The sequence below is a fragment of the uncultured Polaribacter sp. genome, from assembly GCF_947501385.1.
Taxonomy (GTDB): domain Bacteria; phylum Bacteroidota; class Bacteroidia; order Flavobacteriales; family Flavobacteriaceae; genus Polaribacter.
In genome coordinates this window covers 1-57,671 of record NZ_CANMVP010000014.1, presented here as the reverse complement: position 1 = coordinate 57,671, position 57,671 = coordinate 1, and the positions used below count along the sequence as shown (strand labels likewise).

41 protein-coding genes are annotated in these 57,671 nt (G+C 34.2%); 38 read left to right on the top strand and 3 right to left on the bottom strand.

The window, feature by feature from the left end; genetic code table 11:
* Window positions 1–210: 210 nt before the first annotated feature.
* Window positions 211–960: a DeoR/GlpR family DNA-binding transcription regulator gene (locus Q0998_RS10490; RefSeq protein WP_299669776.1), complete on the top strand. Its 750-nt coding sequence runs from the start codon at window positions 211–213 to the stop codon at window positions 958–960.
* Window positions 961–1,051: 91 nt separating this feature from the next.
* Window positions 1,052–2,581 (top strand): family 10 glycosylhydrolase, encoded by a 1,530-nt coding sequence (locus Q0998_RS10485; protein ID WP_299669774.1) that lies wholly within the window; start codon window positions 1,052–1,054, stop codon window positions 2,579–2,581.
* A gap of 8 nt (window positions 2,582–2,589) precedes the next feature.
* Here the strand turns inward: Q0998_RS10485 and Q0998_RS10480 are convergent, their stop codons facing one another.
* A complete protein-coding gene (locus Q0998_RS10480) occupies window positions 2,590–3,828 on the bottom strand; it encodes a glycosyltransferase (protein WP_299669772.1) in 1,239 nt (412 codons plus the stop codon).
* Window positions 3,829–4,302 carry a heme-binding domain-containing protein gene (locus Q0998_RS10475; RefSeq protein WP_299669770.1) on the bottom strand — a complete coding sequence of 158 codons (474 nt, stop codon included), beginning with the start codon at window positions 4,300–4,302 and terminating at the stop codon, window positions 3,829–3,831.
* A 133-nt stretch (window positions 4,303–4,435) separates the two neighbouring features.
* On the opposite strand from Q0998_RS10475, the gene lpdA reads away from it, so the two are divergent.
* The 28 genes from lpdA to Q0998_RS10335 all read left to right on the top strand — a co-directional run bounded on the left by lpdA (window position 4,436) and on the right by Q0998_RS10335 (window position 43,010).
* A complete protein-coding gene (lpdA, locus tag Q0998_RS10470) occupies window positions 4,436–5,836 on the top strand; it encodes a dihydrolipoyl dehydrogenase (RefSeq protein ID WP_299669768.1) in 1,401 nt (466 codons plus the stop codon).
* Window positions 5,837–5,945: 109 nt separating this feature from the next.
* Entirely contained in the window at window positions 5,946–7,166 is a 1,221-nt protein-coding gene (locus tag Q0998_RS10465; protein WP_299669766.1) for an acyloxyacyl hydrolase, read from the top strand.
* A 75-nt stretch (window positions 7,167–7,241) separates the two neighbouring features.
* On the top strand, window positions 7,242–8,612 hold the full coding sequence (locus Q0998_RS10460; RefSeq protein ID WP_299669892.1) for an anthranilate synthase component I family protein: 1,371 nt from the start codon (window positions 7,242–7,244) through the stop codon (window positions 8,610–8,612).
* Window positions 8,613–8,664: 52 nt separating this feature from the next.
* Complete coding sequence (locus Q0998_RS10455) at window positions 8,665–9,990, top strand: serine hydrolase (RefSeq protein ID WP_299669764.1); 1,326 nt, start codon at window positions 8,665–8,667, stop codon at window positions 9,988–9,990.
* Window positions 9,991–10,001: 11 nt separating this feature from the next.
* Window positions 10,002–10,241: a hypothetical protein gene (locus Q0998_RS10450; protein WP_299669762.1), complete on the top strand. Its 240-nt coding sequence runs from the start codon at window positions 10,002–10,004 to the stop codon at window positions 10,239–10,241.
* Window positions 10,238–11,059 carry an alpha/beta hydrolase gene (locus Q0998_RS10445; protein WP_299669760.1) on the top strand — a complete coding sequence of 274 codons (822 nt, stop codon included), beginning with the start codon at window positions 10,238–10,240 and terminating at the stop codon, window positions 11,057–11,059. Before Q0998_RS10450 ends, Q0998_RS10445 begins: the two co-directional genes overlap by 4 nt.
* A 22-nt stretch (window positions 11,060–11,081) precedes the next feature.
* On the top strand, window positions 11,082–12,386 hold the full coding sequence (gene tilS, locus Q0998_RS10440) for a tRNA lysidine(34) synthetase TilS (protein ID WP_299669758.1): 1,305 nt from the start codon (window positions 11,082–11,084) through the stop codon (window positions 12,384–12,386).
* 43 nt (window positions 12,387–12,429) lie between these two features.
* Window positions 12,430–13,806, top strand: coding sequence for a TlpA disulfide reductase family protein (locus Q0998_RS10435; protein ID WP_299669757.1), 1,377 nt, complete (start codon window positions 12,430–12,432; stop codon window positions 13,804–13,806).
* A gap of 28 nt (window positions 13,807–13,834) precedes the next feature.
* Window positions 13,835–15,799: a thioredoxin family protein gene (locus Q0998_RS10430; RefSeq protein ID WP_299669756.1), complete on the top strand. Its 1,965-nt coding sequence runs from the start codon at window positions 13,835–13,837 to the stop codon at window positions 15,797–15,799.
* A gap of 229 nt (window positions 15,800–16,028) precedes the next feature.
* A complete protein-coding gene (locus tag Q0998_RS10425) occupies window positions 16,029–18,608 on the top strand; it encodes a phosphoenolpyruvate carboxylase (protein WP_299669754.1) in 2,580 nt (859 codons plus the stop codon).
* Window positions 18,609–18,903: 295 nt separating this feature from the next.
* Window positions 18,904–21,417: a nitrite reductase large subunit NirB gene (gene nirB / locus Q0998_RS10420; protein ID WP_299669752.1), complete on the top strand. Its 2,514-nt coding sequence runs from the start codon at window positions 18,904–18,906 to the stop codon at window positions 21,415–21,417.
* A gap of 284 nt (window positions 21,418–21,701) precedes the next feature.
* The gene (nirD, locus tag Q0998_RS10415) at window positions 21,702–22,079 is read left to right on the top strand and encodes a nitrite reductase small subunit NirD (RefSeq protein WP_299669750.1); all 378 of its coding nucleotides are present in this window, start codon (window positions 21,702–21,704) and stop codon (window positions 22,077–22,079) included.
* Between the two features lie 9 nt (window positions 22,080–22,088).
* Complete coding sequence (locus Q0998_RS10410; protein ID WP_299669748.1) at window positions 22,089–22,673, top strand: DUF4202 domain-containing protein; 585 nt, start codon at window positions 22,089–22,091, stop codon at window positions 22,671–22,673.
* Between the two features lie 11 nt (window positions 22,674–22,684).
* Window positions 22,685–24,496 (top strand): type IV pili methyl-accepting chemotaxis transducer N-terminal domain-containing protein, encoded by a 1,812-nt coding sequence (locus Q0998_RS10405; protein WP_299669747.1) that lies wholly within the window; start codon window positions 22,685–22,687, stop codon window positions 24,494–24,496.
* 415 nt (window positions 24,497–24,911) lie between these two features.
* A complete protein-coding gene (locus tag Q0998_RS10400; RefSeq protein ID WP_366943636.1) occupies window positions 24,912–25,037 on the top strand; it encodes a HepT-like ribonuclease domain-containing protein in 126 nt (41 codons plus the stop codon).
* Window positions 25,038–25,140: 103 nt separating this feature from the next.
* Window positions 25,141–25,800, top strand: coding sequence for a response regulator transcription factor (locus Q0998_RS10395; RefSeq protein WP_299669745.1), 660 nt, complete (start codon window positions 25,141–25,143; stop codon window positions 25,798–25,800).
* Between the two features lie 170 nt (window positions 25,801–25,970).
* Window positions 25,971–27,401 carry an MFS transporter gene (locus tag Q0998_RS10390; RefSeq protein WP_299669743.1) on the top strand — a complete coding sequence of 477 codons (1,431 nt, stop codon included), beginning with the start codon at window positions 25,971–25,973 and terminating at the stop codon, window positions 27,399–27,401.
* A gap of 126 nt (window positions 27,402–27,527) precedes the next feature.
* Complete coding sequence (locus tag Q0998_RS10385) at window positions 27,528–31,049, top strand: nitrate reductase (protein ID WP_299669741.1); 3,522 nt, start codon at window positions 27,528–27,530, stop codon at window positions 31,047–31,049.
* A complete protein-coding gene (locus Q0998_RS10380; protein WP_299669739.1) occupies window positions 31,046–32,479 on the top strand; it encodes a rubredoxin in 1,434 nt (477 codons plus the stop codon). The genes Q0998_RS10385 and Q0998_RS10380 overlap by 4 nt, the downstream gene beginning before the upstream one ends.
* Before the next feature lie 105 nt (window positions 32,480–32,584).
* The gene (locus Q0998_RS10375; protein WP_299669737.1) at window positions 32,585–33,250 is read left to right on the top strand and encodes a Crp/Fnr family transcriptional regulator; all 666 of its coding nucleotides are present in this window, start codon (window positions 32,585–32,587) and stop codon (window positions 33,248–33,250) included.
* A 497-nt stretch (window positions 33,251–33,747) separates the two neighbouring features.
* Window positions 33,748–35,139 carry a CmpA/NrtA family ABC transporter substrate-binding protein gene (locus tag Q0998_RS10370; RefSeq protein WP_299669735.1) on the top strand — a complete coding sequence of 464 codons (1,392 nt, stop codon included), beginning with the start codon at window positions 33,748–33,750 and terminating at the stop codon, window positions 35,137–35,139.
* A 170-nt stretch (window positions 35,140–35,309) separates the two neighbouring features.
* Window positions 35,310–36,413, top strand: a complete 1,104-nt coding sequence (locus Q0998_RS10365; protein WP_299669733.1) for an ABC transporter permease — start codon at window positions 35,310–35,312, stop codon at window positions 36,411–36,413.
* A 158-nt stretch (window positions 36,414–36,571) separates the two neighbouring features.
* Complete coding sequence (locus Q0998_RS10360) at window positions 36,572–37,417, top strand: ABC transporter ATP-binding protein (RefSeq protein ID WP_299669730.1); 846 nt, start codon at window positions 36,572–36,574, stop codon at window positions 37,415–37,417.
* A 13-nt stretch (window positions 37,418–37,430) separates the two neighbouring features.
* A complete protein-coding gene (locus Q0998_RS10355) occupies window positions 37,431–38,249 on the top strand; it encodes an ABC transporter ATP-binding protein (RefSeq protein ID WP_299669728.1) in 819 nt (272 codons plus the stop codon).
* A gap of 26 nt (window positions 38,250–38,275) precedes the next feature.
* The gene (locus Q0998_RS10350) at window positions 38,276–39,544 is read left to right on the top strand and encodes an alginate export family protein (RefSeq protein WP_299669726.1); all 1,269 of its coding nucleotides are present in this window, start codon (window positions 38,276–38,278) and stop codon (window positions 39,542–39,544) included.
* A gap of 96 nt (window positions 39,545–39,640) precedes the next feature.
* Window positions 39,641–41,176 carry a YifB family Mg chelatase-like AAA ATPase gene (locus tag Q0998_RS10345; RefSeq protein ID WP_299669724.1) on the top strand — a complete coding sequence of 512 codons (1,536 nt, stop codon included), beginning with the start codon at window positions 39,641–39,643 and terminating at the stop codon, window positions 41,174–41,176.
* Between the two features lie 284 nt (window positions 41,177–41,460).
* Entirely contained in the window at window positions 41,461–42,222 is a 762-nt protein-coding gene (locus Q0998_RS10340) for an NYN domain-containing protein (protein ID WP_299669722.1), read from the top strand.
* A 338-nt stretch (window positions 42,223–42,560) separates the two neighbouring features.
* The gene (locus Q0998_RS10335; protein ID WP_299669720.1) at window positions 42,561–43,010 is read left to right on the top strand and encodes a PA2169 family four-helix-bundle protein; all 450 of its coding nucleotides are present in this window, start codon (window positions 42,561–42,563) and stop codon (window positions 43,008–43,010) included.
* 65 nt (window positions 43,011–43,075) lie between these two features.
* Here Q0998_RS10335 and Q0998_RS10330 read toward each other — a convergent pair whose 3' ends face one another.
* Window positions 43,076–43,681, bottom strand: a complete 606-nt coding sequence (locus Q0998_RS10330; RefSeq protein WP_299669718.1) for an RNA polymerase sigma factor — start codon at window positions 43,679–43,681, stop codon at window positions 43,076–43,078.
* Window positions 43,682–43,820: 139 nt separating this feature from the next.
* Here Q0998_RS10330 and Q0998_RS10325 point away from each other — a divergent pair, with 139 nt between their 5' ends.
* The 8 genes from Q0998_RS10325 (at window position 43,821) to Q0998_RS10290 (ending at window position 57,405) form a co-directional block, all read left to right on the top strand.
* Entirely contained in the window at window positions 43,821–45,017 is a 1,197-nt protein-coding gene (locus Q0998_RS10325) for a FecR family protein (RefSeq protein WP_299669716.1), read from the top strand.
* Between the two features lie 1,027 nt (window positions 45,018–46,044).
* Complete coding sequence (locus Q0998_RS10320) at window positions 46,045–49,338, top strand: SusC/RagA family TonB-linked outer membrane protein (RefSeq protein WP_299669714.1); 3,294 nt, start codon at window positions 46,045–46,047, stop codon at window positions 49,336–49,338.
* A gap of 16 nt (window positions 49,339–49,354) precedes the next feature.
* Window positions 49,355–50,776, top strand: coding sequence for a RagB/SusD family nutrient uptake outer membrane protein (locus Q0998_RS10315; RefSeq protein ID WP_299669713.1), 1,422 nt, complete (start codon window positions 49,355–49,357; stop codon window positions 50,774–50,776).
* A 79-nt stretch (window positions 50,777–50,855) separates the two neighbouring features.
* Window positions 50,856–52,277 (top strand): VCBS repeat-containing protein, encoded by a 1,422-nt coding sequence (locus Q0998_RS10310; protein ID WP_299669711.1) that lies wholly within the window; start codon window positions 50,856–50,858, stop codon window positions 52,275–52,277.
* Between the two features lie 15 nt (window positions 52,278–52,292).
* The gene (locus tag Q0998_RS10305; RefSeq protein ID WP_299669709.1) at window positions 52,293–52,760 is read left to right on the top strand and encodes a protein-disulfide reductase DsbD domain-containing protein; all 468 of its coding nucleotides are present in this window, start codon (window positions 52,293–52,295) and stop codon (window positions 52,758–52,760) included.
* Between the two features lies 1 nt (window position 52,761).
* On the top strand, window positions 52,762–54,087 hold the full coding sequence (locus Q0998_RS10300) for a TlpA disulfide reductase family protein (RefSeq protein WP_299669707.1): 1,326 nt from the start codon (window positions 52,762–52,764) through the stop codon (window positions 54,085–54,087).
* 525 nt (window positions 54,088–54,612) lie between these two features.
* Complete coding sequence (locus Q0998_RS10295) at window positions 54,613–54,996, top strand: HU family DNA-binding protein (protein WP_299669705.1); 384 nt, start codon at window positions 54,613–54,615, stop codon at window positions 54,994–54,996.
* A gap of 1,746 nt (window positions 54,997–56,742) precedes the next feature.
* Window positions 56,743–57,405, top strand: coding sequence for a hypothetical protein (locus Q0998_RS10290; RefSeq protein ID WP_299669704.1), 663 nt, complete (start codon window positions 56,743–56,745; stop codon window positions 57,403–57,405).
* Window positions 57,406–57,671: the final 266 nt, after the last annotated feature.

Sequence of the window (57,671 nt, the reverse complement as noted above, 5' to 3'; positions counted from 1 at the left end):
ATTGCGCGTTAAATGGCAGAAATGGTTCCGCTATGAACTTTAATGAATTGATTCAAAACTTTTTTAAAATTGAATTAAAAATGTTAATACACTAATATTCAAAAACTTAAATATAAAATTATTGTAAAAAAACGAAATAAATTTTTTACTATTAAAAAAACATTTGTATTATTACTCAATAAAATCTTAATTTTGAAGAAATCGATTTTCATGAAGAAAAAGGAGAGGCAGCAAAAAATAGTAGACGAAGTAAGTATCAGTAGAAAGGTTAGTTCCAATTTTTTGTCTGAAAAGTTAAATGTTTCTGAAGATACGATAAGAAGAGATATTAAAGAGTTAGACAAAAAAGGGCTACTAACTAAAGTTCATGGTGGTGCTATGTCTACAATTCAAAAACTTTATCATTACAACGAAGATGTCATTTACAAAAGAGAGGAAAAGGTTTTGATTGCTAAAAAAGCAATTACACTAATTGAAGACGGAATGGCAATTATTATCAGTGGAGGAACCACAAATTTAATGCTCGCCAAACTGCTACCCAAAAAACTAAAGGCAACTGTTTACACGTATAGCTTACCTATCGCCATGCAATTGGTAGAACATCAATTTGTTGACACCATTTTTATTGGAGGAAAAATTCATAGAAACTCAATGGTAACAACAGGAATTGATGTAATTCAATATTTATCGAACGTTAGAGCCAATCTCTGTTTTATAGGGGTAAGTGGTTTTAGTTTAGAACAAGGAATCACAGGAGAAGGATACGAAGTTGCATTAGTAAAAAAAGCCATGATCAAGGCTTCTGAACGCATCATTTACTTAGCAACATCAAACAAATTGAATCTCAGACTTAATTTTGACATCTGCGGTATTAAAGAAATTGATACTGCTATTACAGATTTAGACCCCCAAGATCCATTACTGGAAGCTTATGTGGAAGCTGGCGTTCAGTTGATTTAAATACGTAGGTTCTCTTATTCAACACTAAATAATGTTTCTTTAGATTAATGATATAAACTCCAAAGAATATGGTACGTAAAATAGCAATTTTATGAAAATTAAAATATTTATAATTTTCGTGCTTATGATCCTTTTGACAAATTGCAGCAAGAAGATATATCACTCTAAAATTCAAAAAAGTAAAACACCAACTATAGAAAGAGAATTTAGAGCGGCATGGATTGCAAGTGTCGCCAACATTAATTGGCCAAGTACACGCGGTCTTAGCACCGAACAACAAAAAAAAGAAGCCATATATTTATTAAATCTTCTTAAAAATAATAATTTTAACACTGTTATTTTACAAGTAAGACCACAAGCGGACGCGCTGTATAAAAGCAGCTTAGAACCATGGTCTTATTATTTAACAGGAGCACAAGGTAAAACACCATCTCCATATTACGATCCCTTAGAATTCTGGATTTTAGAAGCCCACAAAAGAGGTCTTGAACTACATGCTTGGCTAAATCCCTATAGAGCACATCATACTGCTGGAGGGGAAGTTACAAAAGCATCTGTTGTTAGAAAACAACCAAATTTGGCGGTAAAACTGGAAACTGGTTATTGGTGGTTAGATCCTGGTAATAAAGACACTCAAAACCATAGCTACAATGTTGTTATGGATATTGTTAAAAGATATGATGTTGATGGGATTCATTTTGATGATTACTTTTATCCCTATCCCTCATACAATAATAACAAAGATTTTCCTGATGATGAAAGCTGGCAAGTATATCTAAATTCTGGCGGGAAATTGAAAAGAAATGATTGGAGAAGAGAAAATGTAAATCAGCTCGTGAAAAGAGTTTATAAAAACATAAAAAGAGTAAAACCTCAAGTAAAATTTGGAATAAGTCCTTTTGGATTTTGGCGTCCTAATCATCCCTCTTCTGTAACATCTGGCTTTGATCAATACAACGAACTCTATGCAGATGCAAAGCTTTGGCTAAATAAAGGATGGGTAGATTATTTTACACCACAATTGTACTGGGCAATTAATAGAACAGACCTTAGTTTTCCTGTTTTGTTAAATTGGTGGAAGCAAGAAAACACCAAAAAAAGACACCTTTGGCCTGGAATGAGCATTGGCAGAAAAAAAGGAGCAGCAGCAATCGACGAAGTAATCAATCAAATAATGATCACCCGAGGAATGGTTTCTAAATCTCCTGGAACTGTCCATTGGAGTATTGCTCCTTTGATTGATTCGCCAGAATTGATCAAAGCAATTGCAGAAGGTCCTTATAAAAAACAAGCTTTAGTTCCAAAATCCTCATGGTTACATAAAAAAAAGCCTAAAAAACCTACCCTTAATTATTCCATACAAAATGATAGTTTATTGGTAACTTGGAATCATAAAAATCTTGATCAAATAGCAAATTGGGTTGTGCATTTTAAACACGATTCAAAATGGAGTTACAACATTTTTGGAAGATCTATAAATTCTCAAAAAATTCCACTTACTATAGAGGATTCTAAGAAAGAATTAAAAGCGTTTGCAATATCTGCTATTGATAAATTTGGAAACGAAAGTGTTTTTGAGGAAATACAAATTACAAAGCTGAAACTACCAATTAAAGACTAAATTATTACCTACTTATTTTTAGCCTCAATCCATTTACTTAAATATTTGGTGGCTTGTAAAGTTTGATGTTGTAATAAATTCCCCAAGAAATTTTGAGTTCTATGCTTGTCTAAATTTTGTTCAATTTCTTCAATTTTAGTAAAAAATAATTTTCCGTTTTTTCCTTTATTATAAACATGATTAATGATGTCAGTTCCGTTTAATTGTGCATTCTCCCAGACAGCTTTATTTGTATATAATTCCTTTGCCATAATTGCAAAATCAGAAACATCATCTGTTACAAAACCATTCCAAGGAGCGTTTCCGCACATCCCTTCTACTCCAATTGAGGTGGTTACACTTGGCGTTCCACAAAGCATTGCTTCCGTTAATTTCCCTTTAATTCCAGCACCAAAATTTAATGGCGCTAAAACAACTTTTGCACTTTCTACAACTTCTTTTGCATCTTCCACAAAACCTTTAACTAGAAAACCTTCCTTTTTGTTATGTAATTGTTGAATCTGCTGATTCACATAAGCGCCATAAATATGCATTTCGGTTTTTGGTAGCAACTTTCTAATTTCTCCCCAAATTTCATTTTTCAAGGTTAAAACAGCATTCACATTTGGTTTGTGAAAGAAGTTTCCAATAAAAATAAAGTGTTCTCTTTCTTCAAAAGATGGCCATTTTTTTTGTTGAAATTCCGTGATTTCATCAAACATAAAAGGCAAATACATTAATATAGCTGCATCAATTTTAAATGTATTTTTTAGCAGTTCCATTTCAAAAGTAGAAATAATTAAAGACAAATCGCACCTTAAAATAGCTGCAATTTCTCTCTTTGTAATCTCTTGTTTCAATAATTCATCGATGGAAAAATCTATTTGTTTTTTTAGACACAATGCTCGTGTTTTTCGCAGACAATGCAAATCTTCTGTATCTAAAATTCGGATAGCTTTTGGGCAGTTTTCTGCAACGCGCCAACCAAATTGTTCTTCCATCATAAACCGATCAAATAGCACGATATCTGGTTGCAGGTTTTTTATAAAATCATCAAAAGAGGCCTTATTTAATTCGATAGATATTGCATCAATTCCTAAGGAAGATACATCAAATGCTTTTTCACTTTTTTGTGAAGGAGAAGCAAAAGTAATACGATAATCTCGCTCTAAAAACTGTTCTATTAACTGCAACATTCTTTTTCCTGCCGCAGAAGAATTGGGTTCTACCCAAACGTAACCAATAATTAAAAGTGATTTTTGATGCAATTATTTTGCAGTTAATTGTTGCTTATAATCTCCTTGTACTTTTTTTCCCCAAGAAACAATTGCAGTTATTTGTTCTTGCGTTAAATTTGCATCAGCATGCGTCCAAGTATAAGAGTTTAAAGGCATTTCTCCTTTTTCAACTTCTTCATACAATTCATCCATTTTATGTTCTTTCTTTTTTAAAGAATAAGCGCTCCAATTAGAAAAGTTTAAATGTTTTTTTCCATCTTTAATATGCTCCTCTAACCAATAATTTACAGGCGTAATAGCATTGTACCAAGGATAGGTAGTTTTGTTTGAATGACAGTCGAAACAAGTAGTCTCTAATATTTTCTTAACGTCTTCTGGCGGTTTTGTCTCTTCCATAAAAGCACTAACGGTTGCTAAATCTCCATCATTTTTTTCAGGCCCGAAGAATTGAGCAATTACAAAGACAACCAATAAGAAAACGAGTATTTTTTTTAGAATTTTCATGATAATAGTAAGAATAATTTATACTGTAAAACTACTAAATTCTCACTTTATTTTGTGAAAATATGTGTATTTTTGTCAACTATTATTAAATTTTAAAACAAAAGTTTACACAATACGCAAAATACACCCACTCATGAAATACGACATCATTGTAATTGGCTCAGGTCCTGGAGGATATATTTCAGCTATTAGAGCTTCTCAATTAGGTAAGAAAGTAGCAATTGTAGAAAAATATTCAACTTTAGGCGGCACCTGTTTAAATGTTGGTTGTATTCCTTCGAAGGCGTTGTTAGACTCTTCTCATCACTTTTATGATGCAGTGCATCATTTTTCAGCACATGGAATTTCTGTAGAAAAACCATCTTTCGATTTTGGAAAAATGGTGGATAGAAAAGCCAAAGTTGTAGAAACAACAACAGGTGGCATAAAATACTTGATGGATAAAAACGACATTGAAGTTTTTGAAGGCTTGGGTTCTTTTGAAGACAAAACACATGTAAAAATCACTAAAAATGATGGATCTTCAGAAATAATTGAAGGCACTAATATTATTATCGCGACAGGTTCAAAACCATCAAACTTGCCTTTTATCACTTTAGATAAAGAACGTGTAATTACCTCTACAGAAGCTTTAAAACTTACCGAAGTACCAAAACATTTAGTAGTTATTGGTGGTGGTGTTATTGGTTTAGAATTAGGTTCTGTTTACAAGCGCTTAGGCGCAGAAGTTACTGTGGTAGAATATATGGATAAGATTGTTCCTGGAATGGATGCTGATGTTTCTAAAGAGTTACAGAAGGTTTTTAAAAAGCAAGGCATCAAATTTGCAACAAGTCACAAAGTAAATGCTGTTGAAAGAAATGGAGCTACCATTACGGTAAAAGCAACCGATAAAAAAGATAGAGAAATTGAGTTTTCTGGTGATTACTGTTTGGTTTCTGTTGGAAGAAAAGCCTATACAGAAGGTTTAGGTTTAGAAAAAATTGGTGTTGAAGTAAACGAACGCGGTCAGGTTGAAGTAAATGACCATTTGCAGACAAACATCAATACTATTTACGCGATTGGTGATGTTGTAAAAGGGGCAATGTTGGCACATAAAGCGGAAGAAGAAGGAGTGGTTGTGGCTGAGTTTTTAGCAGGACAAAAACCTCACATCGATTATAATTTAATTCCTGGTATTGTATATACATGGCCAGAAGCTGCTGCAGTTGGTAAAACTGAAGAAGAGTTAAAAGAAGCTAAAATTGAGTATAAAGCGGGTAAATTTTCTATGAGAGCTTTGGGAAGATCTCGTGCAAGTGGAGATATTGACGGTTTTGTAAAAGTATTAGCAGATAAAAATACAGACGAAGTTTTAGGAGTTCATATGGTGGGCGCACGTGTTGCAGATTTAATTATGGAAGCTGCTGTTGCGATGGAGTTTAGAGCATCTGCAGAAGATTTAGCTAGAATTTGTCACGGTCATCCTACTTATTCCGAGGCCGTAAAAGAAGCTGCAAAAGCTGCTTGGGATGGAAAACCTTTAAATGCATAATACTATGCTGTCATTCTTGCGTAGGCAAGAATCTCATTATGAACAATACATAAGAAAGCAACCAAATTTGGTTGCTTTCTATTTTTAGAAAGTTTCTTAATTTTAGCGCATGAAAAAAATTCTAATTGTAATTTTCATTTTTTTATATCCATACACTTCAAATGCTCAAGAAGATACAAGACCAAAATCGCAACCTTCTAATTTTTTATCTAAATCTTATTACAGCATTAATTTTGGTGGCATCTTCTATCCTTTTTCAAATGACAATTTAGTTGATGGGTATAAAACAGATACTTTTAGCAAAAATTATTTTTCTGGGAGATTGTTATTAGGCTATAAAATTCAACCAGATTTGGCGTTACAATTTGGGGTGATAAGACCTGCGTCTTGGTTTAGATATGACAACATAAATGATATTGGCTATTATAGAAGTGTTTGGATAAATGCTTGGTCTTTGTCTTTAAAGAAAAGTATTCATTTAAACAAAAAACTCTCAATTTATGGAGAAGCTGGTATTGCAAATGTGACGCGTATTGGTTTTTCTATAGAGGATGAAATTATTTATCCAGATGCTCATTTTGCAAGCTTATTGTACGGTTTTGGTTTCAACTATACACTAAATAAAAAATGGCGACTGAATTTAAACGGAACCTTTTTACCAAAATCAGCAAAAGAAAATCAGCCTTCAATTTCTCAAGTTTCTTTTGGTTTTGAATACCACATTCATAAACTTTCTGAAGAACAAGTTGAAAAGCACAAAAACAATAGTCATTTTTTTCCTAAAAACATACTACAAGTTAGTTACGGAACCAGTAACATAGGTTTTGGTGCAAATCAATTTTTTAGTATGAATTTAAGAGTAGGGAATTTTGAGAGTTTTGGAGTTCCAATTTTTTGGTTAGGAAAAGTAAGAGCAGCACACGCTTTTTCAATTACCTATCAAAGATTGGCTTTTAGAACCGAAAAGATTTTCTCTTTAGACTGGGGTGTAAGTGTTACTGCATTTCAAACAGAAGCTACAAAAGAAAATGTTTTTGCGTTTTCAATCTTCCCTGTAGTACGTTTTTATTTGATGCGAAAAAAAGGGTTTGATATGTACACCAATTACTCTTTAATTGGCCCCACGTATTTAACCAAAGGTAATGTAGACAATTTAAATGCAGGACCAAAAATCACCTTTCAAGACACCATGGGTTTGGGTGTTTTCTTTGGAAAAAAAAGGGCTTACAATGCAGAATTAAGAATTATGCATTATTCTAACGGAAACATTTTTCCGCAAAACTCAGGAGTTGCAGTTCCTGTTCAATTTACATTTGGAAAAACATTTTAAGCACTTCTATTTTAAAGAAATCACTTTATTTTTTTTTGATTTCTAATCAATAAGAATTGTATTTTTGCCAGAATGATACAAAGAACCATTCGTACTTTTTCTGTTGAAAATACTGAAAATTTCAAACAACATTTGTTGTCTTGGTCTCAACAATTTGAAACGGCACTTTGGTTAGATTCTAATAATTACGAGCAACACTATGCTAGTTTTGATGCTGCCTTAGCGGTTGAAGAATTCACCGCAATAAAAACAGATTATCTTAATGCTTTTGATAAATTAAAAGAATACCAAACCATTACTAAAGACTATATTTTTGGGTATATTTCTTATGATGTTAAGAATGATGTAGAACGTCTTTCTTCTCATAATTTTGATGGTTTGGGTTTTGCAGATTTGTATTTTTTTCAACCCCAAAAAATTATTTTTATTAAAGGAACTACTATTGAATTTCATTATTTAAAAATGGTTAATGATGAGATTGAAAGTGATTTTAAAACGATTTCTAATATGTCTCCTCGAGCGCAGTCGAGAGGTTATAAAACAGACGAAAGTTTCGACAAAGCTAGTATTGAGCGCAGTCGAGATACTCAACCAGACATAGAAGAACAAAAAATCAAAATAAAACTAAGAATTCATAAAGACGAATACTATTCCATAGTAAACACAGTCATAGATCATATTAAAAGAGGAGATATTTACGAAGCCAATTTTTGTCAGGAATTTTATGCTGAAGATTCAACGATAAACCCTGTAGAAGTTTACAAACATTTGAATGAAATTTCTGAACCTCCTTTTGCTTCGTTTTTAAAAATGGAACATCAATATGCATTGTGCGCATCACCAGAAAGATATCTTAAAAAAGAGGGTGCTAAAATTATTTCTCAACCTATCAAAGGAACTGCAAAAAGGTTAATTAGTGCAATTGATGATGAGAAAATTGCATCCGATTTGTATAGAGACGAAAAGGAACGTGCAGAAAATATAATGATCGTAGATTTGGTTAGAAACGATTTGTCTAAAACAGCAAAAAAAGGGTCTGTTAACGTAGAAGAATTGTGTAAAGTCTATTCTTTTAAACAAGTGCATCAAATGATTTCTACCGTGGTTTCTGAAATTGAAGAAAACATGCATCCGGTAGAAGTTTTAAGAAGCACTTTCCCAATGGGAAGTATGACGGGCGCACCAAAAGTTTCTGCGATGAAAATCATAGAAAATCTAGAAGAAACCAAACGTGGTTTGTATTCTGGTACGATTGGCTATTTTACACCAAATAACGATTTTGATTTTAATGTGGTCATCAGAAGTATTTTGTATGATGAAGAGAAAAAATACATTTCTTATTCGGTTGGTGGCGCAATTACTGTAAAATCTTCACCCGAAAAAGAATATGAAGAATGTTTGTTAAAAGCAAAAGCAATGAAATATGTTTTATTGAATTCTAAGTAAATTAGATTTTCTATATTTATAAAGTATTAAACTTTAATCAATTCTATTAAAGATGACTTTTTCTAAAAACAGCTACAATTTATGGCTAATTGTATTCTTATTTATTTCAGGTGTTACTATTGCTCAGCATAAAAACACTCAAAAAATCTCTTATGGAAACCCATCAGAAGTCCATATGGATTCTCTCTATATGCATACCAAAGCAGATTCTATTATACATTCTGGGATACAGAATGAAGCTTTTCCAGGAGCTCAAATTTTAGTCGTAAAAAACCATACAATTATTTTCAATAAAGCTTATGGTCATCATACTTATGACAGTATTCAGGAAGTTAGTATACATGATATGTATGATTTGGCTTCAGTAACAAAAATTATTGGCCCCTTACCTGCCCTAATGAAATTACATAGCGAAAGAAAATTAGAGCTAGATAGTCCTTTTAGTACTTATTGGAAACCTTGGAAAAGAAGAAAAGATAAAAAAAATCTTACCCTTAGAGAAATTTTAGCACACCAAGCTGGCTTAAAACCATACATTGTTTTTTTAAATGAAGTATTTAGAAAAGATGGAGAAGTTAAAAAACGTTTTATGAAAGATACATCATGTAGAAGATTTAAAAATGAAGCGTATGAAGGCCTTTTTGTAAAAAACAGTTTCAAGAATAAGATGTTCCGACAAATCAATCGATCTAAAGTTTCTAATGTAAAAAAATATAAATATTCTGGCCTAAGTTTTTTGATCTATCCTGAGTTAATTACACAAATTACAAAAACAGCATATACTGATTATCTACAAGAAAACTTTTATTCCCCACTAGGAACAACAACTTTGGGGTATCGACCAAAAACCCGAAATTTCAAAAATCTTATTGTGCCCACAGAAATAGATACTATTTTTAGAAAAGGACTCACAAAAAATTGGGTTCACGATGAAAATGCGGCGCTTTTAGGAGGAATTTCTGGCAATGCTGGTTTGTTTGGCTCCTCTTTAGATTTGGCCAAAATTATGCAGATGTATGCCAATTATGGAATTTACGATGGAAAGAGATACATCTCTGAAAGTACGCTAAGAGCATTTACAAGAATTCAATATCCAGAAAATGAAAACAGAAGAGGTTTAGGTTTTGACAAACCTTTAATTGACAACGCTCAATTATCTATTCAAGAAGCATATCCTGCGCCCGAAGTGAGTCCAGAGAGTTTTGGTCATAGTGGTTTTACAGGAACTTTTGTTTGGGCAGACCCAAAGGAAGATTTGATTTTTATCTTCTTATCAAACAGGGTATATCCAAGTAGAAAAAATAGAAATATTTACAATTTAAATATCAGACCAAAACTTCAACAAGTCTTCTACAAAGCCATAAAAAATGAAGAATAATTATATACGCTATGATACTTAACAAAGAAGCACTTTTTCAAAAAACCTTAGAAAGTTTAAACGAAAAACCAACGGAACAAAATATGTTTCATAAATTTTTAGATTTGTATCCTGCAGAATGGAAACAACTAAAAGTTACTTTTTCTAAATTTAACAGAAGTAAGCAATTTGGGAAGACAATTCCATTAGCAAAACCAGAAGTTTCGATAAGAAAAGACATTCGGGTTTGGTTGAAAAAACAAAAATTATGATGCACAAGGAATTCAATTTCAACCGCTATAAAACTAATTTTTACGGACAATATTGGCATTCAGAAAATACCAAAGCAGTAGTTGTTTTAGTGCATGGTATGGGCGAACATTCTAGTCGTTACAAACATGTGGCAGAAAAATTAGTTTCTGAACACTTTGCTGTGGTAACATTTGATCATTTTGGACATGGAAAAACAGCTGGAAAACGTGGCCATAACCCGAATTTTAAAGCTGTTTTAGAAAGTATTGCCACGGTAATTGAAAAAGCCACGAAGCTGTTTCCACAAAAGCCTATTTTTCTATACGGCCATTCTATGGGCGGAAACGCAGCCATAAATTTTGTACTAAGAAAAAAGCACTCTTTAAAAGGAATTGTAGCTACAAGTCCGTTTTTAAAATTAGCTTTTCAACCACCAAAATGGAAACTTTTTGCGGCAAAAGTATTGCAAAAAATAATACCTTCCATAACAATGAAAAATGATTTAGATGCAAATCATATTTCTAGAGAAAAAGAGGAAGTAGAAAAATATAAAAACGATCCTTTAAATCATGATAAAATAAGTCCTAATTTTTCTATCGCTTTTATTGAAAGCGGAAAATGGGCCATCGAAAATGCCCATCTATTAAAAATTCCAATACTTATTTTACATGGTACTGCAGATAAGATTACAGATCCTAAGGCCAGCATCGAATTTTCAAAAAAATCAAAAAATGCTACTCACAAATTGTATGAAAACGGCTACCATGAATTGCATAACGATTTGTGTAAAGAAGAATTACAAGTAGATATTGTAAATTGGCTGAATTCTCAACTTTAAAAACCTTATTTTTGGGCTGAAAATGCTTCAAGAATTTAAAAAACATATCCAAAATAAACTTCCTTTTTTAAAGGATAAAAAACTATTAATTGCAATTTCTGGCGGTGTAGATTCTGTGGTTTTAACACATCTTTTATCTGCATTAAAATTCGATATTTCTTTGGCACATTGCAACTTTCAGTTAAGAGCAGAAGAAAGCAATTTAGATGAAACAGCTGTAAGAAATTTAGGCGATAAATTACATTTAAAAACCTTTGTTACTACTTTTCATATAGCATCAACTGGTTCAGTTCAGCTTGCTGCAAGAAAATTGCGGTATGATTGGTTTCAAAAAATCATAGAAACACATCATTTTGATGTTGTGTTAACAGCACATCATGCAGATGATAATTTAGAAACTTTTCTTATTAATTTCACACGAGGTTCTGGTTTGGATGGTTTTACAGGAATTCCAGAAATCAATGGTAATATTGTGCGTCCGTTACTGCCTTTTTCAAGAGAGGAAATTATCAATTTTGCCAGAGAAAATGCTATTCCTTGGCGAGAAGATCAAAGCAATGCGTCCACAAAATATGTTCGAAATAAGATTAGACACCAGGTTGTACCTATTTTAAAAGAAATCAATCCGAATTTATTAGACACCTTTTCTAAAACCATTGAAAATCTAACGGAAGGTAAACAAATTATTAAGGATCGGGTTGACGAAGTTTCTGAACAATTATTTTTTGAAAAAGATAAAACTTTACGATTTGATATTTCTAAGATTCAACAATTATCAAATCCGAAAGCCTATTTATATCAACTTTTAAAAAAATTTAATTTTACAGAATGGACAGATATTTACAATTTACTTTCTGCACAATCTGGGAAACAAGTTTTCTCAAAATCGCATGTTTTGTTGAAAGATAGAGAGTCTCTAATTTTATCAGAAAGAGATTTTGAAATTGTTGAAGAAGCCTCTTATTTAATTCCTAAAAATACTTTAGAAATTAAAAAGCCTGTACATTTGACTTTTGATAAAGTTGAAGAAAAATCCTCAGAGAATTTACAAACTATTTATGTAGATACCACCAAAATTTCTTTTCCTCTAATTGTAAGAAAATGGCAAAATGGCGACTATTTTTATCCTTCAGGAATGAAAGGAAAAAAGAAATTAAGTAAATATTTTAAAGACGAAAAACTATCACTTTTAGAAAAACAACAAACTTGGTTATTGTGCAACAATAATAATGCGATCATTTGGGTTATTAATAAAAGACAAGACCATAGATATATTGTTAAAAAAGATGCTAACCTGTTAAAAATTAGCTTAAAAGCAACCAAATAAAAAAGTTTTTGTATCTTTCAAAATACATCCAAAAAACACAATTATGAAAAAATTAGGGCTCTTTGTAGCATTCATAGCAATGGTTTCTTGTAAACCTGAAACAGTAATAGATTATGCAATTATTTCTGGTAAAATAGAAAATGTAGATGCTAAAAAAGCAACTATTTACAGTCAGTTTGATCCTAGTCAAAAATCTGAAATTACTTTAGCAGAAGACGGTACTTTTAAAGATACTTTAAAAATGGCTTCAGATTTTTATTTTCTTAGAGAAGGTAAAAACATGATTACTTTTTATGCGCCAAATGGCAGTAACATACATATTGAATATGATGCTAAAAAGAAAGATTCTACACTTGTTTTAACAGGAAATACAAGTAGTATTAATAACTATATTGTTCAAAAAGAGAACATTTCTAAAGAGTTACTCAAAGACATGAAAGAGATTTATATAAAAGAGGAAACTGATTTTAAAGCGCATTTATTAAAAGTAAAAACTACTAAAGAAAACCTGCTAGCTGAAACGGATGGCATTCCAGAAAATTTTAAGAAAAATGAACTAAAGAACATCAACTATGAATATTTATTTCTTTTAACGAATTATGAATCTGGACATGGTTATTATACTAAAAATAGAGTCTTTAAACATTCAGAAAGTTTTTTGAACGAATTAAAAGATGTAGCATTAGAAAATGAAAATGATTTTCTTTTTTCTCAAAACTATAGAAGAGTTGTAAGCTCAAAATTAAGAGAAAAATCGAAAGAATTGGCTAAAAAGGATTCTATCAGCAGTGGCATTGCTTATTTAACTGCAATTGCAACAATTAAAAACGAAAAAATAAAAAACAAGTTACTTTATGATGATGCTAGATATGGTATTACATACACCAATAACTTAGAAGATTATTATACATTATTTTCTGAAAATTCTACAGACGAAATGAATAATAAGAAAATTGAAACAGCTTATAACAAATTAAAGGCTTTGTCAAAAGGAAGTCCGTCACCAACATTTACGGCTTATGAAAATAATGCAGGTGGAGAAATGTCTTTAGAAGATCTAAAAGGGAAATATGTATATATAGACGTTTGGGCCACTTGGTGCGGACCTTGTATTGCAGAAATTCCTTCATTAAAAAAAGTTGAAAAAGAATTTCATGATAAAGATATTCAGTTTTTAAGTATTTCAATAGATCAAGAAAAAGACTATGATAAATGGAAAAAAATGATTGTTGATAAAGAATTAGGAGGTATTCAATTAATGGCAGACAATGCTTGGGAGTCTCAGTTTATTGAAGATTATATGATAAAAGGTATTCCTCGTTTTATTTTGTTAGATCCTCAGGGCAATATTATAAATGCAAATGCACCAAGACCTTCAGACAAAAAATTGGTTACTTTATTAAAAGATTTAAACATCTAATTTAATTACCTAATTAGAATTTACAACAATGAAAAGACCCTTTTCCTTTTTCTTATTTTTTATCATTTTTTCTACATTTTCTCAAACCGAAAACAATCCTATTGTTTGGGAATCTTCAATCAATAAAGTTTCAGACACAACATACAATGTTGTTTTTAAAGCAAGAATTTTAGAGGAATGGCATTTGTATTCGCAATACAATCCAGACGATGCCTCTCAGGCTTTAGAGATTTTAATTCCAGAAGGAGTTACTAGTTATCAATTGCTAGGCAAAGCTAAAGAAAGTAAAACTTACAAAGAATACTCTGATGTATGGGAAAAGGAAGAAATTTTCTTTAAAAATAATGCTACAATTACACAGAGCATCGAAATTTTAGATAGCAATACTACCTCCGTTACTTTAGAACTTTATGGACAGGTTTGTAAAGAGGCTTGTATACAAATTGAAGAATCTTTTTCTTTCTCTTTAGATGGAAAAAAGTTAAAAGAGGAAACCATTGTTTTAGATGATAAAAGTAAGAACTTAACGAATAATCTAAAATTAGATTTAAAAAATACAGAATTCTTAGAAAAAGAAGCAATTGACGAATCTGAAAACTCACTTTTAAATATTTTTCTCTTAGGTCTTGTTGGTGGCTTATTGGCCTTGTTAACACCTTGTGTTTTTCCAATGATTCCACTAACCGTTTCTTACTTCACAAAACAAGCTCAAAGCAAAAGTAAAGGAATCTTTAATGCTATTTTGTATGGTGTTTTTATTGTAGTTATTTACATTCTTTTAAGTGTCCCTTTTCATTTGATAGATGGTTTAGATCCGAATATCTTAAACACGATTTCTACAAACATTTGGTTAAACATCTTCTTTTTTGTCATCTTAGTGTTTTTTGCGTTTTCTTTTTTTGGCTTTTATGAAATCACGTTGCCAAGTTCTTGGGGAAACAAAATGGATTCGGCTTCAAATGTTGGCGGAATTTTAGGTACTTTCTTTATGGCGCTCACCTTAGCCATCATTTCTTTTTCATGTACTGGACCAATCTTAGGCTCTCTTTTAGCAGGTTCTTTAAGCGCTATTGGGGATCCGGCAAGTCAACTTACTGCTGGTATGACAGGTTTTGGTGTAGCTTTAGCATTGCCATTTGCGTTGTTTGCCTTGTTTCCAAACTTATTAAATTCTTTACCAAAGTCTGGTGGTTGGCTAAACACCACCAAAGTGGTTTTAGGTTTTTTAGAACTGGCTTTTGCGTTTAAATTTTTATCAAACTCTGACTTAGTTGGGCATTGGGGAATTTTAAAACGTGAAATTTTTATTGGTCTTTGGATTGTAATTTTCTCAGGATTGGCATTATATTTATTAGGAAAAATAAGGTTTCCACATGATGCACCTCTTAAAAAACTGTCTTTTTCTAGACTATCATTTGTTGTTTTAATAATTGCTTTTGTCATCTATTTAATTCCAGGAACTTTTAAAAACCCTACGTGGAATTTGAATGTGTTAAGTGGCTTCCCTCCTCCGCAGTTTTATAGTATTTATGAACAAGAAAGTGATTGCCCATTAGGCTTAAATTGTTATAAAGATTTTGACGAAGGTTTGCAAGCTGCAAAAGAAGCAAACAAACCCATTTTATTAGATTTTACAGGTTGGGCTTGTGTAAACTGTCGGAAAATGGAAGAAAATGTTTGGAGCGATCCAGCTATTTATAATATTCTTCAAAACGATTATATTCTAATTTCTTTGTATGTAGATGATAACGAAAAACAACTCCCAAAAGCAGCACAATTCGACTTTAAAAAAGAGAACGGTAACATTAAAAAGATAAAGACCTACGGAGATAAATGGTCTACATTTCAAGTCTTAAATTTTAAAAACGCTTCACAACCTTATTATATTTTAATGAATGCCGATTTAGAAATATTAAACACTCCTCAACAATATACAGATATAGAAACTTATAAAAATTGGCTGCAAAAAGGACTTGAGAATTACGATAAGTAAAGCGATCTTAGTATATTCTCTAAATTATTTTAAAATTGAAAAAAATAACCGCTGTATAGAAAATAGTGTGCAAATAGTATCTTAAATCATAAATAAATTTAATTTTTCTATTATCCTTAAAATCGCTTTAAATTTCTATCGTTTTCGTAATTAAAGAATCAATTATTCCTAAAAACCTAAGTTTTGTAACATCCCTTTTTTGTAGCTTTACCTTATAAAATTTACAAAAATGTCTGGATTACCTAAACTTGCTCGTTTCAATGAAAACGTGTTGTCTAAATATCAAATTTACAACAGTATTTTTATGACTTTGCCCTTTGACACCATTAACAATACTGGTGTTTTACTACCGCTATTTCATGAGCTATGTAAAAAAGGGTTTCAGGAAGGTAAAAATCCGACAGAAATTGTAGACGCTTTCTTTAAAAAATACCAAGAAAATCCTTCAGAAAAAGAAAAGACAGATTTATTGTTTCGCTTTATTCAATATATAGAACGTCAAGTTGTATTGTTTGATGCCATTGAAGATGCTGCATTTCCAGTAGTTAATAATATGGACGGAATTGGTACGTTAAGAAATTCTAAAGAAACTGCTTTTTTAGGTGAAAAGAAAGAAGCACTAAAAGCCTATTTAGAAGAATTTAAAGTTAGGATTGTTTTAACTGCACATCCCACACAATTTTATCCTGGTTCTGTTTTAGGAATTATCACAGATTTAGACAAAGCCATTCAAAATGACGATTTACTTTTAATTAAAAAGTTATTGGCGCAATTAGGAAAGACACCCTTTTATAAAAAAACAAAGCCTTCTCCTTTTGATGAAGCGGTTAGTTTAATCTGGTATCTAGAAAATGTATTTTACCAATCTATTCCTAAAATTTACAATTATATTCAAAACAATATCTATGATGGCAATCCTATGGATAATGAGATTATAGATCTTGGTTTTTGGCCTGGTGGAGACAGAGACGGTAATCCTTTTGTTACGACAGAAATTACATTAAATGTTGCTGAAAGACTGCGCCAAAGTATTTTAAGGAACTACTATCGAGATGTTAGAAGACTTAAAAGACGTTTTACGTTTAATGGGGTTCAAGAAATTCTGGCTAGAGTAGAAAAGAGACTTTATAAGCATGTGGTTAGGAGTTATACGAAAGTAAATTTTTCTCAAAATATTTTGTTAGAAGAATTGGCAAAAGCCAGACAGATCGTAGAAGAAAAACATCAATCTTTGTTTATAGAAGAATTAGATGATGTAATTAACAAAGTAAGAATTTTTGGGTTTCATTTTGCAACTTTAGATATTCGACAAGACAGTAGAGTGCATCACAAAGCATTTACTCAAATTGTAGAAGATTTACAAAATAGGGGTGATACTACTTTTCCAAAAAACTACAAACATCTATCTGAAGAAGAACAGATAAAAATATTAGCGGTTGTTAAAGGGAATATAGACCCGAAGATTTTAACAGATGAAATCTCGGTAGACACCATCGCATCTATGTACGCCTTAAAAGAAATTCAGCTCAGAAATGGAGAACGCGGTGCCAATCGTTATATTATTAGCAACAACCAAACGGCATTAAACGTCATGCAAACTTTTGCCATGTTAAATCTTTGTGGTTTTGAAAATGAATTGCCTGTAGATGTAATTCCACTTTTTGAAACGGTAGAAGATTTAAAAAATGCAGAAGAGGTTATGAGAACGTTATATACTAACAGAACCTATAGATACCATCTCGAAAAAAGAAAAAACAAACAAACCATTATGTTAGGTTTTTCTGACGGAACTAAAGATGGTGGCTATTTAATGGCAAACTGGGGAATTTTTAAAGCCAAAGAAGCCCTTACCAAAGTTTCTAGAGCATTTGATATTGAAGTAATTTTCTTTGATGGTCGTGGAGGACCTCCTGCACGTGGTGGTGGAAAAACGCATCAATTTTATGCTTCTTTAGGCCCTACCATAGAAGACAAAGAAATTCAACTAACCATTCAAGGACAAACCATTAGTTCTAATTTTGGAACGGAAAACTCGTCTCAATACAATTTAGAACAATTGTTAAGTTCTGGAATTAAGAATGAAGTTTTTACAAAAGATCAACTGAATGACCAACACAGAGAACTCATTGAAGATATGGCCTCTACAAGTTACAAAACCTACGTAGATTTTAAAAATCATCCGCAGTTTTTACCGTATTTAGAAAAAATGAGTACCCTAAAATACTATGCAAAAACAAATATTGGGAGTAGACCAAGCAAACGCTCTAATTCTGCAACATTAGATTTTTCTGCTCTAAGAGCCATCCCTTTTGTGGGAAGTTGGAGTCAGTTAAAACAAAATGTACCAGGATTTTTTGGTGTAGGAACTGCATTGAAAAAGTATGAAGATGCTGGTAGATTTGATGAAGTAGTTGAATTTTACAATGCATCAGATTTCTTTAAAACATTGCTTGAAAACAGTATGATGAGTTTAACGAAATCTTTCTTCGAATTAACAGCATATATGGCAGATGATGCTGAGTTTGGCGATTTCTGGAAACTGATTTATCAAGAATATAAAACATCAAAAAGGTTGCTTTTAAAACTAACGGGGCATTCCCAATTAATGGAGAATTTTCCCGTTGGAAAGGCATCTATAGAAATCAGAGAACAAATTGTATTACCGCTGTTAACTATTCAACAATTTGCTTTAAAACAAATTCAAGAATTACAAGATTCTGAAGGAAATCTCGAAAAAATAGAAGTATATGAAAAAATGGTCATGCGCTCTTTATTCGGAAACATCAATGCGAGTAGAAATTCTGCTTAACTAAAAAGAGTTTAGTTAAATAACATCAATTACATAAAATCCCCAATTGGGGATTTTTTTTAGTTCTACACTATAAATTTATAAAAGTTATGTGTTTTGATTCCACTAGAAAGAACAAACGCAAGCAGTAATAAAGCAAACTATTAAAAAATATTCCAAAAAATTAAATTTAAAATAATTTTTCAATACTTAATTTATCAGATTCACAAATCGCTTGTAAATAATCTAAAAACAATAAACTAATTATTTTATTATAAGTATTATTACTTAGTTTTGTATTTTAAATACGTAATTAATGAAACATATTATTGTCGTAGGTAACGGAATGGTTGGATATAAATTTTGCGAAAAATTTGTCAAACATCCAGAAAGTAAAAAATTTAAGATCATTGTTTTTGGTGAAGAACCAAGACCTGCCTATGATAGGGTTCATTTAAGTAAATTTTTCGAGAACCAAGATGCAAAAGCTTTAGAAATGGCGCCAGCAGCATGGTATATAGAAAATGGAATCGATTTACTTGTTAATGAACGCGTTTCTGATATCCATAGAAACACAAAAACAATCACCACCGCAAAAAATAGAGAATTCTCCTATGATTACTTAGTGTTAGCAACGGGCTCAGCTGCGTTTGTTCCTCCAATAAAAGGAGTTGAAAAAAAAGGTGTTTTTGTCTATAGAACCATCGAAGATTTAGAAGGAATGTTGGGTTATGCAGCAAAATTAAAGACGACAAAACCAAACGCAAAAGCCGCTATTTTAGGTGGAGGTTTATTGGGCTTAGAAGCAGGAAAAGCAGTAATGGATATGGGTCTAGAACCTCATATTGTAGAATTTGCCCCTAAATTGATGCCAAGACAATTAGACGCTAGAAGTAGTCAGGTATTGCAGTTGAAGTTAGAATCATTAGGCTTACATATCCATTTGAGCAAAGCAACCAATCAAATTTTAGGAAATGGTGCTATTGTAGGAATGGAATTTGGCGAAGATGATGTTTTGGCAGTAGATATGCTAGTGGTTTCCGCGGGAATTCGTCCAAGAGATGAATTGGGAAAAACAAGTGGCTTAGAAATGGGGGTTCGTGGAGGAATTGTGGTAAACAACAAAATGCAAACTTCAGATAAGTCTATTTTTGCCATTGGTGAAGTTGCTTTGTACAATCAAATGATTTATGGGTTGGTGGCTCCTGGGTATGAAATGGCGGGAATTGCTGTAAATCAAATTATTGGTAAGACAGAAAGCATCATGCCAGCAGTAATTGACATGTCTACCAAATTAAAACTAATTGGTGTAGATGTCGCAAGTTTTGGAGAACCTTTTATGCCAGCATCTAAAGGACATTCGATCATCTTTGAAAATAAAACGCAACATTTATATAAAAGAATTAACGTAAGCTTAGACGGAAAAACTTTATTAGGAGGAATTTTGGTAGGTGATGCTGCAGACTATAATATGTTGCATCAAGTATATGTAAACGGTATGAAAATTCCTGAAGATCCGTCGCAATTAATTTTACCTGTAAATGAGGGAGTTGCCTCTTTTGGAAGCGTTTTAGACTTACCAGATACTGCACAAGTTTGTTCTTGCGAAAGTATTAGCAAAGGTGACATTTGCTGTACCATAACAGAAGATGGGTATAACAATTTAGGAGAAGTAATTGCCAAAACAAAAGCAACAACAGGCTGTGGAGGCTGTAAACCCATGGTTACAGATTTGGTTAATGAAACTTTAAAATCGCTTGGAAAAGAAGTAAAAGAAACCATTTGCGAACATTTTGAGTATAACCGGCAAGAGTTGTATGATTTGGTGAAAGTAAGCCAAGTTCAAAATTATGAAGAGACATTAAATACATTTGGAAAAGGTCATGGATGTGAAATTTGTAAACCCTTAGTGGCCTCTATTTTTGCAACTGTTACGATGGAAACTGCGAATCGTCAACCCACAATTCAAGATACCAATGATCGCTTTTTGGCAAACATTCAAAGAAATGGAACCTATTCTGTAGTGCCAAGAGTTGCAGGTGGAGAAATTACTCCAGATCAACTTATTGTGATTGGAGAAGTTGCAAAAAAATACGATTTGTATACCAAAATTACAGGTGGACAAAGAATCGATTTGTTCGGCGCACAAGTGCACGAATTGCCCTTAATCTGGAAAGAACTGATTGCTGCAGGTTTTGAAAGCGGTCATGCGTACGGAAAATCTTTACGAACTGTAAAAAGTTGTGTAGGTTCAACATGGTGCAGATATGGAATGCATGAAAGTGTTACGTTTGCCATCGAAATTGAAAATAGATACAGAGGTTTGCGTTCTCCTCATAAACTAAAAGGTGGTGTTTCTGGTTGTATTAGAGAATGTGCAGAAGCCAGAGGTAAAGATTTTGGGTTGATTGCTGTTGATGGTGGCTGGAATTTATATGTCTGCGGAAATGGTGGCGCAACTCCAAAACACGCAGTTTTATTAGCCGAAAAATTAGATAACAAAACGGTGGTAAAATACTTAGATAGATTCTTAATGTTTTATATAAGAACGGCTGATCCGTTAGTTAGAACTGCGCCTTGGTTAGATAAATTAGAGGGCGGAATTAATTATTTAAAACAAGTGGTCATAGAAGATTCTTTAGGAATTGCAGCAGATTTAGATACCGAAATGCAAGGTTTGGTCAATAAATACAAATGTGAGTGGAAACAAGCTGTAGAAAATGAAGAAGTAATGAAACGTTTTAAACACTTTGTAAATTCAGATGATACAGATGATAACATTGAATTTATACCAATGCGTGAACAGAAAATGCCAAAGGCTTGGGTGTAAATAGTTAGCAGTATTCAGTTGCAGTTTTAGTAGTTGATAGATATAAAAAAATAGAGCGTTTTCCTGCAAGGTTTCAAAAACCTTGTAGGTATAAATTAAATAACTACTAAGGTTTTAAAATAAACTAAAAGTTGACAAAAAGGTGCGTTAAGGATTGAAAACTTTCGAATATCGATTGATATTCTTAACCTTTTTTTCTTATTCAGAAAAAGGGAGAGTGAAAACCCAACCATGATAGGGAAACTGTCTGAAGCAGTCAGGCGCCTAAAATAATATTTTTAAAGATGGAAAGCATACTAGAAAAATACAAAACAGTTACAGAATTACAAGTAAATAACTGGTTTAAGATTGGTAAAACATCAGATTTCCCAGAAAATAGTGGCGCTTGTATCAAACATAAAACCAAACAAATTGCGGTGTATAATTTTACAAGAACTGGCAAATGGTACGCTACCCAAAATTTATGTCCGCATAAAATGGAAATGGTACTATCTTTAGGGATGATTGGTGATAAAGAAGGAATCCCGAAAGTGGCTTGCCCAATGCATAAAAAGAATTTTTCTTTAGTAGATGGATCAAATTTAGCAGGTGAAGATTTAAAAATTGCCACCTATCCTGTAAAGATTACTAACGGAAATGTGTATATTGGCTTTTCAGATTAAATCAAAAAAATGAAGCCGACAAGATTTGAAACAGCCATTGCAATTATTGATAAAAAAAATGCTGAAGACGAAAATACTTACGAAGTTGCAGGCTTGTCATACCCAAAAGAATTACTGTATTCTCAACGAATGACGAGAAAGTTGTTGCAGTTTGAGCCAAATGCATCTAAAGCATTGCAGATTGCTGCAAGAGCACAACATATTTGCCGTTGGAAAATTCCAAGAAATGAATATCCAATGGATAGAGTTGGGTATTTAAAGTGGCGAGAAACGCTCAAAAAAATGCATGCAGAGATCACAGGAGAAATTTTGCAAGAAGTAGGATTCGATGCTCAATTTGTAGAAAGAGTCCAAAAAATAATCTTAAAAAGACGCATCAAGAAAAACGAAGAATCACAAACTTTAGAAGACACTATTTGTTTGGTTTTTTTAGATTATTATTTTGAAGAGTTTGCCGCAAAACATACAGATGAAAAGGTAATAGATATCTTAAAAAAAACGTGGGTAAAAATGTCTGACAAAGGCCACGCTGAAGCCCTACAACTTCCACTTTCTGAGAAGAGTTTTGCTTTAGTTCAAAAAGCAATTTTATAAAACGTTATACAATGACTAAAAATGGCAATTCATTAGACCAAAGAACGTTTAATAAATTAAGTCGTTTGTATATTATTGCATTAAGCACTATTGCACTTTCTGTAATTATTAGTCAAGTTTTAGTTCGTAATCACCTAGAATCACAACAAAGTGATTCTACTGTAATTAATATTGCAGGGAGACAACGAATGTTGAGTCAAAAATTAACAAAAGAAATTGTTTCACTTTCTGTTTATTCAGATAAAAAAAACAGAATTTTCCTTAAAGACAATATTAAAGAAACGCTGTATTTATGGGTAATTTCTCACCATTCTCTTCAAAAGGGAAATGATAGTTTAGGGCTTCCTAAACAAAATAGCACAAAAATTAAAAATAAGTTTAAGGCGATAAACCCTGTTTTTGATACCATTCAAAAAGCATCAGAGGAGATTGTAAAAAGATTACAAGAAAATGCCTTAATTTCTATTGATAGTTTGGACTCAAAAATTGAAAAAGTAACCCAAAATGAAGGTTCTTTTTTACAGATAATGGACGCAATTGTAAATCAATATGATTTAGAAGCTGATGAAAAAGTAGCTTGGTTGCGCAAGTTAGAATTTTTTCTAATGGTACTCACCTTATTAATTCTTTTAGGAGAATTTTTATTCATTTTCTGGCCAACGGCAAAATCTGTAAAAGCAACACTAACACAATTGTTAATGGCAGAAAAGAAAGCAAAGAAAATGGCTTTTGAGGCAGATGAATTAAGTATTTCAAAAGAAAAATCTATCAAAGAATTACGTGCACTAAGTCACGCAATGGATGAAACCTTATTGTTTGCAAGGATTGCTTCAAATGGAAGTTTAATCCACATGGGGAATAAGTTTTCTCGTTTGTTTAAAATTTCAAATTTTCAAAAAGAAACCTTCTTTTGGACTGTTTTATCGAGCAATGAAAACGAACAATTAGTGCTTGAAAATTTAATACATCGGCATAAAAAAACCGGCTGGCAAGGAGAAGTAAAAGCAACTATAAAGAACGATAAGGATATTTGGTTAGAAATGTCTATCATTCCATACAGACCTACAGAAGACAAGTCAGAATTATTAATAATAGCCTCAGAAATTACTGCAAGAAAAGCAGGACAAATAGAAATTGAAAGACTCACAAAAGAGAGTTTTGAAGAAAAAATGAGTCAACAAAAAATAATTTCAAGTAAAATTATTGAGAATCAAGAAAAAGAACAAAACAGAATTGCAAAAGACGTACATGACGGAATTGGGCAAATGCTTACTGGTTTAAAATACAATTTAGAAAGCATCAATATGAATGATATTGAGAAAACTACATTAAAAATTGAGCATTTAAAAGAACTGACTACCAATATTATAAAAGGAGTTAGAACTGCAACTTTTAACTTAACGCCACCAGAACTGTCAGATCACGGAGTGGTGCCCGCAATATCAAAACTAACAAAAGAATTAGGCAGATTAACAGGAAAAGAAATCTTATTTTTTAATAAAACCAATTTCAACCAACGATTGGATTCTTTAATAGAAATTAATATTTACAGAATTACACAAGAGGCTATTAACAATGCTATCAAATATGCAGCATCTTCTCATATTTTGGTATCTCTTTCTCATAGTAAAAACATGCTAAGCATTGTTATTGATGATGATGGAAAAGGTTTTGAACCATCCAAAGTAAAAAGAGTTAAAAATGGTGATGGTGGCATGGGCATGACGTTTATGAAAGAGCGCATTAAATACATAGATGGTAGATTATTCCTAAATTCTGAATTGGAAAAAGGGACAAGAGTTACTTTGAATATCCCGATTTAAGAGTTTTTTTTCACTTTTTTTTATTCTGATAGATTCAAATTTGTCAGAATAAAAATGTGCACTTTAAATCATCTAGTTAAAAATCTTAAATTTTAATAGAAAATGATGTTAGAAAGAATTTTTGTATTTTTGATTACGTATAATCTATAATTATGGAAGCTCTTTCAAAGAGAAATTGATTTAGTAGAAGAACAAGCTTTAAAAAATCCAATTTTGATTAATTCTATCAATAAAAACAAAGAATTAATTTTCGGATGAAAGCATATTAAAGTGGCTGTATGATATTCATTTGGCTATTGAAGAAATTGGATACGTAAATTTTAATAGCGTTGGGCTTTAGCCCATCGCCATTATTTAGAAAGCATATTGGCTTTAGCCAAATCTTTAAAAAAGAGATGTTGATTTTGAAAATTTAATTTCTAACTCAAAAGCTATCATTAGCTTAAGAAATCAAGTGATACACTCCTATGATACTATTTCTGATGAAACTATTTGGTCAATAATAATTAATCATATTCCGAAACTTAAAGAGGAAATTTAGAATTTAATTTCTAAAAATATATAAAACATCAAACAACTCAATATTTCAGTTACGTAGTTTTACTTAAAAAATACTATTTTTGTACGTATCAATTTAGTTAATTATGATAAATGTAGTTTTAGCAGACGACCACGTTTTGGTAAGAGATGGCATCAAAGCACTTTTAGAAGATCAAACAGGAATTACTGTAATTGATGAAGCTTCTAACGGAAAAGAGGCTTTAGAAGCAGTTTTAAAAAACAAACCCCATGTTTTAATTGTAGACATTCGGATGCCTGAAATGAATGGAATTGAAGTTGTTGCTGAAATGAGCAAACAGTATAAAGACGTAAAAACATTGGTGCTTTCTATGCACGACTCTGAGGAATATGTGGTACAATCTATACAAGCGGGTGCAGATGGTTATTTGTTAAAAGGAGCAAGCAAAAAAGAATTTTTAAAAGCGATTCATAAAGTGGCTTCTGGAGATAAATATTTTACAGCTGACGTTTCTACCATTATCATGAACAACTTTGTAAATGGTAATACAAATAAGGCTTTAGAAACTAAAAAAGAACCTACGGAACTTCCTTTTAAATTGACAAAAAGAGAAAGGCAAATACTTACTTTAGTCTTAGAATTAAAGAACAACAAAGACATTGCAGATGAACTTCAAATTAGCAAACGAACCGCAGAAGTACATCGTTTTAATTTGATGAAGAAATTAGCAGCCAAAAACCTAATGGAATTGACGAATAAAGCCAAAAAATACTCCCTTTTTTAAGTATTTTATATTGCCTATTTTTCTTTACTTATTATTTTTTAACAAGGTTTTTAAGATATTCTCAAATATCAATTCCCTATTTATCAATCTCATAATTTTACGATAATTACGTATTTTTAGATATAAATATTAAGTATTTATACTTAGTTTTGTTTTGTAAAATAGGTATTATGTCAACTTTAGTTCAAAAGAAAGCAACAACATTAAATTTACTCGACTTTAAAAATGTATCAACACGTACATTTTGGATCACCTCCATATCTTTCTTTATGTGCTTTTTTGCTTGGTTTGGCATTGTTCCTTTTATGCCAGATGTTGTAAAAGATTTAGGCTTAACTCCAGATCAAAAATGGAATTCCATCATTTTAGCCGTTTCAGGAACCGTTTTTGCACGTTTACTTATTGGTAAATTGTGCGATACATACGGCCCCAGATTGTGCTATACCTGGTTACTAATGTTAGGTGCAATTCCTGTAATTTTATGCGGATCTGTACAAACACCCAATCAATTTTTAATCTGTAGATTATTCATCGGTTTTATTGGTGCTTCCTTTGTCATCACACAAGTGCACACTTCATTAATGTTTGCACCAAATATAGTTGGTACCGCAAATGCAACTTCTGCAGGCTGGGGAAATTTAGGCGGAGGAGCCAATAGATTGGGAATGCCATTAATAGCCGCAGCCGTTGTTAGTTTTGGTGTTGCAGATGCTGAAGCTTGGAGATATGCAATGGTAATTGCAGGGATTATTTGCTTTTTAATGGGAATTGTATATTTCTTTTTTACTCAAGACACACCGCAAGGAAATTTCAAAGAATTAAAGGCTACTGGTCAAATGATTGTTGTAAAAAAAGAGCAAATCAATTTTTTAACCGTTTTAAAAGATTATAGAGTTTGGATTCTTTTTGTGGTCTACGCTGCAAGTTTCGGAATCGAATTAACAGTATATGGAACCATGGATGATTACCTACAGAATACCTTTCAATTAGAAAGAATAACGGCGGGAAATATTGTATTATCATTTGCTTTAATGAATATTTTTGCAAGAACTTTAGGTGGTTTTTTTGGTGATAAATTCGGAAAATTAAAAGGCCTAAGAGGTCGTGTTTTATTCTTGTCTTTTATTTTAACAATCCAAGGAATTATGCTCATTTCTTTCTCAGGAGCCACCAGTTTAATTGTTGGTGTAATCTTATTAATTTTATTTAGCTTAAGTGTTCAGATGGCAGAAGGTGCCACTTTTTCTGTAGTGCCTTTTATCAATAAAAAAGCAGTTGGTACGGTTTCTGGAATTGTGGGAGCTGGAGGAAATGTAGGCGCTTTTTTAGCAGCAATGTTGTTAAAATCAAAATCTGCAGTTGCAGAAAAAGCAGCTATTTTATCCAATGAAAGTTTTGGAGAAGAAATCATAAAAAATGCACAATCTGTAGCTTCTTCAGCTGCCGTTTCCAGTGGATATTTACGCATTGGTTTTGTCGTGGTAGTTACAGGTATTATTGCTTTAGCTATTAAATTTTCAACAGAGGAAGAGGAAAATGAAGCACCATCTCTTGTAAAAAAGACAAAACAAAAATTAACTCCAATACCTGTAAAAAGCTAATTATAAGGGTGCTTTTTTATCGATTTAGAAATTAGAAATCCTTTTTTTAAAGGATTCAGAATAATAAAGTCAACCTTTGGCTAGTCAACTTTTAATGTCGTATTTAGTGTAAAATCTTGGTCTAAAATGATAAAAAATAAAGTGAAAACAACCTGTTCTTATTGTGGCGTTGGTTGTGGAATTATCGTAACAAAAGACATCAACAACAAGGTTTTTGTTGAAGGCGATAAAGACCATCCTGTAAACAAAGGAATGTTATGTTCTAAAGGGATGAACCTACATTATGTTGCCAATGACGTTTCTGACAGAATTTTATATCCAGAAATGCGATGGAGCCGTTCGCATCCTCGTGAGCGCGTAAGTTGGGATACTGCTTTAGATAGAGCTGCCAACGTATTTAAATCTATCATTAAAAAACACGGTGCAGATAGTGTTGCTTTTTATGTTTCTGGGCAGAGTTTAACCGAAGAATACTACATTGCCAATAAATTAACAAAAGGTTTTCTAGGCACTAATAATATAGATACCAATTCGCGCTTATGTATGAGTTCTGCTGTGGTGGGTTACAAAAAAACATTTGGCGAAGACAGTGTACCCATTTCGTATGAAGATATCGAACTGGCAGATACTTTTTTAATTACAGGTGCAAATCCTGCATGGTGTCATCCTATTTTATTTAGACGTATTGAAAAGCGGAAAGAGGAAAATAAGAACGTAAAAATTATTGTAATCGATCCTCGTAAAACCGACTCAGCCAATTTTGCAGACCTACACTTGCAGTTGACACCTGGTACAGATGTTATTTTATACAATGCTATTGGAAGACATTTATATAAAAGTGGTCTAATTGATGAAAACTTTATCAAAAAACATACGCTAGGTTTTGACGGTTATAAGAAAGTTATTTTTGGAACAACGCTGAGACAGGCTTCAAGAATCTGTAGAATACCAGAAAAAGACATCCAAAAAGCAGCAGAAATGATTGGGTTGTCTAAAGGGTTTATCAGTATGTGGGCAATGGGTTTAAATCAAAGTGTTATTGGTACAGACAAAAATACATCACTTTTAAATTTATCTTTAATAACAGGACACGTTGGAAAACCAGGTTCAGGCCCTTTTTCATTAACTGGACAACCAAATGCCATGGGGGGACGTGAAGTTGGCGGAATGGCAAATTTATTGGCAGTTCATAAAGATTTATACAACGAAGAGCACAGAAGAGAAGTTGCCCAATTTTGGGGGGTTGATAAAATATCACCAAAACCAGGACTCACAGCTACAGAAATGTTTGATGCTTTAGAAAGCGGAAAGCTAAAAGCCGTTTGGATTGTTTGTACAAATCCGTTAGTAAGTATGCCAAATTCGCATCAAATAGAAAAAGCAATGGCAAAGTCTAAGTTTGTGGTGGTACAAGAAATTTCTCATAAATCAGATACTTTAAACTATGCCGATTTGGTATTGCCAGCTGCAGCTTGGTTAGAGAAAGAAGGAACGATGACCAATTCTGAACGAAGAATTTCCTATTTACCAAAAGAAATTGAAGCCCCAGGAGAAGCAAGACCAGATGTAGAAATTTTATGTGATTTTGCCCAAAGAATGGGATTTAGAGGATTCAATTATAATGGTGCGGCAGAAATTTATGACGAATATGCAGCGATGACCAAAGGCACAAATATTGATGTTTCTTTCTTAAATTACGAACGTTTAAAAACAGAAGGAACCTTTCAATGGCCTGTAAATGCATATCGTCATAAAGGAACAGCTCGCTTATTTCAAGATAAAAAATTCTATACACCTTCAAAAAAAGCCATTTTTAATATTCCATCCACCATAGAAAATACTTCTGTAAAAACAACTGACAAATTTCCATTGATATTGACCACAGGTCGTGTTCGAGATCAGTGGCATACCATGACAAAAACAGGAAAAGTATCAAGATTAAAAACACATTATTCCAAACCCGTTTTAGAAATTCATCCTGTAGATGCCTATTTGAATAGTATTAAAGATGGAGACATTACCGAAATTAAAAGCTCAAATGGTGTTGTAAGAGTTCGCTCAAAAATTACAGATGCTATTAAAGAAGGTGTTGTTTTTCTGCCAATGCATTGGGGAAAAGTATTACAAAGCAATTTAAATAGAGCTAACAATTTAACGAATACGCATATAGATCCTATTTCAAAAGAACCCGATTTTAAGTTTACTTCTGTTTCGGTTTCTAAATATAAAAAGCCAAAAGAAAAAATTGTAATTGCTGGCGCAGGAGCTGCCGCATTTCGATTTTTACAAAACTATAGAGATTATAATGAGGTGGATGAGATTCACGTATTTTCAAAAGAAGCTAACTTATTTTACAACCGCGTTTTATTGCCAGAATATATTACTGAAGAATTGACTTGGGAACAGTTGTTAAAAATTAAAAATGCCGAATTAAATAATTTGGCTATTAAAATTCACGCAGAAACTACTATTGAAAAGATCGATAAAGAAAATAAAACAGTTACAGATTCTAATGGTGAAACACATGCTTTTGACAAACTTGTTTTAGCAACAGGAAGTAGCGCTTTTATTCCAAAAGATGTTCAAATAGATTTGCCTGGAAGGTTTACAATGCGTGATAAAAAGGATGCAGATACATTTAAAAAATACTTAGAAAATACTGGTTTACCACCAGAAAAACAGCATGTTGTTATTGTTGGTGGAGGCTTGTTAGGCCTAGAATTGGCGGCAGCAATGAAACACAAAAATGTAAAAATTACCATTGTGCAAAGAGCATCTAGATTAATGGAACGCCAGCTAGATAAAATTTCGAGCAAATTATTATCTCTAGATGTGCAAGAAAAAGGCATTCAAATTTATTTTGACAATGAAGTAAGTACCGTTTTTAATGATGAAGATTCGGGAGAATTAACCATCAACCTTAAAAGTGGAAAATACATTACAGCAAATGCAATTGTATACGCAATTGGTACAAGGCCAAATATAGAAATTGCTAAAAATAACGGAATTATTTGCGGTCTGGGCGTAAAAGTAAATCAGCATTTACAATCTTCACATCCAGACATTTTTGCGGTTGGAGAAATCGCAGAATACAACAATAAATTATTCGGAATTACCTCTGCAGCAGAAGAACAAGCAGGTATCTTAGCCAATTTTATTGCAGGTGATATTAGTGAAGCCTACAGAGGTTCTGTGTTGATGAACATCTTAAAATTTAACGATTTAAACTTGTGCAGTATTGGTGAAATTACCGTTCCAGATAACGACCCAAGTTATGAAGAAATTATTTTTACAGACATTTCAAAACGCTATTATAAAAAGTGTATTGTTAAAGATGATCTATTAATTGGCGCTGTTTTAATGGGTGATAAAAATGAATTTGCCGAATTTAAAACCATGATTGAAAGCAAAATTGAGATGTCTGACAAACGAAATACACTGTTAAGAGGCACCTCAAACGGCACACCAGTTTTAGGGAAATTAGTCTGCTCTTGTAGTCAAGTTGGAGAAGGAAATATCCAAGAAGCCATTCAAAAAGGATGTACAAATTTTACCCAATTGTGCAACAAAACAGGCGCGGGTTTAGGCTGTGGAAGTTGTAAAACAGAAGTAAGAGAAATATTGAATAATGCAAAGGTAGCAATATGAGCAAACAATTAAATAGAATCATCGTAAAAGGGGGCGTTTTATCTCCTGGAGAACTCAAATACATTTGCGAGTCTGTAGAAAGTTTAGGCTTAAAAACGATTTCTTTTGGATCTAGACAAGATATTTTATTACCCAAAAAGATAAACTCAGAAAAGCTTGTTCAGTTTGATAAATTCCAAATAGTAGAAGCTGATGAAGTGGGTGTAGAAAATATTGTATCCTCTTATGTTTGTGCAGATATTTTTCCGAGTACTTCTTGGTTAACAGGAGATCGATACTTGTATCTTTTAGAGCAGTTTCATTCAAAATCAAAATTAAAAATCAATCTTACAGATCCCAAACAACGTTTGGTACCTTTATTTACCGGTCATATAAATTTCATCGCTTCAGAACACGAAGATTATTGGTATTTATATATAAGACTTCCACAATGGAAAAAAACGCAATTGTATCCTGCATTAATTTATAGCTGGGATCTAGACAAAATTGAAGCTGCTATCGAACATATACTGCAAGAAGAGCCAGAAACCATTGAAACTATTTTTGAATTGGTGAATGATGCAATAGACACCAACAATAGAACTGTAGACAAGCCACTAGAAGTTCCTTTTTACCCTTTCCCCTATTTTGAAGGAATGAATAAAATTGGAATGGACAAATATTGGCTAGGACTCTATTGGAGAAACAACAAGTATGATGTTTCTTTCCTAAAAGAAATGTGCGAATTATGTTCAGAAAATAAAATTGGTAAAATATCTATTACACCTTGGAAATCTTTTATAGTAAAAGGAATTCCAAGAGAATCTAAATTAATCTGGGAAAAATTTTTAGGAAAAAGAGGCATCAATGTGCGTCATTCTATGTTAGAATTAAATTGGCATTTGCCTGTGGCTCATAAAGATGCTTTAAACTTAAAAAAATACTTAGTTTCTAATTTTGATCAAAATGATATTAGTACCTATGGTTTAACATTCGGAATTACAGATTACAACAAAACCTCCTATTATTTTACATCTATTGTTGTTGAGAAAAACAAACAACCAGAAATGGTTGGAAGTTTTCAAACAAGAGCTACTTATAATTTATTATATGCTAAAAATTTTGACCCGAATACAAGACACTATATCATACATGTTCAGGATGTAGACAAAGTAGAATTACCAGAGTTACTGATGGAGTTAAGTCAGCTGTATTTTGATCAATTGGGAAATGAAAAAAAGGAAGAAATAGAAATTGAAGTACAAAAAGAAACTACTGAATTAGAAGTATATCAATGTCAAGATTGTTACACTATTTATGATGAAGCTTTTGGAGACATCACCCAGAATATCCCTGCAAAAATTATGTTTCATAAACTTCCAGAAAGTTATGAATGCGCTCTTTGTGAAGCGCCAAAGACAAATTTCAAGAAAAAAATTTTAGTTAAATAAAATATCATAGACAAAGATTTGCTTTTACATCAAAACATAGCGTTAAAAAATACAAGAAAAATAGCAACCGATTTTTCTTGTGCTTCTTGTAATAATCACAACTGTTTGATAAAAAAGAATTTAAAAAACTTGTCAAGTGCAACTTTTGCAAATCCTAAAAAAACCTTAAAGTGCAAAAAGGGACAGCAATTTATTATTGAAGGTGCTCCTGTAAATGGCTTGTTTTTTATCTTAAAAGGAACCGTAAAAGTTTTTAGAACTGGTATAAATGGACGCGAACAAATAGTTCGTTTTGCCAAAGAAGGAGAAATTATTGGGCATCGTGGTTTTGGTACAGAAGAATACTATTCCATTGGCGCCATTGCTTTACAAGATGCAGTCTTATGCTATTTTTCTAAAAATCATTTGCAAAAAGCATTATTAGAAAACCCTCAGTTTTCTTACGATATGATGCTTTTTTATGCAAACGAATTAAACAGAAGCGAATCTAAAGTAAAATCTATCTCTCAAATGACAGTGCGTGAACGTGTTATTGATACTTTATTGTACATCCACAGAAAATTTGGCAACCTAAGAGACTATCTAAACTTACCTTTAAGCAGAAAAGAATATGCAGATTATGCAGGAACTACAGAAGAACAAGTGATTAGAATTTTTTCTACACTCAAAAAAGAAGGATTAATTTCAGCCAAAGGAAAAAAAATTGGCATCGTTAATCTTCAAGTTTTAAAGAATGAAATCAGTGAGCATAGTTATTATTTAGACTCTTAATGTTTTCTTATAGACTTGTATGTCTGGTTAAGGTTAGAGAAAAAAAACCTCAAAACTTATTATATCCGTTGAATAACAAAAAAGTCTTCTACAGGCTCCTGACTGACAAGTAGCTTTTTAATTGATATTTATAAAATCACAATTAATAGTAACAAAGCTATACTAAGCTTGTAGAAGTGTTTTTAAAAAATAAATAAAGTTTTCGAAATCTACTTCTATACATCCTTATCGCAGACCCTTCAGCTTTTAAAACCTGAAGGGTCTTTTAGGTAGAGAAAATTCCATAGGAGCAAGTACGTAGAATAGTTACGTATATTTTTATTTTGTGTACCTATTTAAATATCAGATATATAAATTTATTACATGCTTTATAGCAGGTTTTAATATGTTTTAAAAAGAGGTTTTAGTATGGGGAATCTCATAAAATAGCATTGAATCTACTTATATATTTGCTTAAAAATAAGTATTAATACGTATATTACTAAAACTTACTAAAAATGAAATGGCTAATTAAAAAATCGACTTATATTTTACCAGCAGTATTGTTATTATTTGCTTGTGGTGGTAAAGAAGCAAAAAAGACTGCAACCACTCTTGAGACAAAGACATCAAAAACTACACAATTAGACATTGAAAAACCTCAATTAACGTTTGGCTTTATCAAATTAACAGATATGGCTCCTTTGGCCATTGCTAAAGAAAAAGGGTTTTTCGAAGACGAAGGATTATTTGTTTCTGTAGAAGCACAATCTAATTGGAAAAACGTGTTAGACAGAGTTATTGACGGGCAACTAGATGGATCTCATATGTTAGCGGGGCAACCCATTGCTGCTGGTGCAGGTTTTGGACGTCAAGCAAAATTAGTAACTCCTTTTTCTATGGATTTAAACGGAAACGGAATTACAGTTTCTAATGATGTTTGGTCTAAAATGAAGCCAAACGTACCAAAAGACGATGAAGGAAAACCAATTCACCCTATTAAAGCAGACGCTTTAAAACCAGTAATTACAGCGTATAAAAACGCTGGAAAAGCTTTTAAAATGGGAATGGTTTTTCCAGTATCTACTCATAATTATGAAATTAGATATTGGTTGGCAGCAGCAGGAATTCACCCAGGAATGTATACCAAAGAAAATGTGCAAGGTCAAATTGATGCAGAGGTCTTATTATCTGTAACACCACCACCACAAATGCCAGCAACCTTAGAAGCAGGCACCATTTATGGGTATTGTGTGGGTGAACCGTGGAACCAACAAGCTGTTTTTAAAGGAATTGGCGTTCCTGTAGTAACAAACTATGATATCTGGAAAAACAACCCAGAGAAGGTATTTGTAATGACGCAAAAATTTGTTGATGAAAATCCGAATACGGCAATTGCCGTAACCAAGGCATTAATTAGAGCAGGAAAATGGTTGGATGAAACAGAAAACAGAAAAGAAGCTGTAAAAATCTTGTCAATGTCGCAATATGTAGGTGCACCAGAAGCAGTTTTAGCAAACTCTATGACAGGTACTTTTGAATTTGAAAAAGGAGACAAACGAAACATGCCAGATTTTAATGTATTTTATAAATACGATGCCACCTATCCTTTCTATTCTGATGGCATTTGGTTCTTGACACAAATGAGAAGATGGGGACAAATTCCTGATGCAAAACCAGCAGATTGGTATGCTAAAACAATCAAAGATATTTACAGACCAGACATTTGGAAAAAAGCAGCAGCATTGTTAGTGGAAGAAGGAAACATTCCAGCAAAAGACATTCCAACCACAGATGGTTATAAACCAGCAACTGCAGATTTTATTGACGGAACTTCTTATGACGCAAAAGACCCTATAGGATACATTAACAGTTTTAAAATAGGAAACAAAGATAAATCTATACAATAATTGACTTTGTTATTCCGAATGCTATCAAAAATAAAATATATTTTATTTGAAGATATCAAGCAGAGTTTATGAGAAGGAATCTCAATATTCCTAAGATTTCTTGTCGATCTTACCTCACTCTGTCGAAATGACACATACCCAAATTAAGCTAATTATAAAATATATAAATTATGAAAGCAATCACATTAGGAAGTTTCTCTAAATTTGTGGGATTGGATTTTTTTACAAGCTTAAAAAATCTTTTTACTGGTAAGTTAGCAAAAGAAGATTTTAAAAAATTCTTGCGTAAAGTAATTGTTCCACTGGCTTCCATTTTAATATTTGTTGGACTCTGGCATTTAGGCGCAAAATCACTGTACAATATTGAAGCAACATTTAGAATTGAAAAAGCTTTAAAAGATCAAGGTCCAGTAGCTGCAGCTGCACTAAAAACTTGTATTGCTTCTGGGCAAGCAAGTTGTCAACCAAATACGTTGCCCTCTCCTACACAAGTTTGGGATTCATTTCAGTCATTATTAAGAGACCATCGTATTATTAATGCAGACAAAGCTGCTTTTATAGAAAAGACAGCCACTTTAAATACTAAAAGAATAGCAGCAGGTAAAAATGCAATTACCTATACAGGAAGACCTTCTTTTGTAGATCAGATATTTAGAAGTTTACAAACTGTTTTTGCTGGTTTTCTATTGGCATTATTTATTGCAGTCCCGTTAGGAATTTTTATCGGATTGAGCCCAACTTTAAAAAGTGCATTCAATTGGTTTATTCAAATTTTTAAACCAGTATCTCCAGTGGTTTGGTATTTATTAGTTTTTATGATTGTAAAAACATTACTAATAGATTCTAATGAAGATAGCTCATTTACCATTTCGTTTATAAGTGTTGGGTTGTGTGCTATGTGGGCAACTTTGGTAAATACGGCTATGGGGGTTTCTTCTGTAGATAAAGATTATATAAATGTTGCAAAAGTTTTAAAATTAGGCACTTTTCAAAAGATATTTAAAGTAGTACTCCCCTCTTCTCTTCCCTTAATTTTTACAGGATTAAAAATCACATTATCTGTTGCTTGGATGGTTTTAATTGCCATTGAATTGTTGGCACAGAGCCCTGGTTTGGGATTGTTTGTTTGGGAAGAGTTTCAGAATGGTGCAAATGATTCGAACGCTAAAATTATTGTTGCCATGTTTGTTATTGGCATCATTGGTTTTTTGTTAGACAGGTTCATGTTAACCATACAAAATTGGGTGTCTTTTGATAAAACAGATGCGATTTAAAAGTAACGAGTGATTTGCGTTAGGGATTGAAATGGAAATCCTTTTTTCTGTCAGTTCGAGTGCCACGCTTTTTTGCGTGGTGTATCGAGAACAAAGAAAAAAGATTGTAATGGAAAGCCCGACCTTTTTAGGGAACGCCCAAATATAAATACATAAAAATGGCATATTTAGAACTACATAATATTTACAAAACCTACGGTCAAGGAGCTCACGAGACAGAAGTGCTGTCGAACATCAACTTAAAAATAGAAGAAGGAGAATTTGTTGCTATTGTTGGTTTTACAGGAAGCGGAAAAACAACTTTGGTCAACCTAATCAATGGGTTATTAGCACCTACGAGTGGTAGCATTTTATTTAAAGGAGTACCTGTCTCTGGAACAAGTCACGAACGTGGCGTGATCTTTCAAAATTACTCATTATTACCTTGGTTAACGGTCGGGCAAAATATCTTAATGGCTGTCAAAGAAGCATTTCCGAAGAAAAGTAAATCAGCACTTAATGAAATAGTAGCAAGCTATGTAGCAATGGTGAATTTAACGCCAGCCATCAATAAAAGACCGAAAGAATTATCTGGTGGTATGCGTCAAAGAGTTGCCGTTGCAAGAGCCTTGGCAATGAAACCAGAGATGATTATTATGGATGAGCCTTTAGGCGCTTTAGATGCTTTAACAAGAGGAAATTTACAAGATGAAATTTTAAATATCTGGGGAAAAGATAAAAGAACTGCTTTATTAATTACCAATGATGTAGATGAAGGAATTTATATGGCAGACAGAATTATTCCTTTGCGCCCAGGTCCTAGAGCAACTTTAGGACCCGAGTTTAAAATAGATTTAGAGCGTCCTAGAGATAAAACAGCACTGAATGATAATGCCAGTTTTAAAAAAACCAGAAATGCCATTATTGAGTATTTAATGGATATTGGTGATGCCAGAAAATCAGAAGCAAAAGAACCCGTTATTTTGCCAGATTTAGCACCAAAAAGTTTTGTGAAATATTTTTAAAAATCAAAAAATAATGAATACAAAAACAATACTACAAGAAACAGAAAACGGCCTTTTTCCACCTTCAAAAGTAATGTTAGATATCAGAGATTTAAAAAAAGTATATCCAACTTCAAAAGGAGATTATATTGTGTTAGAAAATTTAAATCTCAAAATTATGAAAGAAGAATTTGTAACCATTATTGGGCATTCAGGTTGTGGCAAAACAACAATGCTTTCTATGATTGCAGGTTTAAATCCAATTTCTGGAGGAAACATTGCTGTTCTTGGAAAGCATATCAAAGGTCCTGGTCCAGATAGAGGTGTTATTTTTCAATCGCCAAGTTTAATGCCTTGGATGACTTCCTTACAAAATGTATTGTTGGGCGTAAAGAAAGTTTTTCCGCATGCAACAAAATCGCAAAGAAAAGATATTGCAAAATATTATTTACAAAAAGTAGGGCTAGAAGATTCTTTTTATAAAAAAGCAAGTGAATTATCTCAAGGAATGCAACAAAGAGTTGGTATTGCAAGGGCATTTGCGATCAAACCAAAAGTACTTTTATTAGATGAACCTTTTGGAATGCTAGATTCTTTAACAAGAGGAGAACTACAAGACATTTTAATAGAAATCTGGAACAAAGAAAAAATTACAGCCGTTATGATTACACATGATGTGGATGAAGCTATTTTTTTAGCAGACAGGGTAATAATGATGACCAGTGGACCCAAAGCAAAAATTGGAGATATTTTAGACATCGGTTTTGAAAGACCAAGAACAAGAAAATCTGTCTTAGAACACAACGATTACTATACCTACAGAAAACACCTAATTGACTTTCTAGAACATTAAGAACAAATATATTTAAAACAAAAACAATGAAAAAACAATACATTATTTTAGGCCTATTGCTAGCAAGTTTCCAACTTACCAAAGCACAATTTACCTTAGAAGGAGAATTTAGACCAAGAACAGAATATCGTCACGGATTTGGGGACCTAATTCCAGAGGAAACAGATGCAGGTTTCGGAATTTCTACTAGAGCAAGACTAAATGCAGGTTTTATGACAGACAATTACTGGGTATATATTAGCCTGCAAGATGTAATGGTTTGGGGAGAAAACAGGCAAATTTTACCGTACGATCAAAACAACTCGTTTGCAATTTTTCAAGCGTGGGCAGAAATAAAATTAGGCGAAAATACATCCACAAAAATTGGGCGACAAATACTTTCTTATGATGATCAAAGAATTCTAGGAGGACTCGATTGGGCGCAACAAGGTCGTAATCATGATGCCGCTTTGATCAAATATAAAAAGGACAAATTTATGTTAGATTTTGCATTGGCTTTTAACCAAGATTATTCAAATCCAACGGGTTTTATAAATGCAGGAACAGCATACAACACCACAGGATTTTTCTCTTATAAAACCATGCAGATGCTATACCTCAAACAACAATGGGAAAAATTTTCTGGAAGTTTATTATTGATGAATAACGGATTTCAAGAATTTGATACCAATAACGATGCAGATGGTGTCAGCAATTTACAAACTTTAGGAACGCATATAAACTATAAAAGCGGCAATTTTGGACTGGCTGCAAACGCATTTATTCAAACAGGAAAACGCCAAGGAGAAGTCACTGTAAAAGGTGCTTACTTATTAGGTCTGGATGCCACTTTTAAAGCTTCATCAAAAATTGGCTTTGGTGTTGGCGTAGAGATGATTAGTGGTAATGATGCAGATACTGGAGAAACGGGTGCGTTTTTCCCACTATATGGAACCAATCATAAATTCAACGGTTTGATGGATTATTTTTATGTTGGAAATCACGCAAATTCAGTTGGTTTGATAGACCTTCATGCAAGTGCAAATTTTACATTCAACAAATCTTCGAGTTTGATGGTAAAAGCTTTAAATTTTAGAGGAGAACAAGCATTGGCAAGTGGAGAAAAAGCATTGGGAACAGAATTAGATATCGTCTATAAAAAGAAATTTAAAGGCTTTGCATTGGTTGCAGGATATGCTCACATGTTTGCCGCAGATGGCATGTACGAGTTAAAAGGAATTACAGAAACCGCAGCCGCTGATACTCAGAATTGGGCATGGGCGATGTTGGTTATAAAGCCTAAATTTTTAAATTAAAAATCGTTCTTTTTTAATTTTGATAATTGAAAGAATCTCTACTTAGAGGTTCTTTCATTTTTTTTAAATATTTTTTTTATCTTTAACACAAAAAAAATGCTTGTAAAAGTCTACGGATCAGCTGTTTTTGGTATTGAAGCTACTACAATTACTGTAGAAGTAAATATCGATAAAGGTATTGGATATCATTTGGTGGGTTTACCAGACAATGCTGTTCGTGAGAGCTCTTACAGAATTTCCGCCGCCTTAAATAACAACTCGTACAAACTTCCAGGAAAGAAAATCATTATAAACATGGCACCCGCAGACATCCGTAAAGAAGGGGCTGCCTATGATTTAACGCTTGCCATCGGAATTTTAGCAGCTTCCAATCAGATAAAATCAGCACATATAAATGAATACATTATTATGGGAGAACTTTCTTTAGATGGAAGTTTACAGCCCATAAGAGGTGCCTTACCCATTGCTATTAAAGCGAGAGAAGAAGGGTTTAAATATTTAATCCTTCCGAAAGCAAACGCAAAAGAAGCCGCCATTGTAGACAATTTAGAAATTTTAGGCGTAGAAAACATCTTAGAAGTAATCCATCATTTTAATGGCGATCAAAAGATTGAACCAATTCTTGTAGATACACGGGCAGAGTTTTATAAAAATATCGACTTTCCAGAATTTGATTTTTCTGATGTAAAGGGACAAGAATCTATCAAACGCTGTATGGAAATTGCTGCAGCTGGTGGCCATAATATTATTCTCATTGGCCCTCCAGGATCTGGAAAAACAATGCTCGCCAAAAGGTTGCCTTCAATTCTACCACCAATGACTTTACATGAAGCTTTAGAAACTACAAAAATTCATTCTGTAGTTGGTAAAACAAAAAATGAAGGCTTGCTATATCAGCGCCCTTTTAGAAGTCCACATCACACCATTTCTAACGTAGCATTGGTGGGTGGCGGTCAATACCCAAGACCTGGAGAAATTTCACTTTCTCATAATGGCGTGTTATTTTTGGACGAATTACCCGAATTTAAAAGAGATGTTTTAGAAGTGATGCGTCAACCTTTAGAAGACAGAGATGTTACTATTTCTAGGGCAAAATTTACCGTTACCTATCCGTGTAGTTTTATGTTGGTGGCGAGTATGAACCCGAGTCCGTCTGGTTTTTTTAATGACCCAAACAGTCCTATGACCTCTTCGCCACAAGAAATGCAACGGTATTTGAGTAAAATTTCTGGGCCTTTGTTAGACAGAATCGATATTCATATAGAAGTAACTCCGGTTCCTTTTGAAAAATTATCCGAAGAAAGAAAAGGAGAATCTTCCGTAGCAATTAGAAAACGAGTCACGGCATCTAGAGAAATACAATCAGAACGTTTTATAGATTTTGAAAACGTGCATTACAATGCGCAGATGAATGTAAAACAAATTCGGAAATTCTGTAAACTATCTGATGAAAGCAAAACACTTTTAAAAACAGCCATGGAAAAACTAAACTTATCTGCCAGAGCCTATGATAGAATTTTAAAAGTTTCTAGAACCATTGCAGATTTAGCTAATGAAAGTGATATTTCTCCAGATCACATCGCAGAAGCCATTCAATATAGAAGTTTAGATAGAGAGGGTTGGTTGGGCTAATTGTTTATTTCCGATTTATAAAACCATTATATTTTATTGGTACTTTGTTGTAAAGAAAGTACCTTTACCTGTTGTGCATTTTGATAAATTCTGTCAATTCGAGTGAATTTCACGATTGAAATAAGTGAAATTTGTATCGAGAATAAGAATTTTCATTTCTAAACTAGTTCTCGATACGATTTTTTTTATCAAAAATCACTCGAACTGACATTTTGGAATACATTTAACTCAAAATGCACAATGGGTTTACCTTTATATCTGAATAACGCATACGCTTAAAATTTATGGACATAAAATTAGCAGTACTGATAGATGGTGATAATATTCCATCTGCTTATGTAAAAGAAATGATGGAAGAAATTGCCAAGTATGGCAACCCAACCATAAAACGTATTTACGGGGATTGGACCAAGCCCCATTTGTCGAAATGGAAAAATATGTTACTAGAAAATGCCATAACACCCATACAGCAATACGCATATACCATTGGTAAAAATGCAACAGATTCTGCGATGATTATAGATGCTATGGATATTTTATATTCAGAGAAAGTAGACGGATTCTGTTTGGTTTCTAGTGATAGTGATTTTACCCGTTTGGCAACCCGTTTGCGGGAAGCAGGAATGAAAGTATATGGTCTTGGAGAAAAGAAAACGCCAAATCCTTTTATTGTAGCCTGCGACAAATTTATTTATATCGAGATTTTAAAACAAAAAGCTTTAGAAAATGAAGAAGAATCTACAGAGACAACCTCAATTTCTAAAAACGAATACGATAAAATAACACAAAAAGAAATTAAATTTATAGCCGCCACTATAGATGATGTTGCAGACGATGATGGTTGGGCATTTTTGGGAGATGTTGGCAGTTTGCTTCAAAAAAAACAACCTAATTTCGACGCTAGAAATTACGGTTTTCAGAAATTAACCCCGTTAATTAAATCGATCAACGCTTTTGAAATAGAAAGACGAGAAGCTTCAAAAGGGCGTATAAAACTAATTTATGTAAAAATTAAAGAGGTTAAATCTAAGGGCAAGAAAAGATAGCAGCTCTATTGTTAACATATAATGCTGGTGCTTAAAGTCACTTAAAAGACAAAAATTAGTTCATTTTTTCCAATACTCTTAAATAAAGAAGCATCTCAATAGAGATGTTTTTTTATGTTTTAAAATAGCAAAAACTTATAGCAGTATCTCACACATTTAATATTATTTAGTCTTACTACTACAAAAAAATAAAAACTTTAGCATTTGAGTTAAATTACAAATCTTATGAATTAATTTAAAAACGAAGGTTCCTATAAATTTGTAGTGTATAAAAACATAAGATGTAAAACATTTAGCATCTCTAAAAAAATAGATGGCTATTAAAAAAAAAGAAAATTATGAGTACTTACACAGAAGAAGTTGGAGAAAAATTAAACGCATTATTAGAAAAAACATACGATGCAGAAAAAGGTTTTAAAAAAGCAGCGGAGAATATTGAGAATAAAAGCCTAAAAAGATATTTCAATATGAAAGCTGAAGAGAGATATAGTTTCGGGCACGATTTAAAAAAAGAAATTAGATCTTTCAATCAAGAGGTAGATAAAGGCGGAAGTTTAACTGGAACTGTTCACAGAGCTTGGATGGACATCAAAGCTTTGTTTTCTTTAGACAATGAAGAATCTATGTTAGAAGAGGCTATCACAGGAGAAAAAGCAGCTGTTGAAGAGTATGAAGATATTTTAAAAGAAATTAGTTTACCGTCTAGTACCATAGAATTATTAGAAGCTCAAAAGAAAAAAATTGAGTTAGGATTGCATAATATTAAGTCTTTAGAAGACATTCATTAATTACAATTTTTAGTCAAAATTGAGAAAAGATGCATTCGTGCATCTTTTTTTATTTGCAGTAGCATCTAATTTGGGCTACTTTTAGAAATTAATGCAACAGGATACCCCGGACTAAATAATAAAAATAAGAAAGGACTAATTTTTTTGTCGAGTTTCTCTCTTAAAACTTTAAAAGCTTTAGATATTTGACTCTCAACAGTTTTTATAGAAATATTTAAATGCTCGGCTATTTCTATATTGCTCAAGCCATTTTTTTTACTTAAAATAAACACTTCTTTACATCTAGGCGGTAGGTACTGTATCGTAGCAAAAACCATTTTCATTGCGTTTTCTATTTTCGCCTCATCATAATCCTCTATTACAGCCTCTAAATGATGATAATAACGTTTTTCAACCTTTAAAGCGGTCATTTTTTTTCGGTATTGATTAATAAATTCATAGTAGACAGCTTTGTATAAAAAGCTTTCTAAAGAGACTTTAATCGTTAACTTTTTTCTTCGTTTCCAAAGATTTATAAATACTGTTTGTACAATATCTTCGGCAGATAGCCCATCATTAATAAGGTTACTTGCATATACACAAAGCTTATGGTGGTAAGCATCTACAAGAGATGCATAGGCTTCTTCATCGCCATTTTGAAGGCGAGAAATAAGTAGCGAATTTTTAGACAAAGACTCCATATAAATTATAATTTTTTCACATTCAAAAAATAAATAGACACCAGCTACCTGACTACAATATTAAAAAAAAATAAATAAATCGTCGGGGTAGTATATTTGGCTCACGTCATTAAAATAGAAAGCAAACTGTATGAAACCAGAAATTTTTATAGAATTAATTATAAAATACATCAACAACTCAAACAATTCAGAGGAGTTAGATACTATTAATAAGTACATAAAAGAGGAACAATATGATAGGCTTTTTAAAGTCTTTATAGAAACGAATTATGTAATTGATTATAAAATGAAAACGTTTAACACGCCTAAGGCTAAAATAGATTTGATTAATTTTATCAGAAAAGAAAAATCATTAAAACTAAAACGAAAGTTTCGTTTTTACAAATACGCAGCCGCTGCATCTATACTCTTAGTAGTAGCACTCACCATATTCTTAAATAAAGACAACAATACCCCACAATTCACCCCACCCATCATTGTTAACAACCAAATAGAAAAAGGCACAGACAAAGCCACACTCACCTTGGCAAACGGTTCAGAGGTAACCTTAGCCAAAGGCACAAGCTACCAAACACCCACTATTGATAGCAACGGAGAAACAATCGTGTACAGCAAAACCACCAACACCCAAAAACCAAAAACCACCAACTACAACACCCTAACCATTCCCAGAGGAGGGCAGTTTCAAATGACTTTAGCGGATGGCACCCAAGTATGGTTAAACTCAGAATCTCAAATCAAATATCCTGTAGCCTTTACGGATGGAAAAACCCGTAAGGTAGAATTGATCTACGGAGAAGCCTATTTTAAGGTCTCACCAAGCACAAATCATAGAGGGGCTAATTTTAAAGTAATTCACCAAGCGCAAGAAGTAGAAGTTTTAGGAACCGAATTCAACATCAAAGCCTATAAAGACGAAACCAATGTCTACACCACCTTGGTTGAAGGAAAGGTAACCGTAGCGGCGCAATTTATCACGTCTAATACTTTAGCGTCTAATACCAAAACAGCTCTGATTCCTGGGCAACAGGCAAATCTTAATGTAAAAACAAAAAACATACACATTGCAAATGTTGATATCTACAACGAAACAGTATGGAGAGAGGGTATTTTTAGTTTCCAGAGTAAATCGTTAAAAGAGATGATGACGGTATTATCGCGTTGGTATGATATGAAGGTAGAGTTTATGGATCCAGATCTAGAAACAGCTCGCTTTAATGGAGCATTGGGCAAGGATCAAAAAATAGAAGACATCTTAAAAATTATTAAAAGCTTTGGCGCTATTAAAAACTTTGAGATTCATCATGAGAAGATTGTGTTGAGATAAGTTTAGATGCTAGATGATAGATGGTAGACCGCTTCGCTGTTAGATGTTAGATGGTAGATGGTAGACCGCTTCGCTGTTAGATGCTAGATGGTAGAAAAGAGAAAAGAAGTTGGTCGTTGAGATATCATTCAACAGAGGTGCCTAGCCGACAAGGAATCTCATCATTGAAAGTTAGACGGCTTAGAGTATAGAGCTTAGAGTATAAAGTATAGAGTATAAAGTATGAAGTAGAAAGAGGCTAGATGATAGATGTTAGATGCTAGATGGTAGAAAAGAGAAAAGAAGTTGGTCGTTGAGATGTCATCCGACAGAGGCGCCTACCCGACAAGGAATCTCATCATTGAAAGTTAGACGGCTTAGAGTATAGAGTATGAAGTAGAAAGAGGCTAGATGATAGATGTTAGATGCTAGATGGTAGAAAAGAGAAAAGAAGTTGGTCGTTGAGATGTCATCCGACAGAGGCGCCTACCCGACAAGGAATCTCATCATTGAAAGTTAGACGGCTTAGAGTATAGAGTATGAAGTAGAAAGAGGCTAGATGCTAGATGGTAGATGGTAGAAAAGAGAAAAGAAGTTGGTCGTTGAGATGTCATCCAACAGAGGCGCCTAGCCGACAAGGAATCTCATCATTGAAAGTTAGACGGTTTAGAGTATAGAGCTTAGAGTATAGAGTATAAAGTATGAAGTAGAAAGAGGCTAGATGATAGATGTTAGATGCTAGATGGTAGAAAAGAGAAAAGAAGTTGGAAGCTTCGGGAGCAGTATAAAGTACAAAACATAAAAGAACCGTTAGCATATCGGTTCGAGTGATTCGACAACAAAACGAAACACTAATAACCAATAACCAATAACCAAAAAAATATAAATAACACGTAAACTATGAAGCAAATAATACACTAACAAAACAGGTCTATCAATAGACAAAAAAAAGGGAACAAGGTTTAAACCGGCAAAAGTTCAAAAACCATATCCCCTTAGTAACATTATCAATTAATTAAAGTTTAACCAATTAATAACACACAAATTTATGGAAATTAAATTAATTAAAAGCCGTTCTCTGTTTCAAAAATGGCTACTGATGATCTTTATGAGAACTTTTATCTTCTTATTATGTACTACCGTTTTTAGCTTTAACGTTGAAAATAGTTTTTCTCAAAAACAGGTAAAAATCAAGACCAATCAAGTGGTCTCGGTAGATGCTGTGTTTAGAATCATTCAAAAACAAACCAAATACCGCTTTTTATATCCTGAACATTTATTTAAACACTTACCTGATGTACCACTAAAAAAAGGCAGTATAAGCGTAGATAAATTACTCCATAAAAGTATTGGGGGTGGGCATTTTAATATAATACTCTCTTTAGACCATACCATACTTATTAAAGACAAAAAAAACCAACGCCAACAACAAGTAACCGGTACCGTAACCAATGACAAAGGTGAAGTCCTCCCAAGCGTAACCATCTTGATAAAAGGCACCAATAGAGGCCTCTCCACCAATTTCGATGGCCAATACCAAATTACCGTACCCGATGCCGCCAGTGTATTGGTGTTTTCTTATCTAGGCTATGCCACACAAGAAATTTTAGTAGGCAATCAAACCACTATAAATGTGGCATTAAAAGAAACAATAGGGCAACTAGATGAAGTCACCATCAACGCAGGCTACTACAAAACCACACAAAGAGAAGCCACAGGTAGCATTGCCAAAGTAGAAGCAAAAACAATAGAAAACCAACCGGTGCAAAACCCCTTGGCAGCCTTACCTGGAAGAATACCAGGTGTACAAATTACGCAACAAGGAGGTGTCCCTGGAGCTGGTTTTACGGTTCGGATACGGGGACAAAACAGTATCAGTAGTGGGAATGAACCCTTTTACGTTGTTGATGGTGTACCTTTTGATTCTCAGACGATGAGTGATGGTCTGGTAAGTACAATTCTTCCCCGCGCAAATCTGAGTCCCTTTAACCTGATTAATCCCTCCGATATTGAGAGTATTGAAATTTTAAAAGATGCGGATGCTACGGCCATATATGGTTCCCGTGGTGCCAATGGCGTAGTGCTGATCACCACTAAAAAAGGAAAGGAGGGAAAAACCACCTTTAATATCAATGTGGATACGGGAATGGGAAGCGTAAGTCAAACAAGAGATCTATTGAATACGGAGCAGTTTTTGGAAATGCGAAGGGAAGCTCTTGTGAATGATGGTCTTGATCCAGTTCCTTCGTTCTTTGAACCTGCATTTCCTGACGTATTCGCATGGGATCAGAACCGTTATACGGATTGGCAAGAAGTGCTTCTTGGAGGCACTGCCTATACGAATAATGTTCAGGCCTCTGTTTCCGGGGGAAACAGTAACACCCAATTCCTTTTAAGCGGAGGTTATTATACCGAAACTACGGTATTTCCAGGAGATTTTAAATATAAAAGGGGCACAATTCGCGCCAACATCAATCATAGCTCTACTGATGAGCGTTTTAAACTTGTGTTTTCCACCAACTATACGACGGAAAACAACGATCTCCCTGCTAATGATTTAACCCCTGCATCTGAAATTTTGGCACCTAATGCCCCAGCCTTGTTTGACGATGAAGGCAATTTGAATTTTGAAAACGGAACATTTAATAACAACCCTTTGGCTGCGTTAAATTCAGAATACGAGAGCGAACGCTCTAACTTATTTGTCAATTCCGTACTATCTTATCAAATCATCCCTAGCCTTGAACTAAAGACAAGTCTGGGTTTCAGTGATACGGACTTGAACGACTATAGCACAAGTCCTAGCACAAGATTCAATCCCGCCTTTGGTGTCGGTCCTGAACGGTCATCTTTATTTACCAATAACGGTAAAAGAAAATCTTGGATTATAGAACCCCAGATCAACTGGCAACATTCCATTAGTAAGGGAACCCTTAGATTATCGACAGGTACCACTTTCCAGGAACAGACGGATGAACAACTCACTCAGTTTGGTGACGGATTTACCAGCAATAACTTAATACTTAATATATCCTCAGCTTCAGTTAGAACAATCACCAATGATACTAAAACCGAATATAAATATCAGGCTGTCTATGGACGAATTAATTATAATTGGGATGGAAAGTATATTATAAACCTTACAGGAAGGCGGGATGGGTCGAGCCGTTTTGGACCAGATAAGCAATTTGCTAATTTTGGAGCTATAGGTGCTGCTTGGATTTTTTCCAACGAGAATTTTTTAAAAGACCAGGCCTTTTTAAGTTATGGAAAATTAAGAGGAAGTTATGGGACGTCAGGCAATGACCAGATTGGCGATTATCAATTTTTAGACACTTACAGTGGTAATATTGGGTCTTATGATGGGACTGAAGGTTTGCAGCCCACACGATTGTTTAATCCAGATTTTGCCTGGGAAGTAAATGAAAAACTGGAATTAGCATTGGAGCTAGGGCTGTTAAATGATCGTATAACTTTCACTGGCGCATATTTCCGTAATATCTCCTCAAACCAATTGGTAGGTACTCCATTGCCTGGTACCACTGGATTTAATTCCATCCAATCCAATTTAGGGGCTACTGTGAAGAACACGGGGCTAGAGTTGGAACTTCAAGCGGTGAATTTTCAAAAGGAAAACTTTCAATGGACCACTTCCTTTAATATGACCGTCCCCAGAAATGAGTTGGTTTCATTTCCCGGTTTGGAAGGTTCTACCTTTGCCAATCAATTTGTGGTAGGAGAATCCTTAAGCATTTTGAAATTATATCATAATTTGGGGGTGAATCCAGAGACAGGCATCTATGAGTTTGAGGACTATAACGATGATGGGATAATAAGTAACCCTGAGGACCTGCAATGGCTTGAAGATACAGCACCTATTTATTTTGGGGGGTTGAATAACAACATTACCTATAAGAATTGGGATCTCGATATCTTCTTCCAATTTACTAAACAAAAAGCACGAAATTTTTTGATTTCTGGCGCAATAGCGGGAACATTTGGCAATCAACCTGTGGAAGTATTAGATCGCTGGCAACAGCCTGGAGATCAGGCGACCTTCCAACGGTATACCGTAGGATTAAATGGTGCAGCTGTACTTGCTGCTTCAAGACTAGGTAATAGTAATACCGCTGTGACCGATGCTTCTTTTGTACGGCTAAAAAATGTTTCCTTGTCCTATACCATTCCTGCGTCTGTGCTAAAGGGTAAACAATGCCGACTGTATGTTCAAGGGCAAAATTTGTTCACTTTCACAAATTTTAAGGGTTCCGATCCTGAACGATCAGTGGGCTTTATTCCTATTCTGAGACGCTTGAACATAGGGATTTCATTCAACTTTTAACTAAAAAATAATAATTATGAAAATATTCTATATAAAGATAAAAAGTATTAATCACCAAATGATACAATTTGAATCAGTTTCAAAAATACTATTAGGGTGTTTACTAGCTTTATTCATAACTTCCTGTGAAAGTTTTGTGGAAGTGGACCCTCCCCGATCGGAACTGATAAGTGAAACTGTGTTCGAAGAGGCAGCTACGGCCAATGCCGCAGTGCTATCAATCTATATTCAACTAAGGGATAATGTATTGATAACCGGGTCCTCAACAGGAGTCAGTGTGTCAATGGGACTCTATGCCGACGAGCTGGATTTTTTCCCTATTACTGGTTCATTACTACCCTTTGCTAATAATATGCTGATCCCTACGGATGGTACTATAGCTTCCATCTGGAACAATAGCTATAATTTGATTTTTCAGGCCAATGCCATCATCGAAGGTGTGGACAATTCTATTGCCTTAAGTTTGGAAGATAAAAATCAAATCAAAGGAGAGGCACTGTTTCTAAGGGCCTGTATCCATTTTTATCTAGTGAACCTTTTTGGGGATGTGCCCTATATTACTACTTCAGATTTTAAGGTCAACACCGAAGTCTCCAGAACACCAGAACAAGAGGTATATACTCAACTGATCTCCGATCTGGAAGAGGCAAAGTCTTTGCTCCCAGAGGAGTATTTAACAGGGGAACGGATCCGTGCCAACAAAGGCGTGGCTTCAGCCTTATTATCAAGAGTCTATCTATACGCAGAAGATTATGCAAATGCAGCAACAGAAAGCACAGCTGTAATTGGTAAATACATCTGGGAAAACGATTTGGATAAGGTATTCTTAAAAGAAAGTGGCTCGACCATATGGCAGTTTAAGCCCGAAACGGAAGGTCTTAATACCGGAGAGGCGAACCTCTTTATTTTTATCACTGGACCACCTCCTAGTGTAGCTTTAAACGGTGGTTTAATAGGTGCCTTTGAGTTAGGGGATGTCCGTAGAGGAAATTGGGTAAAGGAGGTGACGGATGGAACAGATAGTTGGTACCATGCCTTTAAATATAAGGAAAGGGGGGATACAGAGACCTCCGTAGAATATTCCATACTCTTACGCTTGGCGGAACAATACTTAATTCGTGCGGAAGCTAGGGTACAACAAGGTGATATAGCAGGAGCGCAGGCAGATTTGAATAGGGTAAGAAACCGGGCAGGCTTAGGAAATACGCCTGCTGCTACAACACCTGATCTGTTGGAGGCCATCCTTCAAGAACGACGAGTTGAGCTGTTTACGGAACAAGGACATCGCTTTTTTGACCTTAAGCGTATGGGTAAAGCAAATGAAGTATTAGGTCCTGTCAAACCGGGCTGGGAGGCTACCGATGTGCTATTGCCCATACCAGAAGTAGAATTGTTGGTCAATCCAAACTTATTACCACAAAACCCAGGGTATAATTAAAATAAAGAATAAAACCCTCTTTCCCATATCCAAAAGGATAAAATGGGAAAGAGGTTAATGAAGCACTAAAAAAGAAGATATGAAAAAAAACATAATCATATTAAGTCTCCTGCTGTCTATACTAAGTCTAAAAAGCTACTCACAATCAACTACAGAAAGCACTGGCAGTACCAAAGGGCCTAATGCCTTTCCAGAACTGATTAATACTAATATTCCAGGAGCTCCAACACTAGGAAAGCCCCAATTGATCATAGGAACAACCCTACCTTTAATAGGAGGAGGTATGGGTTGGGCAGCACCAGCAGTCTATGATTGGGACGGTGATGGTAATCAGGACTTATTGATTGGGGAGTTTGGTAGTGGTTATGAGCATGGTAATGCGGTCGGTAACTTTATTCGGGTATATAAGAATACAGGTAGTAATACTGTACCAGAGTTTTCTAATCGATTTAACTACGCGCGTCATGCGAGATACCCATATGAGAAGTCCCCTAATGGTACGCCGATATCTGTTTATACTTGGTGTTGTCTTGCTTTTACTCCTCAATTTATTGATTTGGATAATGACGGATTTAAAGACCTAATTACAGGCCAGTACAACCCTGGAGAAGTCACCTGGTTTCGTGGTACGGAAAACGGTTTTCTACCAGGTGTAAAACTTGAACAAGCAGGGAATCCCAGTGCTAAGAAGGATTCAAGTCTTCCAGATTCTGATCCTAAATCATGGATGTATTGGAATTATTCCTCAGCTAGTTTTGGGGACTTTGACGGGGATGGTGATGATGACCTGATTACTGGAGGTAGCACCTTACGTATCAGTGAGAATATTGGTAGTAAAACCAAACCACGCTTCGGTTTGCGTAAGCCATTACTGGATACCAATGATAACCCACTAAGAGTTTACCAACCTACCGAAGAAGAACTGAAAAAATACCCGAGTATGGGTAGTTCCGCAACAGGCACTAGTGCTATGCCTTTGGTGGTTGATTGGGACAAGGATGGAGTGTTAGATTTGCTGGTGACTGGGATATATCATAAGAAAGGCGAGTCTGCGGTCACGTTCTTTCGTGGGGTCAAGACTCATAAAGGGCATCGGTTTAAGCCTGGAAAACCATTGTTTTCTGCGAAAGATGGCGGTAAATCCTTTCCTGGTAGCTGGCTTGTGGCCTACGTAACTGATTGGAATAGTGATGGAGTAAATGACCTACTTATTGGAACTAGTGTTGCTACGATCAATGGAGGCGAGTTTAGTCACAAGCTCTCCTGGAGTTGGGAAGCTGATACTAAAATATTAAAAAAGAACTATGGTCTAAATTATGATTACGATACGCTAGCATACGCTGAAAAAATGATGGAACAAGCTAAAAAAGATCCCAAATATGCTAAGAGAAGAGTTGAAAATGTCAGAGAACGATATGGTTACCTACTCGATGGGGGTGACCCTTCCCTAATTCACCAAGGTTATGTCTATGTGATGTTGGGCAAAAAAAGAGAAAAATAATCTAAACAGTAAAAGATGTTTTATAAAAGACAAATAGGTTGGGTATTAGGGGTGTTGTTAAGTATGGTAACCTCTATAAGTGCACAATCGAGTGATATCGTCAGTTATACTGTAGAGGCACCTAAAACAGTTTGTATTGATAAAGAGTTTACCGTCACAACGGTTTTTAATATTCAACCCGGTTGGTATGTCTATGCCCCAATTCCTATAAACGCTGCTCAAGGTAAAATAGGCACCAAAGTCTCTTTTAAAGTACCCGTGGGTATTAAAAAAATAGGAGGGCTGGAATTACCAGACAAAGACCGATTTTTTGATACTTATAGCGGTAAAGATGTGCAAATGCCCCAAAAGTTTAAGGTAGCTAAAAACACAGCAACAGGTAGTTATACCATTACGGGGCATATTCTATACCAAACCTGTAATGATATAATTTGTTACCCTCCAGTGCGAGAAAAAGTAGCTATCCCAATTATAATTCAATAATATGCAAAAAGATTCACATAAAAAGATTCCAACTTATCATCATACTTGTCTTTACTTGTTGGCTACCCTAGTTATGATGTTAGGATGTACCCAATCCCATAAAGCATCTCAGAAGTTAGAGACCAAAGGCATGGTAAACATAAAAGAGGCAGACAAAGATTGGGAAGCATTAAAAAAAGCCATTCCTATGTTTCGGGACAAAAAAGAATATGCGGTCTATACAGCATTACCACGTTTAGCCATGACACAGTTTGAGGATCGACACGCCCGACAGAAAATAAACTTGGCGGCAACTTTTTGGGAGACCTATCCAGCAGATACCCGAGGAGATACCGCACGTACTATTTTTATTACAGCCACTCCTTATTTTGTTTTAAAGCATATCCCAGATAGCCTTCAAAGCGTATTGGCGGCTATCCCACGAAAAGAAGGTTTAAAATTTATACGTAAACTACCAATAGATTTTCAGGCAATGGAGCAGTGGATACAAAAAGGGAATGCTATGGTTGAAGAAGTTTTAGCATCTAATAGCTCTATAGAAACTAAAGAATATGCCGAATGGACTTTATTTGGTCGTGATTTTAAAAAAGCCGCTCGTTATTTTGGATGGCTTCAGCAAAGAGAGGACAAATCTCAACAACCGACCTATTGGCCATTGATAGAATCACAGTATTGGGCAGTGATGAAGTTGCGTTTAGACGCTAATATAAAAAAATACGCAGATATGCCTATACTTGCAGACCGTGCCAAGGATTTTTTATCTTCCTTAAAGTCCTATGCACCTAAAATGGCGGAAAGCTACTGGCAGGAACTTTATAACAATCATGCAGGAAGTGAACAAGCAGGTATTCAGGCTGTGTATAAAGCAGCCGAAGAGCAATTGGATGCATTGGTCGTGGAATCAGGCGCAAAGCCACTAGAGATGGTGTTCACGTCAATGGATGGTCGGAAAGTAGATTTGGCTAAGATGCGGGGTAAAGTGATACTCATAGATTTCTGGGCCACCTGGTGTGCTCCCTGTGTTAAAGAAATACCGCATTTAAAGAAGCTTTATAACAAATACCATGAGCAAGGCTTTGAAATTATTGGCATCACCCTAGACGAAAAAGCAGCAGAAGCACGGGTGCAAAAACTTATAAAAAATAAAGAGGTTCCATGGCCACAGCGCTTTGAAGGCAAAGGTTTTAATGGAGATGCCTACAAACAATTGTATGGTATTGGGTCATTGCCTACGGTGTGGTTAGTGAACAAAGAAGGCATCATAGTAGATAGGAATGCACGAGGTGAACGTTTAGAACCTTTAATTCGTAAATATCTAGATAAATAAAAACACAACATCATGAAAGTCTATAACAAAAGCCCCGTATAGCAATTGGTCATGGCAGTAAGCAGTTGCCCTAACAAAGCGCAAACAAATTATGCCCCTTACCGGTTTCCATATCTGAAAACGGATGCTGTTAGCGCTTATTTAGAAGGTCTCTTTATATACAGATGAGATCCCTGCTTTTACTAGGATAAGCTCAACATAAACTTTGGGATGACATACAGTGAAGAGTAAAACATAAATACAAGTTCAAAATACAAAATGATAGCCTCGTCATAGTATTTGGCAATTACACTGTCATTCCTGCGGAGGCAGGAATCCATAACCTCGCAGGTCGAGATGGTATACAGTAAAGAATAGCAATGTAATAAATAAAAAGAACCCTACCGTTTCCAATCTTGGAACGGATGCGATTAGAGATTGTTTAGAAAGTCTCTTTGATATACAGATGAGATCTCGCGATTCCGCGGGATTCACCTTGCCTGCCGGCCAGGCAGGTTCGACTAATTAATTTTAAAAGTAAAAATTATGCCTATTAAATTTAAAGCCATAGAACGCGGAGAACCAGGCGTTCCAGGTGGAGGTACCAAAAAATGGTATGCAACAACGGTAATACAGGGCGAGCGCAATATAGACCAGCTCACCACTAGCATAGAAAAGATAAGTACAGTAAGCGGTGCAGATATACGTGCCGTACTGTATGCTATGGTAGATGTTTGTACAGAAGAGTTGGCCAATGGCAACATTGTCCGTTTTGGAGATCTAGGGAGCATGCGGGTAAGTATCAGCAGCGTTGGGGCTCCCACAGCGTTGGAAGTCAACAGCTCAATTATCACAAAAAATAGAATCCTATTCAACCCTGGGCCACGTTTGGTGAACATGCTAGGAAGGTTAATTTACCAAAAGGCATAACTTGATAGGCTATTTTATATACTATAAATCCTGCTTTCCCTAGTTTTTTGGAGTAGTGAAATTTGTTTTTTATAATAAAATAGAGACTCATTTTGGCGTTAAAAAAAGATGCTGGCGGCATACCCAAAAAATGGATGCCTATCGGCGAGGCCACGGATAAGCATCCGTTGTGTCACCGATGCTTATCCGTTTGATGATGGATAAGCATGCATGCTAGGGCTTGATTTTATTGGGGTTTGGAAGCCCATCCCAGGGGAGACTTTTTGCTTTGTGAAATGTTTGTAAGGGCCCTTCCCAAAGGGAAGGGTAAGGAGGCTTTTGGTTTTATGCGAAGTTTTTGAGTTTAAATGACTGATGACTTAAAGACGTATGACTGAAAATCATGAAAATAAGTACAAAATATCAAATGGTAGTTTCGCCATAGCATCTGGCAGGCGAGGGTCTTCTGTTTGAAAAGCCCGTAAAATGAAATGCTGTCTGAGCATTGCCGAAAAACAAAAGGCATTTTGTTTTGAAGGTAGCAAGCGAAGCTTAGTTCATTTCATTTAGGGATTGAGAACTAGAAAGACCGCCGAAGATGCAAGGCTTGATTTTTTGTTTCGTTTTGCATCAAGGCAAATGCGAAGCATTCATGAACTCCTATTTAAGAAATAGAAAAGTCGTGAACTAAAATGAAAAAAATTAAAAAGAAAATACGAAATATGAATATAAGTACAAAACATAAAATACAACTAAAATCATCGTGTCATTCCGAGAGGAGTGAAGCGGAACCGAGGAATCTCATATCGTGTTAACGTTAGCTTTTTAGAGATCTCTCCCGAAGCCTCGGGAACAAGGTCACTGAATTACTGAATCAAGTTCAGCACAGGCAAGTTCAGCACAGGCGAGATGACAGGGAGTTGGAAGTTAGAAGTTAAAAGTGCAAAGTATGAATATGAGTACAAAAGATAAAATAATACGGAAATCAAAATGTCATTCCGAGACCCGAGAAAAATTTTTATCAAGCGGTTGGAATGACGTAATGTCTCCTCGAGCATTACTGAAATGAAAATACATTTTCATTGAAAGTAGCTAGCGAAGCTATCGAGAGGTTAAAGAAGGTCTCGACTGCGCTCGACCAGACATATATTAATAATTTGTAAAACAGTAACTTACAAGCTACGTCAATGGTAGCATTGCCAAAATCAAAATGTATTTTGATTGAAGGTAGCTTGCGAAGCAAATCGAGAACTTATAAGTTGCTGGAAAATAATCAATTATAAATGACGTCAATGGTAGTGGTTTTTCTGACGTTAGGAAGAAAAATTGTATCGAGAACTTTGTGGAGTTGAAAGTTAGAAGTTCAGTTCAGGTAAGAAGTTGGAAGTACAGATTCCTGCCTCTACCTTCGGTAGACAAGTTCGCAGGAATGACAAAAGAAAACAGACTGCAAGTCTGTAAAATTAGAGCAAATCAATGCAGTATAACAGCGTAATTAATATACTACAACCAGCACAAATCAGTGAAATTCGTATCTAAATATAAAACACAAACAAAAAAGACAAACCACTTAGGAAGTCACATAAAAAACTTTGCGAACCTTGCGTTTCCTCTGCGATTTCTTTGCGGTAAAGTCAGTGCCAATTCGTGACATCCGTGTCTAACCTTAAAACCTAGAAACTTGAAACCTGAAACCTTTTAAACTTCATCCCTTGAATTTTAAATGAAAAATATTGAACCTTTTGAAGAACCTTAAACTTTTTAAGAATGAAAAAAACAACCCAAATAGCCCTAGCAATCGCCCTACTCTTATTGCTGTTTCTCTTCAAAGACTGGATTAGACATGCCATCATCACAGGACTCGGCGGCTATACCACCAAAGAAACCCAAACCATTACCAAAACCGAATACCGACAAGGAACCATTGATACTTTAGCGGTCTTTAACCACTATGTCAGCACCAAAGGCATCACCTTAAACCCCGAGCCTAAAATTGTCTATCGTACCCGAACAATACCAAACCAAAAAAACACGATCCTTCCCAAAGAAAAGATACCGATAGATTCCGTTAAGCAGTTTGAAGTCCAAGTAAAAGACAGCCTACTAGACGGACGCTTTACCATCTATAACAAGTTCAATGGAGATTTGCTCTCTTCTGAATTCAACTACAAACCACTTTTTCCCAAATACCTGTTACGGGTAGATACGCTTCGCATCGCCACCACCCAAACGGAAACTTTGACACAGATTCGCTCTAAATTCGGACTGGGCTTAGGGGTTGACACCCAAAGTCGGCTTCAAATCTTAGGCAGTTATACCACCAAAAACAATTGGCAGTTTGTGTATGAGTTTGAAGTGCCTAGTGGGATTTCTAGTACTACGGGCGTGCAGCAACCGGTACATGGGGTAAAGGTGTTGAAGGGGTTTTAAGTAGCCCCTTTTAGACCCTTTTAGACCGTTTTAGCCCCTTTGTCCTACGGACATTTCCCCGAAGGGGAAAGTTGAGCTACCATCAACCATGGTGTATCCTATTCGAGAAATTGGGACTCGGATTGCAAATCCTAGCTGTCGGGATTGTGTTTGTTGTGTGCTCCTGAAAGGGCGATATGTCTATCTAAGTGGGATGAAAAAGTAAGACAAGCTGGTTTTAAAAGTTTCAACACAATCGCCAGAACAATGTCCATACATTATCAAAA

Bases quoted from the DNA above. Each gene is read 5' to 3' on its own strand.
- Q0998_RS10490 (WP_299669776.1), top strand. From the start codon at position 211: ATGAAGAAAAAGGAGAGGCAGCAAAAAATAGTAGACGAAGTAAGTATC.
- Q0998_RS10485 (WP_299669774.1), top strand. From the start codon at position 1,052: ATGAAAATTAAAATATTTATAATTTTCGTGCTTATGATCCTTTTGACA.
- Q0998_RS10475 (WP_299669770.1), bottom strand. From the start codon at position 4,302: ATGAAAATTCTAAAAAAAATACTCGTTTTCTTATTGGTTGTCTTTGTA.
- lpdA (WP_299669768.1), top strand. From the start codon at position 4,436: ATGAAATACGACATCATTGTAATTGGCTCAGGTCCTGGAGGATATATT.
- Q0998_RS10465 (WP_299669766.1), top strand. From the start codon at position 5,946: ATGAAAAAAATTCTAATTGTAATTTTCATTTTTTTATATCCATACACT.
- Q0998_RS10455 (WP_299669764.1), top strand. From the start codon at position 8,665: ATGACTTTTTCTAAAAACAGCTACAATTTATGGCTAATTGTATTCTTA.
- Q0998_RS10450 (WP_299669762.1), top strand. From the start codon at position 10,002: ATGATACTTAACAAAGAAGCACTTTTTCAAAAAACCTTAGAAAGTTTA.
- Q0998_RS10445 (WP_299669760.1), top strand. From the start codon at position 10,238: ATGATGCACAAGGAATTCAATTTCAACCGCTATAAAACTAATTTTTAC.
- tilS (WP_299669758.1), top strand. From the start codon at position 11,082: ATGCTTCAAGAATTTAAAAAACATATCCAAAATAAACTTCCTTTTTTA.
- Q0998_RS10435 (WP_299669757.1), top strand. From the start codon at position 12,430: ATGAAAAAATTAGGGCTCTTTGTAGCATTCATAGCAATGGTTTCTTGT.
- Q0998_RS10430 (WP_299669756.1), top strand. From the start codon at position 13,835: ATGAAAAGACCCTTTTCCTTTTTCTTATTTTTTATCATTTTTTCTACA.
- Q0998_RS10425 (WP_299669754.1), top strand. From the start codon at position 16,029: ATGTCTGGATTACCTAAACTTGCTCGTTTCAATGAAAACGTGTTGTCT.
- nirB (WP_299669752.1), top strand. From the start codon at position 18,904: ATGAAACATATTATTGTCGTAGGTAACGGAATGGTTGGATATAAATTT.
- nirD (WP_299669750.1), top strand. From the start codon at position 21,702: ATGGAAAGCATACTAGAAAAATACAAAACAGTTACAGAATTACAAGTA.
- Q0998_RS10410 (WP_299669748.1), top strand. From the start codon at position 22,089: ATGAAGCCGACAAGATTTGAAACAGCCATTGCAATTATTGATAAAAAA.
- Q0998_RS10405 (WP_299669747.1), top strand. From the start codon at position 22,685: ATGACTAAAAATGGCAATTCATTAGACCAAAGAACGTTTAATAAATTA.
- Q0998_RS10395 (WP_299669745.1), top strand. From the start codon at position 25,141: ATGATAAATGTAGTTTTAGCAGACGACCACGTTTTGGTAAGAGATGGC.
- Q0998_RS10390 (WP_299669743.1), top strand. From the start codon at position 25,971: ATGTCAACTTTAGTTCAAAAGAAAGCAACAACATTAAATTTACTCGAC.
- Q0998_RS10385 (WP_299669741.1), top strand. From the start codon at position 27,528: ATGATAAAAAATAAAGTGAAAACAACCTGTTCTTATTGTGGCGTTGGT.
- Q0998_RS10380 (WP_299669739.1), top strand. From the start codon at position 31,046: ATGAGCAAACAATTAAATAGAATCATCGTAAAAGGGGGCGTTTTATCT.
- Q0998_RS10370 (WP_299669735.1), top strand. From the start codon at position 33,748: ATGAAATGGCTAATTAAAAAATCGACTTATATTTTACCAGCAGTATTG.
- Q0998_RS10365 (WP_299669733.1), top strand. From the start codon at position 35,310: ATGAAAGCAATCACATTAGGAAGTTTCTCTAAATTTGTGGGATTGGAT.
- Q0998_RS10360 (WP_299669730.1), top strand. From the start codon at position 36,572: ATGGCATATTTAGAACTACATAATATTTACAAAACCTACGGTCAAGGA.
- Q0998_RS10355 (WP_299669728.1), top strand. From the start codon at position 37,431: ATGAATACAAAAACAATACTACAAGAAACAGAAAACGGCCTTTTTCCA.
- Q0998_RS10350 (WP_299669726.1), top strand. From the start codon at position 38,276: ATGAAAAAACAATACATTATTTTAGGCCTATTGCTAGCAAGTTTCCAA.
- Q0998_RS10345 (WP_299669724.1), top strand. From the start codon at position 39,641: ATGCTTGTAAAAGTCTACGGATCAGCTGTTTTTGGTATTGAAGCTACT.
- Q0998_RS10340 (WP_299669722.1), top strand. From the start codon at position 41,461: ATGGACATAAAATTAGCAGTACTGATAGATGGTGATAATATTCCATCT.
- Q0998_RS10335 (WP_299669720.1), top strand. From the start codon at position 42,561: ATGAGTACTTACACAGAAGAAGTTGGAGAAAAATTAAACGCATTATTA.
- Q0998_RS10325 (WP_299669716.1), top strand. From the start codon at position 43,821: ATGAAACCAGAAATTTTTATAGAATTAATTATAAAATACATCAACAAC.
- Q0998_RS10320 (WP_299669714.1), top strand. From the start codon at position 46,045: ATGGAAATTAAATTAATTAAAAGCCGTTCTCTGTTTCAAAAATGGCTA.
- Q0998_RS10315 (WP_299669713.1), top strand. From the start codon at position 49,355: ATGAAAATATTCTATATAAAGATAAAAAGTATTAATCACCAAATGATA.
- Q0998_RS10310 (WP_299669711.1), top strand. From the start codon at position 50,856: ATGAAAAAAAACATAATCATATTAAGTCTCCTGCTGTCTATACTAAGT.
- Q0998_RS10305 (WP_299669709.1), top strand. From the start codon at position 52,293: ATGTTTTATAAAAGACAAATAGGTTGGGTATTAGGGGTGTTGTTAAGT.
- Q0998_RS10300 (WP_299669707.1), top strand. From the start codon at position 52,762: ATGCAAAAAGATTCACATAAAAAGATTCCAACTTATCATCATACTTGT.
- Q0998_RS10295 (WP_299669705.1), top strand. From the start codon at position 54,613: ATGCCTATTAAATTTAAAGCCATAGAACGCGGAGAACCAGGCGTTCCA.
- Q0998_RS10290 (WP_299669704.1), top strand. From the start codon at position 56,743: ATGAAAAAAACAACCCAAATAGCCCTAGCAATCGCCCTACTCTTATTG.